At 71.2% G+C, this 53,048-nt stretch carries 45 protein-coding genes and 2 pseudogenes; 27 read left to right on the top strand and 20 right to left on the bottom strand.

What is annotated here, in order from left to right; all coding sequences use genetic code 11:
• Positions 1-162: 162 nt before the first annotated feature.
• The 3 genes from VET29_RS08990 to VET29_RS08980 form a co-directional block, all read right to left on the bottom strand.
• Positions 163-723, bottom strand: a complete 561-nt coding sequence (locus VET29_RS08990) for a phosphatase PAP2 family protein (RefSeq protein WP_324917405.1) — start codon at positions 721-723, stop codon at positions 163-165.
• Positions 724-763: 40 nt separating this feature from the next.
• Complete coding sequence (locus tag VET29_RS08985) at positions 764-4,318, bottom strand: choice-of-anchor D domain-containing protein (protein ID WP_324917402.1); 3,555 nt, start codon at positions 4,316-4,318, stop codon at positions 764-766.
• Between the two features lie 300 nt (positions 4,319-4,618).
• Positions 4,619-6,259, bottom strand: coding sequence for a xylosidase (locus tag VET29_RS08980; RefSeq protein WP_324917399.1), 1,641 nt, complete (start codon positions 6,257-6,259; stop codon positions 4,619-4,621).
• Positions 6,260-6,502: 243 nt separating this feature from the next.
• On the opposite strand from VET29_RS08980, the gene VET29_RS08975 reads away from it, so the two are divergent.
• Complete coding sequence (locus VET29_RS08975; protein WP_324917396.1) at positions 6,503-7,714, top strand: WS/DGAT domain-containing protein; 1,212 nt, start codon at positions 6,503-6,505, stop codon at positions 7,712-7,714.
• A gap of 309 nt (positions 7,715-8,023) precedes the next feature.
• Here the strand turns inward: VET29_RS08975 and VET29_RS08970 are convergent, their stop codons facing one another.
• Together VET29_RS08970 and VET29_RS08965 are read right to left on the bottom strand one after the other, a co-directional pair.
• Positions 8,024-8,830 carry a class I SAM-dependent methyltransferase gene (locus VET29_RS08970; RefSeq protein ID WP_324917393.1) on the bottom strand — a complete coding sequence of 269 codons (807 nt, stop codon included), beginning with the start codon at positions 8,828-8,830 and terminating at the stop codon, positions 8,024-8,026.
• Positions 8,817-9,317 carry a MarR family transcriptional regulator gene (locus tag VET29_RS08965; RefSeq protein ID WP_324917390.1) on the bottom strand — a complete coding sequence of 167 codons (501 nt, stop codon included), beginning with the start codon at positions 9,315-9,317 and terminating at the stop codon, positions 8,817-8,819. The genes VET29_RS08970 and VET29_RS08965 overlap by 14 nt, the downstream gene beginning before the upstream one ends.
• Positions 9,318-9,511: 194 nt before the next feature.
• Between VET29_RS08965 and VET29_RS08960 the strand changes: the two genes are divergently transcribed.
• Together VET29_RS08960 and VET29_RS44045 are read left to right on the top strand one after the other, a co-directional pair.
• Positions 9,512-10,036 (top strand): hypothetical protein, encoded by a 525-nt coding sequence (locus tag VET29_RS08960; RefSeq protein ID WP_324917387.1) that lies wholly within the window; start codon positions 9,512-9,514, stop codon positions 10,034-10,036.
• Between the two features lie 65 nt (positions 10,037-10,101).
• Positions 10,102-10,266, top strand: a pseudogene (locus VET29_RS44045) (serine hydrolase); the annotation flags it as partial.
• A gap of 307 nt (positions 10,267-10,573) precedes the next feature.
• On the opposite strand, the gene ilvD reads toward VET29_RS44045, so the two are convergent.
• Positions 10,574-12,274 (bottom strand): dihydroxy-acid dehydratase, encoded by a 1,701-nt coding sequence (gene ilvD / locus VET29_RS08955; RefSeq protein ID WP_324917384.1) that lies wholly within the window; start codon positions 12,272-12,274, stop codon positions 10,574-10,576.
• Positions 12,275-12,497: 223 nt separating this feature from the next.
• Here ilvD and VET29_RS08950 point away from each other — a divergent pair, with 223 nt between their 5' ends.
• Positions 12,498-13,535, top strand: a complete 1,038-nt coding sequence (locus tag VET29_RS08950; protein ID WP_324917381.1) for a 5-methyltetrahydropteroyltriglutamate--homocysteine methyltransferase — start codon at positions 12,498-12,500, stop codon at positions 13,533-13,535.
• Positions 13,536-13,619: 84 nt separating this feature from the next.
• A complete protein-coding gene (locus VET29_RS08945; protein WP_324917378.1) occupies positions 13,620-14,276 on the top strand; it encodes a PASTA domain-containing protein in 657 nt (218 codons plus the stop codon).
• On the opposite strand, the gene VET29_RS08940 is transcribed toward VET29_RS08945, so the two are convergent.
• Positions 14,257-15,498: an NAD(P)-binding domain-containing protein gene (locus tag VET29_RS08940; protein WP_324917375.1), complete on the bottom strand. Its 1,242-nt coding sequence runs from the start codon at positions 15,496-15,498 to the stop codon at positions 14,257-14,259. The genes VET29_RS08945 and VET29_RS08940 overlap by 20 nt on opposite strands.
• Before the next feature lie 6 nt (positions 15,499-15,504).
• Positions 15,505-16,062: an OsmC family protein gene (locus VET29_RS08935; RefSeq protein ID WP_324917372.1), complete on the bottom strand. Its 558-nt coding sequence runs from the start codon at positions 16,060-16,062 to the stop codon at positions 15,505-15,507.
• Between the two features lie 141 nt (positions 16,063-16,203).
• Between VET29_RS08935 and metX the strand changes: the two genes are divergently transcribed.
• From metX to VET29_RS08915, 4 genes are read left to right on the top strand one after another with little or no spacing between them, the layout of a single operon-like run.
• Positions 16,204-17,403 (top strand): homoserine O-acetyltransferase MetX, encoded by a 1,200-nt coding sequence (gene metX, locus VET29_RS08930; RefSeq protein WP_324917368.1) that lies wholly within the window; start codon positions 16,204-16,206, stop codon positions 17,401-17,403.
• 12 nt (positions 17,404-17,415) lie between these two features.
• The gene (locus VET29_RS08925; protein ID WP_324917365.1) at positions 17,416-18,753 is read left to right on the top strand and encodes an O-acetylhomoserine aminocarboxypropyltransferase/cysteine synthase family protein; all 1,338 of its coding nucleotides are present in this window, start codon (positions 17,416-17,418) and stop codon (positions 18,751-18,753) included.
• The gene (locus tag VET29_RS08920; protein ID WP_324917360.1) at positions 18,750-19,232 is read left to right on the top strand and encodes a CoA-binding protein; all 483 of its coding nucleotides are present in this window, start codon (positions 18,750-18,752) and stop codon (positions 19,230-19,232) included. The genes VET29_RS08925 and VET29_RS08920 overlap by 4 nt, the downstream gene beginning before the upstream one ends.
• A 41-nt stretch (positions 19,233-19,273) precedes the next feature.
• Positions 19,274-19,795, top strand: coding sequence for a cupin domain-containing protein (locus VET29_RS08915; RefSeq protein ID WP_324917357.1), 522 nt, complete (start codon positions 19,274-19,276; stop codon positions 19,793-19,795).
• Here the strand turns inward: VET29_RS08915 and VET29_RS08910 are convergent.
• Positions 19,749-20,345, bottom strand: coding sequence for a TetR/AcrR family transcriptional regulator (locus VET29_RS08910; RefSeq protein ID WP_414636466.1), 597 nt, complete (start codon positions 20,343-20,345; stop codon positions 19,749-19,751). The two genes, VET29_RS08915 and VET29_RS08910, sit on opposite strands and share 47 nt — an antisense overlap.
• Before the next feature lie 79 nt (positions 20,346-20,424).
• Here VET29_RS08910 and VET29_RS08905 point away from each other — a divergent pair, with 79 nt between their 5' ends.
• On the top strand, positions 20,425-21,339 hold the full coding sequence (locus VET29_RS08905) for an NmrA family NAD(P)-binding protein (RefSeq protein WP_324917354.1): 915 nt from the start codon (positions 20,425-20,427) through the stop codon (positions 21,337-21,339).
• On the opposite strand, the gene VET29_RS08900 is transcribed toward VET29_RS08905, so the two are convergent.
• A complete protein-coding gene (locus VET29_RS08900; RefSeq protein ID WP_324917351.1) occupies positions 21,323-22,150 on the bottom strand; it encodes a class I SAM-dependent methyltransferase in 828 nt (275 codons plus the stop codon). The genes VET29_RS08905 and VET29_RS08900 overlap by 17 nt on opposite strands.
• A gap of 180 nt (positions 22,151-22,330) precedes the next feature.
• Here VET29_RS08900 and VET29_RS08895 point away from each other — a divergent pair, with 180 nt between their 5' ends.
• The 8 genes and pseudogenes from VET29_RS08895 (at position 22,331) to VET29_RS08860 (ending at position 31,826) form a co-directional block, all read left to right on the top strand.
• The gene (locus VET29_RS08895) at positions 22,331-23,461 is read left to right on the top strand and encodes a sensor histidine kinase (RefSeq protein WP_324917348.1); all 1,131 of its coding nucleotides are present in this window, start codon (positions 22,331-22,333) and stop codon (positions 23,459-23,461) included.
• Positions 23,454-24,569, top strand: coding sequence for a hypothetical protein (locus tag VET29_RS08890; RefSeq protein ID WP_324917345.1), 1,116 nt, complete (start codon positions 23,454-23,456; stop codon positions 24,567-24,569). Before VET29_RS08895 ends, VET29_RS08890 begins: the two co-directional genes overlap by 8 nt.
• Entirely contained in the window at positions 24,566-25,207 is a 642-nt protein-coding gene (locus tag VET29_RS08885) for a response regulator transcription factor (RefSeq protein ID WP_324917341.1), read from the top strand. The genes VET29_RS08890 and VET29_RS08885 overlap by 4 nt, the downstream gene beginning before the upstream one ends.
• A 96-nt stretch (positions 25,208-25,303) precedes the next feature.
• Complete coding sequence (locus VET29_RS08880) at positions 25,304-25,942, top strand: sensor histidine kinase (protein WP_324917338.1); 639 nt, start codon at positions 25,304-25,306, stop codon at positions 25,940-25,942.
• A 95-nt stretch (positions 25,943-26,037) separates the two neighbouring features.
• Positions 26,038-27,333: pseudogene (locus tag VET29_RS08875) on the top strand (LytTR family transcriptional regulator DNA-binding domain-containing protein); the annotation flags it as partial.
• A complete protein-coding gene (katG, locus tag VET29_RS08870; RefSeq protein WP_414636465.1) occupies positions 27,230-29,506 on the top strand; it encodes a catalase/peroxidase HPI in 2,277 nt (758 codons plus the stop codon). The pseudogene VET29_RS08875 and the gene katG, both read left to right, overlap by 104 nt.
• 145 nt (positions 29,507-29,651) lie before the next feature.
• On the top strand, positions 29,652-30,113 hold the full coding sequence (locus tag VET29_RS08865) for an MSMEG_3727 family PQQ-associated protein (RefSeq protein ID WP_324917329.1): 462 nt from the start codon (positions 29,652-29,654) through the stop codon (positions 30,111-30,113).
• 18 nt (positions 30,114-30,131) lie between these two features.
• Entirely contained in the window at positions 30,132-31,826 is a 1,695-nt protein-coding gene (locus VET29_RS08860) for a PQQ-dependent dehydrogenase, methanol/ethanol family (RefSeq protein ID WP_324917326.1), read from the top strand.
• Positions 31,827-31,953: 127 nt separating this feature from the next.
• Here VET29_RS08860 and VET29_RS08855 read toward each other — a convergent pair whose 3' ends face one another.
• Entirely contained in the window at positions 31,954-32,880 is a 927-nt protein-coding gene (locus VET29_RS08855; RefSeq protein ID WP_324917323.1) for a carbohydrate-binding protein, read from the bottom strand.
• Positions 32,881-33,114: 234 nt separating this feature from the next.
• On the opposite strand from VET29_RS08855, the gene VET29_RS08850 reads away from it, so the two are divergent.
• Positions 33,115-33,969 (top strand): acyl-CoA thioesterase, encoded by an 855-nt coding sequence (locus VET29_RS08850; RefSeq protein ID WP_324917320.1) that lies wholly within the window; start codon positions 33,115-33,117, stop codon positions 33,967-33,969.
• Positions 33,970-34,057: 88 nt separating this feature from the next.
• On the opposite strand, the gene VET29_RS08845 is transcribed toward VET29_RS08850, so the two are convergent.
• Positions 34,058-35,683 carry a DHA2 family efflux MFS transporter permease subunit gene (locus VET29_RS08845; RefSeq protein ID WP_324917317.1) on the bottom strand — a complete coding sequence of 542 codons (1,626 nt, stop codon included), beginning with the start codon at positions 35,681-35,683 and terminating at the stop codon, positions 34,058-34,060.
• Positions 35,652-36,317: a PadR family transcriptional regulator gene (locus VET29_RS08840; protein ID WP_324917314.1), complete on the bottom strand. Its 666-nt coding sequence runs from the start codon at positions 36,315-36,317 to the stop codon at positions 35,652-35,654. Before VET29_RS08840 ends, VET29_RS08845 begins: the two co-directional genes overlap by 32 nt.
• Before the next feature lie 316 nt (positions 36,318-36,633).
• On the opposite strand from VET29_RS08840, the gene VET29_RS08835 reads away from it, so the two are divergent.
• From VET29_RS08835 to VET29_RS08825, 3 genes are all read left to right on the top strand, one after another.
• The gene (locus VET29_RS08835; protein WP_324917311.1) at positions 36,634-39,360 is read left to right on the top strand and encodes a lectin; all 2,727 of its coding nucleotides are present in this window, start codon (positions 36,634-36,636) and stop codon (positions 39,358-39,360) included.
• Positions 39,357-40,607: a ricin-type beta-trefoil lectin domain protein gene (locus VET29_RS08830; RefSeq protein WP_324917308.1), complete on the top strand. Its 1,251-nt coding sequence runs from the start codon at positions 39,357-39,359 to the stop codon at positions 40,605-40,607. The genes VET29_RS08835 and VET29_RS08830 overlap by 4 nt, the downstream gene beginning before the upstream one ends.
• Positions 40,608-40,692: 85 nt before the next feature.
• Positions 40,693-41,385 carry a hypothetical protein gene (locus tag VET29_RS08825; protein WP_324917305.1) on the top strand — a complete coding sequence of 231 codons (693 nt, stop codon included), beginning with the start codon at positions 40,693-40,695 and terminating at the stop codon, positions 41,383-41,385.
• A gap of 44 nt (positions 41,386-41,429) precedes the next feature.
• Here the strand turns inward: VET29_RS08825 and VET29_RS08820 are convergent, their stop codons facing one another.
• The 4 genes from VET29_RS08820 to VET29_RS08805 form a co-directional block, all read right to left on the bottom strand.
• Positions 41,430-41,978, bottom strand: a complete 549-nt coding sequence (locus VET29_RS08820; protein ID WP_324917302.1) for a universal stress protein — start codon at positions 41,976-41,978, stop codon at positions 41,430-41,432.
• A 1-nt stretch (position 41,979) separates the two neighbouring features.
• Positions 41,980-43,212 carry an SLC13 family permease gene (locus VET29_RS08815; RefSeq protein ID WP_324917408.1) on the bottom strand — a complete coding sequence of 411 codons (1,233 nt, stop codon included), beginning with the start codon at positions 43,210-43,212 and terminating at the stop codon, positions 41,980-41,982.
• A gap of 208 nt (positions 43,213-43,420) precedes the next feature.
• Entirely contained in the window at positions 43,421-44,446 is a 1,026-nt protein-coding gene (locus VET29_RS08810) for a glycosyltransferase family 4 protein (protein WP_324917299.1), read from the bottom strand.
• A gap of 159 nt (positions 44,447-44,605) precedes the next feature.
• The gene (locus VET29_RS08805) at positions 44,606-45,499 is read right to left on the bottom strand and encodes an exopolyphosphatase (RefSeq protein WP_324917296.1); all 894 of its coding nucleotides are present in this window, start codon (positions 45,497-45,499) and stop codon (positions 44,606-44,608) included.
• 169 nt (positions 45,500-45,668) lie between these two features.
• Between VET29_RS08805 and VET29_RS08800 the strand changes: the two genes are divergently transcribed.
• The gene (locus VET29_RS08800) at positions 45,669-46,214 is read left to right on the top strand and encodes a hypothetical protein (RefSeq protein WP_324917293.1); all 546 of its coding nucleotides are present in this window, start codon (positions 45,669-45,671) and stop codon (positions 46,212-46,214) included.
• Between the two features lie 62 nt (positions 46,215-46,276).
• Positions 46,277-47,761, top strand: a complete 1,485-nt coding sequence (locus tag VET29_RS08795; protein ID WP_324917291.1) for an FAD-dependent oxidoreductase — start codon at positions 46,277-46,279, stop codon at positions 47,759-47,761.
• Positions 47,762-47,769: 8 nt separating this feature from the next.
• Here the strand turns inward: VET29_RS08795 and VET29_RS08790 are convergent, their stop codons facing one another.
• Both VET29_RS08790 and VET29_RS08785 read right to left on the bottom strand, forming a co-directional pair.
• Positions 47,770-48,576, bottom strand: a complete 807-nt coding sequence (locus VET29_RS08790; protein ID WP_324917288.1) for an SGNH/GDSL hydrolase family protein — start codon at positions 48,574-48,576, stop codon at positions 47,770-47,772.
• Positions 48,573-49,913 (bottom strand): MFS transporter, encoded by a 1,341-nt coding sequence (locus tag VET29_RS08785; protein ID WP_324917285.1) that lies wholly within the window; start codon positions 49,911-49,913, stop codon positions 48,573-48,575. Before VET29_RS08785 ends, VET29_RS08790 begins: the two co-directional genes overlap by 4 nt.
• Before the next feature lie 146 nt (positions 49,914-50,059).
• Between VET29_RS08785 and VET29_RS08780 the strand changes: the two genes are divergently transcribed.
• The 3 genes from VET29_RS08780 (at position 50,060) to VET29_RS08770 (ending at position 52,415) form a co-directional block, all read left to right on the top strand.
• Positions 50,060-50,680, top strand: coding sequence for a TetR/AcrR family transcriptional regulator (locus tag VET29_RS08780; RefSeq protein ID WP_324917284.1), 621 nt, complete (start codon positions 50,060-50,062; stop codon positions 50,678-50,680).
• Between the two features lie 358 nt (positions 50,681-51,038).
• Entirely contained in the window at positions 51,039-51,734 is a 696-nt protein-coding gene (locus VET29_RS08775; RefSeq protein ID WP_324917282.1) for a glycoside hydrolase family 11 protein, read from the top strand.
• 3 nt (positions 51,735-51,737) lie between these two features.
• Complete coding sequence (locus tag VET29_RS08770; protein ID WP_324917279.1) at positions 51,738-52,415, top strand: polysaccharide deacetylase family protein; 678 nt, start codon at positions 51,738-51,740, stop codon at positions 52,413-52,415.
• Between the two features lie 129 nt (positions 52,416-52,544).
• On the opposite strand, the gene VET29_RS08765 is transcribed toward VET29_RS08770, so the two are convergent.
• Positions 52,545-53,048 (bottom strand): TetR/AcrR family transcriptional regulator (locus VET29_RS08765; RefSeq protein WP_324917276.1); only part of this gene is annotated, 504 nt, incomplete at its 5' end.

Raw genomic sequence — 53,048 nt, 5'->3', positions numbered from 1 at the left:
CCGACCACCCCGACACGGCGTCCGATCCGGCAACAACGGCTCCAGCCGCGCCCACTCCACATCCGTCAAATCATGACGATCAAACATACGCCAGGTTCTACCCGACCCATCCCACAAGATCCACAGGACACGCCCTAGTGCCCACTCCACCTGGACGGGGCACTAGACCGGTCCGGCGGTGACCGCGTGTACCGCCGGGACGGCGGCCATCGCGAAGAGCGTGCCGCCGGCCACGTCGGTCAGGTAGTGGTAGCCGAGGCCGACCATGCCGATGGTGACGGCGACCAGCAGGACGACGCCGGCGACGACCGTGATCCTGCGGGCCAGGCCGTGCGTCAGCATGAACACCACTACGACGGTCGAGACCATGCTCACCGTGTGGCCGCTGGGATAGACGAGCGAGTCGTCCCGCCAGCGGCCGAACAGCGGCTTCAGCAACCAGGTGTTCGCCGCGACCGCGATCGACGGTCCCAGCACGGCGAACAACGCGTCCCGGGGCCGCGAACTCTGCACGCACCACACGACCACCAGCACCAGGGCCGGCAGCAGCACGTACGGCTCCGTCGGCAGCATCAGCGCCCGCAGCACCCCGTGCGGCCACCCGGCGACCGCGGCCCCGGCGACGTCGTCGACGTCGCCGGGGCCACGGCCTCCAACGAGGAGTCCAAGCGCGACGGTCAGCACCAGGCAGGCGACGACGACCGTCGGCTGACGGGAGCGCATGACCGACTGTAACGCGGGACGCGCCGGCCGGCCGGCGCTCCTACGAGCTCCAGACCTGGAACTCGGCCACCTGACCCGCCGGCCAGCCGCTGTTCGCCGTGACGTTCAGCCGGAAGTAGCGCTGGGACGTCGCCGTGAAGGTGATCGTCACGGCGTTGTCGCCGCCCGGCGTGAACGCGTAGCTCGTCGCGCCCGTGACCGTGGTGAACGTGGATCCGTTGGTGCTGCCCAGGACGGACAGCGTCTCGTTCCGTGCGCCCCACGCCGCCGGCAGCGCCACGACCACGCGGCTCGCGCTCTGCGCGGACCCCAGGTCGACCTGAACCCATTGCGGGAACGCGTTGTTGGCGCTCTCCCAGTACGTGTTCTGGTTGCCGTCGGTCACGTTGCCCGACGCGTAGACGTCTGTGTGGCTCGACTCGCTCGTCGGCCTGCCGGCGGCGAGGTTCGTGCTCGTGCCACCCCCGCCCGTGCCGGACAGGGCCACGGTCGTCGGGCTGTTGCTCGCGTTGCTCGTGACCGTGAGCGTGCCCGTGCGGGTGCCCGTCGCCGTCGGCCGGAAGCTGACGTCGACCGTGCACGACCCGCCGACCGCGACGCTGCCGCAGTTGTTCGTCTGCGTGTAGTCACCCGAGACCGTCACGCCCGACACCGACGCGGCAGCCGTGCCGGTGTTCGACACCGTCACGGTCCGGGCGCCGCTCGTGGTGTTGAGCGCCTGCGCCGGGAACGTCAGCGACGACGGGTTGGTGCTCAACGCCGGTGAGTTCGGCGTCGTGCCGCCGCTCGGGTACACCTCGAGCTCCGACAGCTGGCCGGCCGGCCACCCGCTGTTGGCCGTGATGTTGACACGCACATAGCGGGCGCCGACCGACGGCACGGGGATGGTCACGACGTTGCCCGGCGAGGTGAACGTGTACGTCGCGGACGCCACGGCCGTGCCGAAGCTCGACCCGTTGGTGCTCGTCTGCACCGACAGCGTCTGCGTGCGCGTGGGCCACGACGAGCTCGGCGGCAGCTTGAGCGTCACCTTGCCTACCGTGTACGCCGACCCGAGATCCACCTGCAACCACTGCGGGAACGCGTTGTTGGCGCTCTCCCAGTACGTGTTCGCGTCGCCGTCCGTCGCGGTCGCGGCGGCCTGGGTGCCGTTGACCTCGCTGCTCGCCGACGCCGGCCTGCCGCGCGCGACGTTGGTGTCGGCGCCGATGCCGTTGCCCGTGAGGGACACCGTCGTCGGGCTGTTGTTGGCGTTGCTGGTGATCGTCGCCGATCCCGTGCGCGTGCCCGACGCGGTGGGCCGGAACGTGACGGTGACGGTGCAGGACGCGTTGACCGCGAGCGTGCCGCAGTTGTTCGTCTGGCTGTAGTCACCGGACGTGCTGACGCCGGAGACCGTCGCCGGCGTCGTGCCCGTGTTGGTGACGCTGACGTTCTGCGTCGCCGTGCCGCCGACGACCGTGGCGGGGAACGACACGCTGCCCGGGTTCGGGCTCAGGACCGGGCCGGGTGCCACCCCCGTGCCCGACAGCGGCACGGTCGTGGTGACGCCCGCGGCGGTGACGGTCAGGTTGCCGGCACGGGAACCCGACGCGGTCGGGCGGAACGTGACGCTGACCGTGCACGACGAGCCCGCGCCGATGCTGCTGCCGCAGTTGTTGGTCTGGCTGTAGTCACCGCTGGTGGCCACGGAGCTCACCGCCGCGGCCGCGGAACCGCTGTTGGTGACGGTGACCGCCTGCGAGCCGCTCGACGATCCCGTTGCCACGGAACCGAAACCGAGCGCCGTCGGGCTGACCGAGATCTGCGAGGAGTTGTCCGGCAGGTAGGGCGGGAACGCCGGATGGGCGATGTTCTGACACTGCGGGGTCGCGAAGATCCCCGAGTTGCCGCCGCCGTCGGTGAGCGTGAACCCGACACCGCAGCTGTAGATGGGGCCGGGCGCACCGGTACCCGTCGCGGTGCTGTTGGTGATCGTCGCCGAGCCGCCGACCTGCTCCTGGACCACCCAGGTGCCGGTGTTCTGGATCGTCGCGTTGTTGATCTTCACGTTGGTGATGCTGGAGCCCGACACGAACTGGATGGCCTCGTACGGGCTCTGCTGGATCAGGATGTTGTCGACGTTCGTCAGCCCGTTCATGGCCGCGTCCCGCGCGTCGAACCACAGCGCGCCGACGCCGAACTGCCAGTTGGGGTCGAGGCTGCCGGACCGGATGATCGTGTTGCGCAGCACGTCGGTGCGCCCGAGCGTCGTCGAGGCGAAGCGTTGCGCCACATGGATTCCGCCACCCTGTGCCAGGCCGGCGTCGATCACCCGGTTGTCGGTGACGAAGTTGTCGTGGCCGCCGTAGATCGCGATGCCGTTGGCGAGGATCGGATACTGCACGGTGTTGTGGTCGAACGAGTCGTTCACGTCCGCGTTCTGTTCGGCCCAGGTCGCGAGGCCGTCGTCACCGAGGTTGCGCAGGTCCGAGTTGGTGACCTTGGAGTTGGTGACGCCGTTGTGGAAGTTGACGCCGTCGGCCGTGACGTCGCGGATCCGCATGCCGCTGAACACGAGGTTGGTGAGCGGGCCGTCCATCCAGGCGCCGACCTTCATGTGCTCGATCCACACCCGGTCCACAGTGGAGTTGGAGAGCGCGCCGCCGATGCCGTTGACCTGCGCGCCGTCGTTGCGTTCCTGGACGTCACCGAAGATCGCGAAGTCGGCGAGGTGCACGCCGCTGCTGCCGTTCGGCGCGTAGTTGCCGTAGAAGCCGGGTGCCGCGCCGACGACCGTCGACCGCCACATGCCGGCGCCCTTGATCGTGACGTTGTTGAGGATCAGGTGACCCGGGATCTTGAACGTGCCCTCCGGGATCCACACCGTGCCGCCGGCGCCGGCCTGCGAGATCGCCGAGTTGAAGGCGCCGGTCGAGTCGGCGTTGCCGGTCGGGTCGGCGCCGGTGCTGGTCACCGAGACCGAGCCGGACGGCTGGGACAGCGCGCCCGGGACGTTCTCGAAGTCCGCGAAGTCGATCGTGTAGGACCCCGCGGTGCTCTCGGCGTCGACCTGCAGGCGGAACTTGGTGCCGGCCGGGTAGCTGGTGGAGAAGAGGCGGTGCACCTCGTCGTAGAAGTGGTGCGGGTTGCTGCCGGGGGAGTTGGTGAAGGGATAGCCGCCGTAGTACCAGCTGTAGGCGTTGGTGAGGGTGAAGTTGGTCTGCTTGGTGCCGTTGACGTAGAGGGAGAGCGGGGTGGTGTAGACGGACCCGCTGCCGGAGTCCGGGATGCTGTAGCGGAAGACGATCGAGTTGGTGGCGGCGGGCGCGGTGAACTCGACGTACTTCCCGGTGCCCTGCAACGTCACCGCTTTGCGGTAGGACGCCTCGGCGGGGAGGGTGTTGTAGTCCGCGCTGGGGCCGATGACGGTGCCGTTGGTGGCCGCGTTCTCGGCCTGTACCTCGACGTAGGGGAGGGTGGCGCCGACACCGCCGGTCGCGGCCGCCGCGGCGGGCTGAGCCGCGAGGACGACGGCGCCGGCGGCGGCGAGCACGGCGGCGGCGAACACGCTGACGCGGGCCCGCCTGTTCGTGGGCGTGTGTGGTGTGGACATTCGCAGCTCTTCTCTCGGCAGGGACGAGTAGGCGGCGCGGCTGGCCGGTCGTGACGAGTCGCTTGCTCGACGGCAGGGGCAATTAAGGGAGACCGGAACTCCCCGGACACCACTGCGCAATTACTAGACTCAAAGTTGCAAGAAAGCGACACCACGGATGGCCGGTATGGCGCGGTAGGCCCGCGGGCGCCACTGCCCGTGAACTCGGGAAAGGGCATGCCGTCCGTGACCAGAACGCCGCGCGACCGGAGCAGGCAGCCGGCCGCGCGGTCGATCTGGCCGACCGTCCACGGCTGAGGCTCAGTTGCTGATCAGGTCGAACTTCTCCCAGTCGCCGATGGCGGTGCGGTTGGCGATCAGGGCCGCCGCGCCCGCGTTCTCGGCGCAGACGTACTGGTTGTTGGCCTGTGCGCGGAGGCTGACCGTGCCGTCGGGGTTGCGGACCAGCGCGAATGTCTCCCACGGGCCGACGGACGTCCGGTTGGCGATCAGCGCCGCCGCGCCGGCGTTGTCCGCACAGACGTACTGGTTGTTCGACCTGGCCCGCAGCGCGACGTTGCCGCTGCCCCGGTCGACCAGGTCGAACCGTTCGTTCGTGCCTGTCGCCGTCGCGCTCGCGATCAGTGACGCGCCGCTCGCCGCGGTGACGTAGCGGCTGTTGGCCCGTGCGTGCAGGCTGACCGTCCCGGTCGGCTGGGTCGTCCCGCCGCCGGGCTGCGTCGGGCGGGTGGCGGTCAGGGCGAGCTGTCCCTTGAGCATCCGGCCGCCGTCCGAGGTGAGGCGCAGGTAGTAGTCCGCCGAGCAGGCGGTGCCGTCCTCGTCGAGCGCGAGGATGCCGGAGCCGGCCGGGACCGTGGCGCCGGACTCCGCGGTCTTCGCGATCTGGTTGCCCTCGTTGTACTCGTCGAACATCGAGATGTAGATGCCTTGCGCGCCAACGCGAACCATGTTGTAGAACTGGCGCCACATGAAGTCGCCGTGCGCGCGCTGGCGTTGCTGGAGGTCGCCGGGGAGCACGCACGGCTGGTAGTCGATGCCGTGGGCGTCGCAGTCGGCCTGGTCGCCCTGGTTCGCGTTCGTGTAGAACCAGTCGGAGCCGGCCGCGTCGCCGATACGTCCGACCATCCAGGGCGAGATCATGTTGAACGCGTGGTAGGTGTCGAGGAAGCCGGGCCGCGAGTCGCTGTTGCCGGCACGCCACCAGGTGGGGACGCCGCCCATCACGTAGCAGCCCTGGTTCCTGAACCAGTTGATCACGTCGAGGCAGGTGCCGGCGTCCCACGGGTGGTTGCCGTCGTTGAAGCCGAAGCCCCAGATGCCGACGACCGGCTTGCCGTTCTGCCTGGCGTAGGCCGAGGACGACGCGTGGGCGGACATCCTGTTCGCCCAGTCGGCCTTGATCTCCGGCTGCATGTTCGTCCAGCCGGACACGTCGTACATGATGTAGAACCTGCGGCCGGTGGCCTCGGCCGCGCTGCGTACCCGCGAGGCAACGGCGTCGCGGGTGGAACCCTCGGAACCGTTGGGGTTGAAGCGTTGTAGCGCGGCGGTGTCGCAGCCGTTCTGCTGCATCCAGCCGAAGTGGACGTTCACGGTCTGCTGGTCGTAGGAGGAGAACAGCGTGGCGGGCTGACCGTTGCCGAGGTTGTTGTACGCGCTCTGGTAGCCGCGGGCGTAGTCACGCATGTCCGGCCAGCTCTTGATGCCGGTGTTGCCGGGTGACGGCGGCTGCGACCAGTTCTGGCTCCAGTGCCACCAGCCGTTGATGGGGGCGCCGTCGCCGGAGCAGGCGAACCAGCCCTGGTAGCCGACGGTGATCTTGCCGACGACGTCACCTGGCGGGCTGGCGGCGGCGGCCGTGGCGGGGAAGTTCGCAGACAACGCGCCGGCGGCGGAAACCGCGAGCGCGGAGGTGAGCAGGGACCTGCGAGAAAACTCCATGGTCAACTTCCTTGTCGACAAATCATCGGAGGTTTAGACCATCGTAGCTTTGGCGATACAGTGCTGCAAGAAGTCGTCATAGTTGTGAAAATTAGAGACACTCGCGGCCCTGGGCACCCCGACGACGTGGCGAGGACCCTCCGCGCCGAGATCCAGCCCGCTGCGACCAGGAGACAAGACGTTGTCATGGCCGGGACGTCGATACTTGCAGCCGTCGAGGGTGTGAGCTACCGAAGGCGTGTGATGGACGACTTATCCACGGTCCCCGCGGACTTTCTTGGGACGACGTTCGCTCGGCTCGGGCAGATCTCGTCGGAGCCGAGTGATACCTGCTTCGGGCTCGTCTTCCGGATCGCCGGGGCGTGTCCGCCGGTCGAGCAGTTGCGTGCGCGGGTCGCCGCACAGGTCGGGCGGCTGCCGCTGCTGACCCACCGGCTCATGGCCCGGCAGTCCGTCACCTGGGAGCGTGACCCGGACTTCGACGTCGCCCACCACGTCCGGGTTCTCCCACGTGGCACGGAACTCCTGTCCGCGCGGCAACTCGGCGCCTTCGACCCCGCGCACCCGCCGTGGGGGCTCTGGGTGTCCGAGGACGACGACTCCTGGCGCCTCTTCTACCTCGTGCACCACGCCCGCCAGGACGCCGCCGCCGCCCTGCGCACCGTGACCGCCCTCCTCGGCGATGCCACGATCGACGCGCGGCCCAGCCGTGCCACCGGTCGTGGCTGGGCCGCCGCCGCGCGGATCTACCCCGACCTGCTGCGGACCTGCAGGTCCGCCCCGCCCGTCCCGCGTGGGAAATACGGCACCGGCCGGGCGATCGGCTGCCAAGCCGTGGACACCGCCCTGCTCAAGGACGTAGGGGACCGCACGGGGGCGGCCGTCAACCAGGTCCACCTCGCCGCGATGTCCGCCGCACTGGACCGCTGGGCGCCCTGGCCGGACGCCACCCGCCGGCAGGTCAACATCCCCGTCGACACCCGCGATCCCGGTGACACCAACGCTTTCGTCAACCGGCTCGGGTTCATGCGGGTGGCGCTGCCCTGCGGCACGGCCAACCTCACCGACCGCCTGCGGCAGGTGATGGTCACGGCCGGCCGGCGGCGCACCGCCCGGTACCGCCGCGCCTGGGCGGCCCTCACCCGCGCCGCCGACCCTCGCCCCGCGATGTGGGCCATGCAGCGGATCACCGACCACACCCAGATCTCGATGACGCTGTCGAGCCTGCGCGTACCGGCGCCACTGACCCTGGCGGACGCACCGGTCCTGGACATGACCACGATCCCGTGGCTGCCCCCCGCCCACACGTGCTTCGCGTTCCTCGTCAGCTACGGCGACCACACGCGACTGACCGTCCTCGCCCCGGAAGGCGCTCCCGACCCCACCGACCTGGCGACCCACTGGCACGACGCGGTCCACGAGCTGCACAGCGCGCGGAGCAGCCAACCCGCCTGAACCGCAACGCGATACTCGGCCGGGCCCGCGCAAGGGGCCTCGGTGCGGGGTGCTGGGTGCTGGCCGGTTCGGACCCGGCGCCGACGCGTTGCCAGGTTGTCCTGGCCCCGCAGCGTTCGCCGAGGGCTCGCGAGTGGAGAAATGGAAAAGGCCGCCGACAGCGAGGGCGAAGTCGGCGGCCGTGGCTTCGGTGTCGCGGCCCTGCATCCGCGTCACCGTTGCTCTGTGGGGTGGGTTCCCGCGTTTCGCGGGGTTCTAACCCCTACTTTCGTAGGTTTGGCGCGCCGCGGCATCGCGTGCGCTCCTGGTTCAGAACGTGAAGCGGTAGTCCACGGACGAGTTTCGCATCGCGGGGATGGTGTTCAGAAATCCGTAGCAGGCGCGGTAGCCGCGTGTGGGGATTCGGTCGCGGTGGGCGGTGATCGGGACTTGTTCGGCGAGCGTCAGGCGGGGGTTCATGCGTTCGATGTCCTGGCCGTCCCGGGTGGACCACACGAACGGCTTGGACACGCGGACCATCCACGGTGCCACACCGTCGAACAGCAGCTCTCCCGACGGGAAATGGTCCGTCAGGCGCCGGAGTAGTCGCCGGATCTCGGTTTCCGCCAGATACGGGAACAAGCCCTCGGCGACGATCAGGGCCGGGCGGTCAGCCGGCAGGTCGGCCAGCCAGCCCTCGTCGGTCACCGACGTGCCGATCATCGTGTAGTCGCCCTGCTCCGGGTAGATCTGCCGCCGCAGGTCGATGACGTGTGGCCGGTCGACATCGAACCAGCGCCGCGCGCCCCGCGGGTCCAGGCGGAGCATCCGGCTGTCCAGACCGCACCCCAGGTGCACCACGACAGCCTCCGGCTCACGCTCGAGAAAAGCACGGCTCCAGTCGTCGAGCTGGACCGCACGCAAAGCGACCAGGAACTGGTTCGCACTGGGCTTGACGCGCCGCTTCAGCTTGTCGAAGTCGTACTCGATGCGCTCGACCGCCCCGACCGCGTAGTGGTCGCCGAGGATCGGCCGCGGCAGGTGACTCTCGTACGCCCTCAGGTACAGGGTGCCGAGCAGCGTCCACGTCACCCCGTCATCCGGGATCGCGGTGAAGTCGACCTTACCGGGTTTCATCCCGTGCTCCTTCGCGATAGTCCTGCCAGCGTTGGAGAAACTCGTCCGCGTCGCGCACCGTGAAGGCGAAGAAGTCCCGGGTCTCCGCCAGCCTGGCCCGCTGGTCGGGCCGGTCCTCGCCGACCACGGACAGCCCGAAGTCCAGCGTGTCCAGGCTCAGCCGCACCGCGGACATCTGGACCCGCATGACCGACATCCAGCCGCCGCTCACGACGCGGTAGCGGTGCTCGCGGCTCGGCGCGGGCGCGCGCTCGATCATCCCGCCCGCCTCCAGCTGCCTGGCCACCGTGCTGACCGCGGTCTTGCTGACGTCGAGGTCCGCCGCCAGCTCGGTGAGCGACCGCTCCGGCGGGTCGCACACCATGAGCCACCCGTACAGCCGGCCCATCGTCCGCGTGCCGCCAAGACGCTCCATGACCAGTCCCATCCGGTCGACGAACTCGCCCTCCGGGGCCTCCATGGACATCAACCTCGTGTCGTTCGTCAAGTACGTACTTTACGAAGGATACGCCGTGGCCCGTTCGCGGCCACCGTGGGTGGCGCGGTACGGTCGTCCGCGGTGGTTCCCGGCCGCCTCTGGGTCCGCGGGCAGAGCTGCAAGCTCACCGGTTTTCAAGCAGACAGTCGGCATGTCTTTCCTGCCCGATGTCGCGGACTCGCGGGTGACGAGGAAGGACTGCCTTGTCCGATCAGCCACGTGCGCTCCCCGACCGGCCGAGCCTCCGGTTCCTGAAGCTCGAGGCGAAACGCCGCCTCACCGCGGGGGAGTTCGCCACACTCGACCAGGCCCAGCTGGTCATCGCCCGTGAGCACGGGCTGGCGAGCTGGACCGCGCTCAAGCGACACGTCGAGGCGCCCAGCCACGCCCTCGCCCAGATGCGCTGGGTCGTGTCCCGCTGCGCCGCCGCCGACGCGCCGGAATGGCCACCACCCACCGAGGCGGAGCTGCGCCAGCACTTCGACGACCGCTACCTCGACCTCGTGCCGCGGGACTGGCTGAACCGCCTGTTCGGCACGATCGCCAAGCAGCTGCGCCAGGACCTCGCCGAGGTACGGGCCGAGCCGCTGCGCCTGCGTGCGCGGCTCGGCGACCTGCGGGTCGAGGCGGAGACCGAGGACGCCCCGCCGTACCGCCTGCGCCAGCTGCGGTTCCACCCCGTGGAGCGGACGGCCGACGACGCGCGTGGCGGCCCCGCCGACGCCTGACCCGGGCACGGTGCCTGCCGACACGGCCGGCGTCGTTCGCCGAGCTGGGACTGGTCGGCCTCATCGTGGGCGGCGAGGGGTGGGTGCACGCGCGGGGCTGGGCGAACCTCGACCAGAAGCAGGAGTTGCCGCCTGCGCACCGGTTCCCGGCGTCCGCGAGCACCATGCTGGTCACCGCGACGGCCGTGCTGAGGCTGGTCGCGGACGGGCGTGTGGGGCTCGACGAGCCGGCGAACAGGTACCCGCGCACCATCCGGCTCGCCGGCGAAGTTCGCCGACCGCGTCCCCGACCTGGTCCGCTTCGGCCTTGGTGGTCGTCGCCGCTACCCGGCACGCTGGCCCGCGAGGCGCCGACACCGCAGGCCGAGCGCGACGGCCCGGGCGGCCAGGTGGGCCTGGGCTGGGGCCTCCAGTTGCCGAAGAACGTGGCCGGACACCCCGGCGCCGGCGGGGGCTTCCCGGCGTCGCTGATCATCAGGCCGAGCACCGGTCAGCCCTGGGTCGTCGTCACCAACCGTCAGGTCCTGGCGGAGGCGGTCAACGAGCGGCCGGGTCGCTGGCAGGGAGTGCCGGGTTGGTGGTCGCGCCCGTGCTCGCGCTGCCCACCTGCGCCTCGTACTTCGCGAGGACGCCGGTGCGGTGCGGGTTCGGCGCCGGCCGCCACTCGGCGGTCCGCGCGACGATCTCCGACGCGGTCAGCGCCACGTCGATGCGCCGCGACGCGACGTCGATGGTGATCGTGTCGCCGTCGCGGAGGGCGGCGATCGGACCGCCGCGGGCGGCCTCCGGTGCCACGTGGCCCACCATGAAGCCGCGGGTCGCGCCGCTGAACCGGCCGTCGGTGATCAGGGCGACCTCGCCGCCGAGGCCCGCGCCCTGCAGCGCGCCCGTCACGGCGAGCATCTCGCGCATGCCGGGACCGCCCGCGGGACCCTCGCCGCGGATCACCACCACGTCGCCCGGCCTGATGTCGCCCGCGAGCACCGCGGTCATCGCCGCCTCCTCGCCGTCGAACACGCGTGCCGGTCCCTGGTGCCACAGGCGTTCGTGGCCGGACAGCTTCACCACCGAACCGTCCGGCGCGAGGTCGCCCCGCAGGATCGCGAGGCCGCCCGTCGGCTTGAGCGGGCGGTCAAGCGGCAGCACGACCTCCTGGCCCGGCGTCTCCGCGGCGTCGCGCCCGGCCTCGCCGAGGGTCTGGCCGGTGACGGTCATCGCGTCCGGGTCCAGCAGGCCGCCCTCCAGCAGCCGCCGCACGAGCAGCGGGACGCCACCCGCCGCGTACAGGTCGGTCGCGACGAACCGGCCGCCCGGCTTGAGGTCGCAGATGAGCGGCGTCTTCGCGCTGATCTCGTCCATGTCGTCGATCGTGACGGCGACGCCCATCTCCGCCGCGACCGCGAGCAGGTGCAGCACCGCGTTGGTCGACCCGCCCGACGCGGCCACGGCGGTCATCGCGTTGCGGACGGACGTTCTGGTGATCACGTCGTGCGGCCGGATATCGCCTGCCAGCACGGACATCGTGAGCCGGCCCACGCTCTCGGCGACACCGCCCTTGTGCTCGTCCTCCGCCGGCACCATGGCCGAACCGAGCGGGCTCAGCCCCATGACCTCGAACACCATCGCCATCGTGTTCGCCGTGAACTGGCCGCCGCACGCGCCGATGCCGGGTGACGCGGCCTCCTCCAGCTCGCGAAGCTCGTCGTCGGTGATGCGGCCGGCGGAGTGCGCGCCGATCGCCTCGTACACGTCCTGGACCGTCACGGCCCGGTCCTGCCAGCAGCCCGGCCGGATGGATCCGCTGTACAGCAACACACTCGGCACGTCGAGCCGGGCCATGGCCATCGCCATGGCGGGGATCGTCTTGTCACAGCCCGCGATCCCGGCGAGCGCGTCGAAGCAGTGACCCCGCGCGACGAGCTCCACCGAGTCGGCGATCACCTCCCGGGAGACCAGCGACGTCCGCATTCCCGGCGTGCCCATGGTGATCCCGTCGGAGATCGCGATCGTGTTGACCTCCATGGGCGTGCCGCCCGCCGCACGGACCCCGCTCGCCACCCCGCCCGCCAGCGTCCGGTGGGAGAAGTTGCACGGCATCGTCCCGGTCCAGCAGTGCGCCACCCCGACGAACGGCTTCGACAGCGACTCCGCGTCGTGGCCCATGCCCTTGAGCTGCGCTCGCGCGCCCGCCCTGGCCGGTCCGTCGACGAGTGCGCGCGAGCGGTGCCGCGGATCCATGGTTGCTCCTCACCTCGCCGTGACCGACGTGCCAGGCCCCACTCTGCTCGCTCGGTGACCGGGCCGCAGCGCCGGGTCGACACCGCGGTGCGCCGGCGCCGATCGTGTCCCCGTGGGCGCCGGGATGGAACGTTCGCCGTGGGCGACCGTCCACTACGGACCGGGTCCGCCCGGCTTCGCTGGGCACCTCGCCGTTCGCCACGCCGTGGCCTAGTCTGCGGTGGTGACATCATTGCCGCTGTTGCCCACGTCGCTGGTGGGTTCGTACGCACAGCCGGACTGGCTGATCGACCGGGCGAAGCTGGCGGGCCGGTTCCCGCCCCGGGTGCGGGCCAAGGAGCTCTGGCGGGTCGCGCCGGAGCACCTGGAGCAGGCCCAGAACGACGCGACGCTGCTCGCGATCCGGGCGCAGGAGCGAGCCGGGCTGGACATCCTCACCGACGGTGAGATCCGGCGGGAGAGCTACTCCAACCACTTCGCGACCGCGTTGGAGGGCGTCGACCTGGACAACCCGGGCACGGCCCTGGACCGCAGCGGTCACCCGAACCCGGTGCCGCGCGTCGTCGGCGCCATCCGGCGGCGCGGGCCGGTGGAGGTCGATGACCTGGCGTTCCTCAAGGCCAACACGGACCACATCGTCAAGATGACCGTGCCGGGGCCGTTCACGATGAGCCAGCAGGCGCAGAACGACCACTACCCGGACGACGAGGCCGCCGCCATGGGCTACGCGGCGGCGGTCAACGCCGAGATCAAGGACCTGCACGCGGCCGGCGCCGACATCGTGCAGATCGACGAGCCGTACATGCAGGCCCGGCCGGAGGCCGCCCGCGCGTACGGGCTCGCGGCACTGAACGCCGCGCTCGACGGCGTGACCGGCACGACCGCCGTGCACATCTGCTTCGGCTACGCGGCGATCATCCACGAGCGGCCGGAGGGCTACTCGTTCCTGCCCGAGCTGGCCGGCTGCACGGCCGACCAGATCTCGATCGAGACCGCGCAGTCCGAGCTGGACCTGGGCGTGCTGGCCGACCTCGCGGACAAGACGATCCTGCTCGGCGTGATCAACCTGGCCGACCACGCGGTCGAGCCTGCCGAGGTCGTGGCCGACCGGGTGCGGCGGGCGTTCCCCTTCAAGTCGCCCGAGTCCCTGGTGATCGCGACCGACTGCGGCATGAAGTACCTCCCACACGAGTCCGCGGTGGGCAAGATGCACGCGATGGCGCGGGCGGCGGCGATCCTGCGGGCGGAGCTGACCGGGTAGCGACTGGCCGCCGGATCCTCGGGCGGGTCCGCTCAGCGCGAAATCGAGCGACTTCCGGCCATGTTGTCAGGCTATCCTGACAACATGGCCGAGGACCCGTGGGTCGAGGGCCGGCAGGCGTGGAGCCGGCTCTCGGAGTGGATTCAGTACGAGAGTGACGCGCGCGGGGCGCTCCCGCGTGACGGTGACGGCGCCCTGCGGGCGCTGGGCGATGTCGGCGAGGTGCGGCGACTGCTGGACCAGGCCGAGTTCGAGGCGGTGCGCAGCGCGCGCCGGCAGGGCCGGTCGTGGTCGGAGATCGCCGTGCGGCTCGGGGTGACGCGGCAGTCCGCGTGGGAACGGTGGCGTGACCTGGACGACGCCGCGCCGGCCGGCCGGCCCCGACGCGATCCGCTCGACGCCACCGCGGTGGAGTTGACGGCGCAGGCACGGGAACGGCGCAGGCGCGCCACGGTGATCGTGCCGAACGTGGTCGGCATGTCGTGGTCCGCCGCCCGGGAGTTGTTGCGTGCCAACCAGCTCGTCGGTGTCGACGCGGACGGGCCCGCGCTGACGAGCGACGGCGCGCCGGTGGCCGACCAGAGTCCCGAGTCCGGGGCCGTCGTCCCGCCGGGGTCCTCGATCACGCTGTGGCTGAGCCGCGGTGGCGGCGGCTCCGGCGTGCGCGAACCGCGCCGGCCCCGGCCGGACCCGTTGGCGGGCAACAAGATGCGGGAAGAGATCACCGACGAGGCGGTGTGACCGCCAGGTACCCCGTGAGGTGGTCGACCACGTCGCGTGCGTCGTCGGCGATGCCGTGGATGAACGTGGACTTGCGGCGGCGCAGGACGGGCAGCCCCAGCGCGTAGAGGCCGGGGCTGTCCACGACGCCGCCGTCGTGGTTCAGGTGGCCCTTGCCGCCGACCACCGGGACGTCGAGCCAGGTGTAGTCGGGCCGGAAACCCGTCGCCCACACGATGGTCCGGATCTCACCGGCGCGCAGGTCCACCCGCAGCCGGGTCGACGCCGGGACACGTGTGGCATCGAAGCGTTCCGGCGGCTTGACGTCGACGCCGGACGACCGGGCCCACGCGTCGAACGTGGTCAGCAGGCGGTCCATCTTGAGGTCCGCCAGCGAGACCACGTTGCGCAGCCCGCCGGAGAACAGCAGCTCCCCGTCCCGCACCATCGCCAACCGGCCGACCAGCTCGACGCCAAGGCCGGTGAGCGTGTTGAGGTCGAGCGACGTCCGGTCCGGCGTGCCGGCCAGCTGCGGCGAGCCGAGCCGCCGCGCCCGGGTGAGGTCGGGCACCTCGTCGTACCGCTGGTCCCACACGCCCGCGGCGTCCATCCACCACAACACGTCGCGGCCGCGGTACATCCGGGGCATCCGGACGTGCTCACCCGTGGACAGCGTGACCTGCCGGCCCGACCGCTGGATCTCGGCCGCCAGCTGCACACCGGTCGCCGACGCGCCGACGACGAGCACGCCGCCCTCGGGCAGCGCCTCGGCGCCCCGGTAGTCGAACGGGGTGACCTGCCCGACCCCGGCCGGCACCGCCGCGCTCAGGGCGGGCACGGCGGGCAGGTTGCACGCGCCGCTGGCGATCACGACCGTCCTGCTGGCGATGGAGCCGCGGTCGGTGGTCACGAGGTAGCCGTCGTCGGTGCGCCGCACCGACGTGACGGTCGTGCCGGTGCGGACGGGCGCACCCGACGACAGGGCGAACCGGTCGATGAGCTCGACCACCTCGCCCATCGACATGTAGCCGTCGGGGTCCGGGCCGCCGTAGGCCTGCCCCGGCAGGCGGCTCTGCCAGTTGGGCGTGAGCAGCCGCAGCGAGTCCCAGCGTTCGGTCCGCCAGGAGTTCGCCACCTCGCCGCGTTCGAGCACGACGTGGTCGACGCCCCGCGCGGACAGGTCGTGGCTCGCGGCAAGGCCCGCGTGGCCCGCGCCGATGACGACCGTGGTGGTGGACTCCAACGAGGCTCAGACGACCTCGACGGTGACGTCCGTCGGGTTGGTCAGCGCGTCGAACACCGCGGAACGCTTCTGGGACTGGGCGACCAGCGCCTCGATGTCCTCCGTGGACGCGTCGGCGTCGATGTCGAACGTCACCTTGATGCCGTTGTAGCCGTTGCGGACGTCGCTGTCGGCGCCGAGGATCCCGCGGATGTCGTGCGCGCCCTCCAGGGTCGCCTCGACCGAGCGGAGCTGGATGCCGCGGTTCTGGGCGACGGACGCGATGCCGGCGGTCAGGCAGCTGCCGAGGCCGACGAGCAGGTACTCGATCGGCGTGATGCCGTGGTCCTCGGCCGCGAAGACCTCCGGGTGGTCGGCGGTGAAGCTCGACTCGGCCTTGTGGTTCTGCTCGGCGCCGAGGCCGAAGAAGTTCTTGACCGTCGACGTGGTGTGCACGCCGTTCTCCCACCGGGTGGTGGAGCGCCAGGTGAACTGGGCGGCCTCGGGGGCGCCCTTGAGCGCTTCGCGTGCGTCCAGGAGTGCCTGGACGTTCACGCCGTTGTCGATGCTGTCGATCGTCGTCATGCGACGGTCCTCTCGAGGCTGCTGTGTTGCGTGGTTCACGTGCTGTCCAGCGACCCTACACGCGGTCTGACCTGCGTCTCAGACTCCGGGACGGCCCGGTTGCCCGGGCGCGGGACCTGCGGCGATAGCTATGATGCGGCCATGGTGTCCGCGGCTACGTTGACGGCCGGTTCCGCCGGCCTGGTGGAGACGCGACACCTCGACCTACCGGAGCCGGTACGGCTCGACAGCGGCCGGGAGCTGCATCCGGTCCGCGTCGCGTACGAGACCTACGGCACCCTCTCACCGCGGCGCGACAACGTCATCCTGGTGTGCCACGCGCTCAGCGGCGACGCCCACGCGGCCGGCGTCTCGGCGGTCCAGCCGGAGGCGAGCACGCGGGACGGGTTCGCGGCCGAGGACCGCGACGGCACGGCCGGCCAGGCGCTCGGCTGGTGGGACGGGATGATCGGCCCCGGCAAGGCGTTCGACACCGACGAGTTCTTCGTCGTGTCCACGAACCTGCTCGGCGGCTGCCGCGGCACGACCGGACCGTCGTCGACCGACCCGGCGACCGGCGAGCCGTACGGACCGGACTTCCCGGTGCTCACGGTCGCGGACATGGTCCGCACCGAGCGGGCGTTCCTCGACGCGCTGGGCGTCGAGCGGCTCGCGGCCGTGGCCGGCGGCTCGCTCGGCGGGATGCAGGCCCTCGAATGGGCGGTGTCCTACCCCGACCAGGTGGACTCGGTCGTGGTCATCGCCAGCACCCATGCCCTGCACCCGCAGGGCATGGCGTGGAACGCGATCGCCCGCGAGTCGATCATGCGTGACCCCGACTGGCAGGGCGGGCGCTACTACGGCACCGGCCGTGACCCCGACGCCGGCATGGGCGTGGCGCGGATGGTCGGTCACGTCACGTACCTCTCGGCGCCGGCACTGAACGACAAGTTCGGCCGCCGCCTGCAGTTCAGCGACGACATCCGGTACACGATCGCCGAGCCCGAGTTCGAGGTGGAGAGCTACCTGCGCCACCAGGCCGACTCGTTCGTCAAGCGCTTCGACGCCAACACCTACCTGACGATGTCGCGTGCCCTGACCTACTTCGACCTCGCGCGGCAGTACGGCGGCGGGTCGCTCGAACGAGCGCTCGAGAGCGTGCGGGCACGCACGCTGCTGATCGCTTTCAGCTCCGACTGGCTGTACCCGCCGGTGGCCTCGGAGGAGATCCACGCCGCGCTTGGCGCGCTCGGCAGGCCGACCGAGCTGCACGTGATCGACGCGCCGTACGGCCACGACTGCTTCCTGCTGGAAGAGGCGCGGCAGACGCCGATCGTCCGCCGCTTCCTGGCCGGCCCCTAGAAAGAGGTACTGGTGACCGACGACTCCTCCCGTGTCGAGCCGGCGCACGAGTTCGGGTTCGAGACCCGGCAGCTGCATGCCGGGCAGCGCCCGGACCCGAACACGGGCGCACGCGCGGTGCCGATCTTCCAGACGACCAGCTACGTGTTCGAGGACCCGGAGTCCGCGGCCGCCTACTTCAACCTGCAGGAGTACGGGAACACGTACTCACGGATCATGAACCCGACGGTCGCGGTGCTGGAGGAGCGGGTCGCGAACCTGGAGGGCGCGGCGGGCGCGGTGGCGTTCGCCAGCGGGATCGCGGCGCAGGCCGCCGCGTTGTTCACCATGCTGGAGCCGGGCGACCACGTGGTGTCGTCCTCGGCCCTCTACGGCGGCACGGTGAACCAGCTCAAGCACCTGCTGCGCAAGATGAACATCGAGCTGGCCTGGGTCGACCCGGACGACCTCGGCGCGTGGCGGCAGGCGGTGCGGCCGGAGACGAAGGCGTTCTTCGCGGAGACCATCGGCAACCCCGGCGGCAACGTGCTGGACATCGAGGCGGTGGCCGCCGTCGCACACGAGCACGGCATCCCACTGGTCGTCGACAACACGTTCGCGACGCCGTACCTGTGCCGCCCGATCGAGTGGGGCGCCGACGTCGTGGTCCACTCGGCGACCAAGTTCATCGGCGGGCACGGCACGAGCATCGGCGGCGTGGTCGCCGAGGCCGGGACGTTCGACTGGTCCAACGGACGGTTCCCGGTGGTCGCGGACCCGTCGCCGGCCTACCACGGGCTGCGGTTCCACGAGACGTTCGGGACCTACGGCTACCTGATGAAGCTGCGTGCCGAGACGCTGCGTGACCTCGGCGCCGCGCTCTCGCCGTTCAACGCGTTCCTGTTCCTGCAGGGGCTGGAGACGTTGTCGCTGCGGATGGAACGCCACGTCGAGAACGCGCGGAAGGTCGCCGCGTTCCTCTCGGCGCACGACCTGGTGTCGCGCGTGACCTACCCGGACCTGCCGGGGAGCCCGTACCAGCCGCTGGTGGGCAAGTACCTGCCGCGGGGCGCGGGCGCGGTGTTCTCGTTCGACGTGGCCGGCGGCCGGGCCGGGGGACAGGCGCTGATCCGCGGCGTGTCCCTGTGGTCCCACCTGGCGAACGTTGGCGACGCGAAGAGCCTGGTCATCCATCCCGCCAGCACCACCCATCGCCAGCTGTCCGACGAGGAACTGCGGGCGGCCGGCGTCGGCCCCGGCACGGTGCGGCTGTCGGTGGGCACCGAGTCGGTCGACGACCTGATCTGGGACCTCGCGCAGGGCTTCGAGGTCGTGGCCGCCACCGTCGAGAAGGAGGTCGCGACCGCATGAGCGTGCCAGCGCGCTACCAGGACGCACTGACGATCCAGCGGGTCCTCAACACCGCGAGGACGATCGCCGTCGTGGGCCTGTCGAACAACGAGCTGCGGGCGAGCTACTTCGTCGGCTACTACCTCAAGCGGCACGGCTACCGGGTGATCCCGGTGAACCCCCGCGCGAGCGAGATCCTGGGCGAGACCAGCTACCCGAGCCTGCTCGACGTGCCCGAGAAGGTGGACATCGTCAACGTCTTCCGCGCCCCGGACGCGCTGCCCGAGATCGCCGAGCAGGCGGTGCGGATCGGCGCAGGGTCGCTGTGGTGCCAGTTCGGCGTGGTCAACGAGACCGGCGGCAGGATCGCGGAGGACGGCGGCGTGACCGTGGTCATGGACCGCTGCATCAAGGTCGAGCACGCCCGGTACGTCGGCCGCATGCACTGGCTCGGCTTCAACACCCAGCGCATCACCTCCGTCCGGGCCGGCCTGCAGTAGCACCGCCGCCCGGGAGCCGCGCTCGCGCACAAGGAGCTGAGATGTCCGTGTCGCACGTCCCGTCCGGCAGCGCGGACGGCGAGTTCGTCCGTACGCCGAGCGGCGCGCTGGTGCCCGCCGAGATCGACCCGTTCCACCGCGCGCTGCGGCACGTCGCGCCGAGCGGCCTGATCGGTGCGACGACCCAGACGACCGGGATGCGGCGGCTGGAGGCGATCAGCGGAAAGACCGTGGGCGCCAGCGGTCTGTGGATGGGGCAGACACACGTGCCGGCGTCGACGGCGTCGGCGAACCACCACCACGGCGCGTCGGAGACCGCGATCTACGTGGTGTCGGGCAACCCGAGGTTCGTGTTCCTGGAAGTCGACGGCGAGGAGCCGGTGGAGAAGCACCTCCAGACCGGTCCGGGCGACTACGTCTTCGTGCCACCGTACGTCCCGCACCGCGAGGAGAACCCGGACCCGCGGACCGAGGCCGTCGTGGTGATCGCCCGCACCACCCAGGAGGCGATCGTGGTCAACCTGGACGGGCTGGACTGGTCCGAGGTGCGGGTGGGGGACTGAACCCCGCCACGGCCAGCCGGAACAGGCGGGCGGCCTCGGCACCGGGGTCGGGGTAGTGCTCGGTGGCCAGGGTGATGCCGACGATCAGGGTGATCAGGTCCGCGACGGTGACGCCCGCCGCCACCGCGCCGTCCTCGACGGCACGCAGCAGCAGGGGGTTCGCCGCGTCCTGCAGGGTGGTCGCGCAGCTGTTCTCGTGGACCGGGTCGGCGTCGTAGGCCAGTGCGGCCGCCAGGCCGCGGGCCGCGACGCAGTAGGCGACGACGTCACTCAGCCAGTCCAGTAGCGCGTCCCGCGCGTCGCCCCGGCCGGCCAGCTCGTGGGCGCGGACCCGCAGTGCCTCGATCCGTTCCCGGGAGACCGCCTCCAGCAACGCCCTGCGGCTGGGGAAGTGCCGGCGCACGGTCGCCGAGCCGACCCCGGCCGTGCGGGCGATCTGTTCCAGCGACGCGGCGGCGCCACGGGTCGCGACCTCCTCCTCGGCCACGGCGAGGATCAGCGCGTAGTTGCGCCGGGCGTCCGCACGCTGGCGCTCGGGCACGGCGGTCATCTCCCTGTTTGCTAAGTGGCGGGTCCCGCCGTATCGTACCCCGAAGTAAATGGCGGACCCCGCCACTTAAGGAGCATTCATGTCGACTGATTCCGTCCTGGTCACCGGCGCCACCGGCAGGCAGGGTGGTGCCACCGCCCGTGCCCTGCTCGAACGCGGCATTCCCGTCCGTGCCCTGGTACGCGACCCGGCCACCGACCGAGCCAGGGCCGTCGAGGCGCTCGGCGCCGAACTGGTCACCGGCGACCTGTCCGACCGCGACTCCGTGATCCGCGCCGCCAAGGGCACCCGCGCCGTCTTCTCCGTGCAGATGCCCGCGTTCACCGCGGACGGCTTCGACTTCGCGGGCGAGGTGACCCAGGGCGTCAACCTCATCGAGGGCGCGAAGGCCGCCGGGGTGCCGCAGTTCGTGCACACGTCCGTCACCGGCGCCGGTCAGCACACCGAGGTGCCGGGCTGGGCCGAGGGCCGCTGGGCGTCGATCGAGCCCGCGCTGAGTGCCAAGAGCACGATCCAACAGCGGCTCCGCGACGCCGGCTTTCCACGTTGGACACTGCTCAAGCCGGGCTTCTTCATGGAGAACTTCCTGCCGTCCATGGCTTTCCTGTTCCCACGCGGAATCGAGGGCGGACTGGTGACCCTCGTGCGGCCCGACACCCGGCTGGCGCTGACCGCGGTGAAAGACATCGGCGCCGCCGCCGCGGCGGCCATCGCCGAGCCCGAGCGGTTCGACAAGGTCGAGCTGGAGTTCGCGAGCGAGTACCTGTCGATGCGGGAGGTCGCCGCGGTCCTGTCCCGCGTGCTCGGCACCGACCTGGTCGCGCCGGACATGACCGAGGAGCAGGCCCGCGCCGCCGGCCTGCCCCTGGCGGGCGCCGGCCACGAGTGGCTCAACGTGGCCGGCCAGCGGGCACGGCCGGAGTTCGCGCGGGACTTCGGCCTGCCGCTCACCGGTTTCGAGGAATGGGCACGGGAGTTCATGCCTCGGCGGTGAGTAGGAACGCGGGGGAGGACCAGTAGTCGACCAGCGGCTCGAGGCCGATGTTCCGGTAGCCGCAGGCGCGGACCTGCTCCGCCCACGCGGTGGCGGGCTGCTCCCAGGTGCTGCGCCGCGCGCCGGGCGCGAGCTGCCCGGTCAGCACCGGCATCAGGAACCCCTGCGCGACGAGGTCCCGCGAGCCGTCGTACTCGGCGAGCCCCTGCTCGTAGGTGGCGGCGAGGAACTCGAGGTGCGCGTCGCCGCCCACCGGATGGTCCGGCACGTCGAACTCGGCCAGCACGAGGTGTGACACGTGCCCACGCAGGCCGGACAGCACGGCCGACCGTTCCTCGTGCGGCAGGGCATGCAACGCGAAGGTCGACTCGGCGAGGTCGAACCGCCGGTCGGCCCCGGCGACGAAGGCCGCCGCGTCCGCCTGGCACGGGATGATGCCGATGTCGGCGGGAGCCGCCGCGAGCGCGGAGTCCAGCAGGGGCCGCGACGGCTCGACCAGTGTGACGGCGGGGACGGGTGTCGCGGCGAGGGCCGGGAGCACGGCTCGCCCGTCCCCGCACCCGATGTCCACGAGCGAGCGGACGCCGAGCTTTCGGTACCGCTCCGCGAGCACGCGGCTGACCGCGTCGTAGAGGCGGACGTTGCCCCCGCCCCGGATGAACGCGGTGAAGGCGGCGGGCTGGTCGTACACCCGCCCGTCGCCGTCGCCGGTCAGATAGGTGCTGAGCGCGTCGTTGAGCAGGGGCAGGGTCGTCCCGTTCGCCAGCTCCGCACTGGCACGCTCGACGTCCCCCGCTGTCAACGCCCGCAACGCGCGAACCTCGTGTCCATTCACAGGTCTCAGTAATACCGGGCGCGCCGGTGATCGTCAGCACCGTGGTCGCCGCCGCGTTGGTACGCGTGGTTCACCGGCGCCGGCCCGTCTGACGTTAGGATTCCCGTTCGTCAGGTGTTGACGCCGAACTTCATTGGGGGTTTTCGGGTGACCCCGGTGAGACCCGGTTCCGCCGAGCGTGAGCTGACCCGGCTGGTGCTGCGGTTCTCGGTGCTCGTGCGTGGGCTCGTGATCGGCGTGACCAGCCTGACCTCGGCCGTGGCCGAGCAGGCGCGGGAACCGGTCGTCACCTGGGTCGTCGTGGTCGCCTTCTGCGCCTGGACCGCCTGGTACACCTACGCGATGTACCGCGGCGCGCCCCGCTGGCTGGTGCCGGTGGACGTCGCCCTGGTCTGCGGCGTGTGCGTCGCGCAGGTGTGGACCTCCGTGCCGGAGCCGACGTTCGACGGCACGACGTGGGTGCTCGCCCTGGTGTCGATCGTCGTCGTCGCCTACCAGTGGCATGTCGGGCCGGTCTTCGGCGCGGCCGCCTCGGGCGTCATCGTCGTCGCATACCTCGGTGGGGCCGCGCTCACCGCGCCCGGCACCTGGACCGACGCCCTGCCGCTCGGTTCGTGGATGGTCGTGGAGGCCGTGCTCTCCCGCGGCATGTTCGTCCTGCTCCGGCGCAGTGGCCGCCGGGCGGACCAGATCGTCGAGCGTGAGGAGCAGGCGCGGCGGGACGCGGCGGTGGCCGCCGCACGGCGTGCCGACGAGCAGGAGTACCTGGCCGCCTTGCACGACACCGCCTCCGCGACCCTGCTGATGGTCGGCACCGGGGTGGTCGACGGCCGTGATCCGTGGCTGGCGGCGCAGGCCGCACGCGACCTCGACGTCATCGGCAGGGACCCGGAACGGTCCGACCACCCGGTCGACCTCGTGCGCATGCTGCGGGAGACCGCGGCACACGTGCCGTTGCGGGTCACCTGGCTGACCGAGGGCGAGCCGCGGGTGCCCGCACGGGTCGCCGCCGCGCTGTGTCACGGCGCCCGGGAGGCGCTCACCAACGTCGTCCGGCACGCCGGCGTCGACGAGGCGACGGTGTCCGTCCGCCGCGACGGCGGTGGCGCGATCGTCGTGGAGGTGTGCGACGACGGCACCGGTTTCGACCCCGACCGCGTGTCCGGCCACCGCTACGGGGTCACCCGCTCGCTCGTCGCCCGGATGGCCAGGACCGGGGGCAGCACGCACATCACCAGCCGGCCCGGCCGGGGTACAGCGGTGCACATGGAGTGGTCCGGTGCCTGAGGACGACGCCGAGCTCATCGCCGCCAACGTCCTGCGCGGCCTGCGATGGGCGACCGTCGCCGTCACCCTGGTCGTGGTCTTCGGGTTGCAGGTGCCGGTCGTGCTCGCGAACCGGGCGGCCTACACCTCGTTCACCGTGCAGGTGCTGGCGATCGCGGTGTTCACCGCGGCAGCGCTGGTGGTCGCCGCCGCCACCGCGTGGCACCGCGAGCTCGGCCGGTCGCGCTGGCCGCTCGTCGCGGTGGTGTGCGCGGCGTCGTTCGCCTCGACGGCGGCCATGGTGCCGCGTGAGCGGTTCGGCATCGCGCACTGGGTGTACGGCACGGCCGGCTGGCCGCTGGTGTTGCTGACCCTGGGCAGCGGTGTCGCCGTCGTGGCAGGCCTGCTGGCCGTGCACTACTGCGTCACCATCGTGCAGGTGGCGATCGGCGGCGCCGCCGCCGTGACCTTCGCCGGCGCGGTGAGCGTGACCGCGGTGACCGCCGCCTTCCAGCTGACCGTCGGCGTGTTCGCGATACTGCTGCGCGGGATCGCCGCGACCGCGGCCGCGACGGCGCGGGAACGGGAGCGGATCCGTACCGCCGAGGCGGTCGCGGAACAGCTGCACGCCGACCGCCGGGACCGCTACGCGTCGCTGGCGGAGAGCGTCACCCCGCTGCTCGGCGGGTTGGCGTCCGGGGCACTCGACCCGGCGGACGAGGCGGTCCGCCGCGCGTGCGCGGTGGAGGCTGCCCGCATGCGGCGGCTGTTCGCGGAGGACCCGACGGCGCCGGACCCGCTCGTGCACGAGCTGCGGGCGTGCATCGAACTGGCCGAGCGCAACGGCGTCGCCGTGCGGTTCGCGGAACGCGGCGAGCGGCCGCCGATGCCGACGCGGGTGCGCCGCCTGCTCACCGAGCCGGCGGTGGCGGTGCTGGCGACCGCGAAGAGCACGGCACGGCTCACCGTCGTCGGGCTCGACGGGACCGTGACGGTCAGCGTCGTCGCCGACGCCCCGCCCGACACGGTTCCCGAGGTCGGCGGCGACGGGGTCACCACCTCGACGGTGGTGGCCGAGGACCGGATCTGGGTGGAGGCGACGTGGCGAGCACAGGAAGGACCGGAATGACGACGGTCGTCGTCGTGGACGATCATCCGGCGGTCACCGCCGGGGTGCGGGCATGGTGTGCTGGTGCGTCGCCGCCGATCACCGTCGTGGCCTCCGGCACGGACGCCGGCGCGGCGTGGCTCCCGCCGGGGGACACCGCCGACGTGGTGGTGCTCGACCTGCAGCTGGGCGTCGCGGGCCCGGCGTACGGCGAGCTCAAGCGGCTGGTCGACGCCGGCCGGCAGGTGGTCGTCTACACCATGCGCGACGACCGCGAGACGGCGTTGACCTGCCTGGACATCGGGGCGTTCACCTACCTCACGAAGGCGGAGGGCGAGCATCACCTCGTCGGCGCCATCCAGGCCGCGGCGAGCAACACGCCCTACACCCCGCCCGCGCTGTCCGGCGCGCTCGGCACCGACACCAGGTCGAACCGGCCACGGCTCGCGCCGCGCGAGGTCGACGTGCTGCTGCAGTGGTTCCATTGCGAGTCCAAGGAAATGGTCGCGCAGAAGCTGAACCTGTCGACGCGCACGGTGAACTCGTACCTGGACCGGGTGCGGGTCAAGTACGCGAGCGTCGGGCGGGAGGCACCGACGAAGGCGGCACTGGTGGCCCGCGCGATCCAGGACGGTCTGGTCAAGGTCGACGAACTTTGAGGGGTGTTCGACCGTCACCACCCTGCCGGCGTTGTTCGTAGTGTTCTGGCATGGCAACGACGTTCTCGCGTACGGACATGCCCCGCAGGGGTGGGCATGGCTGACTACACGCTCGCCGGTGCCGTGATCCTGTTGTTCGGCCTCGGGGTGTGGGCGGCGTTCACCGCCGGTGTGCGGCGCGGCCGCGCGATCGAGGAAGCCAGGGCTGACAAGCGGATCCACGACACCGCACTGCCCGCGCTGGACGCGATCGCCGTGCTCGCCGGCACTCCGGAGACCAAGCAGGTGGCGAGGGAGTACGCGGCGGTCCTGCGGCGCAACCTCGACCGGAAGCGCAAGGGCCGGCTCAGCGACGATCTCGCCGAGGTGGTCGCGGAGCTGTACTGGCACGGACTGCGCACCCGCCTGAAGCTGAACGGACTGGACGCACGGGTGGACACGGGTCTGCCGCCCGAGCGTCGCAGCGCCATCCGGGAGGCGGTCGGCGCCGCGCTGCAGAACACGGCCCGGCACAGCGGTGTCCGCGACGCCGAGGTGACGGTCGAGACCAGGGCCGGCGGGGTCGCGGTGACGGCCCGCGACACCGGGTCGGGCTTCGACCTGGACATGGTGGACCGGCCCGGGTTCGGCATCGGCGAGTCGATCGTCGGGCGGATGGCGGAGGTCGGCGGCACGGCGACGATCGAGTCACGGCCCGGTGGCGGCACCCGCGTGACCCTGTGGGTACCGGCCTGAGCCCGGCGGTACGGGCCCGTCGCGTTTTGGTGCGTGCATTGGTGGACACCACTACCTAGAGTGAAGGTGACACACCCGGCGACGAAGTAGTCACCATGAGAGACGCTCACTCAGGCACCGTGCTCGAGGCGTGGGAACGGTTCGTGCAGGGCGACGACCAGGTTCCGGGTGTCCGCCCCCTCGTGGCGATCTCCTGGCAGCGCTGCCGCGAGCAGTACGGGGTGGACCCCCAGCTCACCGGGGCGCCGGCCGCCGTCGCGACGGCCGACCACACGCCCGAGCACGACGGCGTGTTCGCCGAGCTGGGCTTCCGCGCCGCGGCCATGGCGCACGAGGTCAGCAACATCGGCGGTGTCGTCACGGTCGCCGACGCCACCGGCCGCGTTCTCGCCGAGTGGGGCGACCAGGCCACCCTCGCCAGAGCGGGCGACGTCCATCTCGCGCCCCGGTTCTGCTGGTCGGAGTGGGCTGCCGGCACCAACGCGATGGGCACCGCCCTCGAGGCGCACGGCCCGGTGCCGATCAGGGGCGCGGAGCACTGGTGCCAGGCCTTCCACGACTGGGTCTGCGCGGGCATCGCGGCCCGTGACGTCGTGACCGGCGAACCGATCGCCGTGCTGAACATCTCCTGCTGGCGCGGCCAGCTGCCGACGCTCGCGGTCAGCTGGCTCGCGAACGCGGTCACCATGACCCAGCACACCCTGAAGCGGCACGCCAGGAACACCGGCGCCGAGCTGGTCGCCGCGTACACCCGGGCCAGGGCACACGCCGGCCCCGCACTCGCCGCGGTGGACACCGCGGGCAAGGTCGTGATCGCCGACGAGTTGGCGAGCGTGCACCTGGGCGTCCCGGCGGCCACCCCCGCGGTCGACCCGACGCTGCGCTGGAACCCCGGGCTGCCGGAGCTGATCGCGGCCGCCCGGCACGCCGGCGGGCAGGCCGTCCACGACCCGCACTGGGTCGGCTCCACCCAGCTCGTCACCCACCTCGCCCACGAGCCGACCTCGGTCAGCATCCGGCCGGTCCTCTCCGCCGGTCACCTGATCGGGAACCTGGTCTCCTTCGGCACCACGGAGGGCACGCCGTTGCCCGACACCGAACGGGCCGCGCGCACCCGGGCGCGGCCGCGCCGGCTCGTCGCCACGCGCGACGACCGGATGGTGCTGCTGCGGCTGTCGGAAGTCTCCTTCGCCGAGTCGCGGGGGAACGAGGTGTGGCTCGCCACCGACCAGGGGTGGCTGCGGGCCGCCTCCCTGAGCCTGGACAAGCTCGACGGCGAGCTGACCGGTGCCGGCTTCCTCCGGGTCCACCGCCGGTACGTCGTCAACCTCGGCCGCATCCGGGAGGTCGAGCGCGGGGCCAGGGGCGAGCTGTCCCTGGTCATGGACGAGCGGGCGAACGAGCTGGTGCCGGTCTCCCGGCGGAACGCGCCGGCCGTGCGTCGCGCGCTGGACTTCTGAGCACACGGAGGGGATGCCCGTGTCCGACTGGTGGCCGAACCGGCTCGACCTCTCGGCGCTCCGCGAGCGCGACCCCGGCCCGATGGGCGCGGACTTCGACTACGCCGTCGAGTTCCGGACGCTCGACCTCGACGCCGTGGCCCGGGACATCGACGCGGTGCTGACGAGCTCCCAGGACTGGTGGCCGGCCGACTTCGGCCACTACGGCCCGCTCGTGGTCCGGATGGTGTGGCACGCCGCCGGCACCTACCGCGCGTTCGACGGCCGCGGCGGCGCGGCCGCCGGCCTGCAACGCTTCGCGCCCCTGAACAGCTGGCCGGACAACCGAAATCTCGACAAGGGCCGCCGGTTGCTGTGGCCGGTCAAGAAGAAGTACGGCCGCGGGATCTCCTGGGCCGACCTGATGGTGTTCGCGGGCAACCGGGCACTGGAGTCCATGGGCCTGCGGACCTTCGGGTTCGCGGGCGGTCGCGTGGACGCGTGGACGGTCGAGGACGTCGACTGGGGTCCCGAGCGTGCCTGGCTCGGCGACGAGCGCCACGGCGGCGTTCGTGACCTGGCGCACTCCCTGGCCGCCGACCAGATGGGCCTCATCTACGTGAACCCGGAGGGCCCGAACACCGTCCCGGACCCGCTCACCTCCGCGCGCGACATCCGCGACACGTTCCGCCGCATGGGGATGAACGACGAGGAGACCGTCGCGCTGATCGCGGGCGGGCACACGTTCGGCAAGACCCACGGCCCGGCCGACCCGGACCGCCACCTCGGCCCGGAACCCGAGGCCGCCCCGATCGAGGCGCAGGGCCTCGGCTGGCGGAGTGGCCACGGCAGCGGCATGGGCGCCGACACCATCTCCAGCGGGCTCGACGGCACGTGGACACCCACGCCGACGAGGTGGGACAACAGCTTCTTCGAGACTCTGTTCGACTACGAGTGGGATCTGGCGCTGAGCCCCGCCGGTTTGTGGCAGTGGGTTCCACGCGACGGCGCGGGCGCCGGCACCGTGCCGGACGCCCACGACCCGGACCGGACCCACGCCCCGACGATCCTGACGACCGATCTCGCGCTGCGGGTGGACCCGGTCTACGAACGGATCGCGCGCCGCTTCCACGAGCACCCGGACCGGCTGGCCGACGCGTTCGCGCGGGCCTGGTTCAAGCTGACGCACCTGGACATGGGCCCGATCCAGCGTTATCTCGGCCCGCTGGTCCCGCGCGAGCGGCTGCTCTGGCAGGACCCGGTCCCCGCCGTGGACCACGAGCTGGTCGACGCGGCCGACATCGCCGCGCTGAAGGCGAGGATCCTCGGCTCGGAGCTGTCGACCGCCCAGCTGGTGTCCACCGCGTGGGCGTCGGCCTCGACGTTCCGCGTCAGCGACCGGCGCGGCGGGGCCAACGGGGCCCGCATCCGCCTCGAACCGCAGCGCGGCTGGCAGGTCAACGACCCGGCCACCCTCGCGCACGTGCTCGGCGTCCTGGAGGAGATCCAGGAGTCCTTCCACCGTAAGAGGATCTCGCTCGCCGACCTGATCGTGCTCGGCGGTTGCGCCGCGGTCGAGCGGGCCGCGGGCGTCGAGGTCCCCTTCACCCCCGGACGCACGGACGCGACCCAGGAGTGGACCGACGTCGAGTCCTTCGCCGTGCTCGAACCGGTCGCGGACGGTTTCCGCAACTACCGCGGCAAGGCCGGCGGGCTGCCGTCGGACCGCCTGCTGGTCGACCGCGCGAGCCTGCTGAGCCTGAGCATTCCCGAGATGACCGTGCTCGTCGGCGGCCTCCGCGTGCTCGGCGCGAACCACCAGCAGTCCTCGCTGGGCGTCCTGACCGACCGGCCGGGCGTGCTGACCAACGACTTCTTCGTGAACCTGCTCGACATGGGCACGACGTGGACGGCGACGGCCGAGGACGCGTTCGAGGGCCGTGACCGCGGCACCGGCGAGGTCAGGTGGACGGCCAGCCGGGTCGACCTCGTGTTCGGCGCCAACGGCGAGCTGCGGGCGCTCGCCGAGGCCTACGCGAGCGACGACGCGCACGGGCGGTTCGTGCACGACTTCGTGGCCGCGTGGGACAAGGTCATGAACCTCGACCGGTATGACCTGTCCTGATCTCCCGACAGCGGCGGGGAAACGGGCACGAACGGTAGCCCGTGACGGACGAACGGCACGGCCCGCCCGAGCCATTTGCCATGTCGGACCCCGTGTTCTCTCCTGGTGTCGCGCACACGATTCTTGGCCGAGGAGGCGAGGCCCGATGACGACCACGCAGGAGCGCGCCGACCTGCTGAACGAGCTCGGTTTGAACGCCCAGAACAAGGCGTCGCTTGGCCGGGTGCTGGGGACCGGGACCATCGGACGGGCGACCGAGGGGGCCGACGGACGAATGTCGGCCACGATCCGGATCCGGCCGGACGAGATCAGCTGGGACCCGGCGATCCTGGTCATGCCCCACGGGGGTGACATCGACCTGGAGCTCATCAACGACGACCTGAACACGCACTGCGCGCTGCTGCCGAGCAACGGCGACCGGAAGTTCATCTGGCTGGTCAACCACTCGAAGGGACGGGCGACCCTCAACCTCGACGGGCCCGGCTACTACTGGTTCAGCTCACCCACGGGCAACGACGAGGGCCGGGGGCTGACCGGTGCCATCGTCGTGCTCGGCGAGGTGCCGCCGGAGGCCCGGCTCGACCGTCCCGACCAGCCGCGACCCTAGGAGTTGGAGGAGAATTCCATGACCGTCGAGTACGTCGACGCCGGCGAGGCCGTCGACCAGGGAAGGCTCTCCGGCAAGGTCGCCGGGGGAGAGATCGCGCCGCCGGTCGTGCGGGACGTCGACTACGACCGCATCCTGAACGCCCGGTCGGAGCCCCACAACTGGCTCACCTACTACGGCGCCTACAACGGCCAGCGCTACAGCCCGCTGGACCAGATCAACACCGAGAACGTCAAGCGGATCGGCCCCGCGTGGATCTTCCAGGCCGGCGCGAGCGGCATCATCGCGGGCGCGTCCACCTACTCGTTCGAGGCCGCCCCGATCGTCGTGGACGGGATCATGTTCCTGTCCGGTTGGGACGGCTGGGTCTGGGCGCTGGACGCGAAGACCGGCGTCGAGATCTGGCGGTACAAGCACGCGGTCCCCTTCGACGTGTCGCTGTGCTGCGGGAACGTGAACCGCGGCGTCGCCGTCGCCCAGGGGAAGGTCTTCTTCGTCACGGCCAACGCGCACGTCCTCGCGCTCGACGCCACGACCGGCAAGCGGGTCTGGGACAGGACCTACGGCGACGTGCGGGCCGGCGAGAGCGCCACGGTCGCACCGCTGGTGGTCAAGGACAAGGTGATCGTCGGCAGCTCCGGCGGGGAGTTCGGGGTGCGCGGCCACCTGGACGCGTTCGACCTGGAGACCGGCGAGCACCAGTGGCGTTGCTACACGATCCCGAAGCCCGGCGAGCCCGGCTCCGAGACCTGGCCGGCCGACGGCGAGGCATGGGCGCGTGGCGGTGCGAACTGCTGGCTCACCGGCACGTTCGACCCGGAGACCAACCTGCTGTACGTGGGCACCGGCAACCCGGCGCCCGACTTCGACGGCGGTGTCCGCGAGGGCGACAACCTCTACACCGACAGCATCATCGCCGTCGACGTCGACGAGGGCCGGATCCGCTGGCACTACCAGTGCACCCCGCACGACGTGTGGGACTACGACAGCATCGGCGAGTGCATCCTGTTCGAGTCGGAGGGGCGCAAGCTGCTCGGACACTTCGACAAGAACGGCTACTTCTTCGTGCTGGACCGCACGGACGGCTCGCTGGTCCGGATCACCCCGTTCGTGGACCGGATCACCTGGGGCGCGATCACCCGCGACGGCCAGGTGACGGCGAAGGTGTACCCGGACGAGGAGGGCGTGCCGGTCCACTTCTACCCGGGCCCGGCCGGCGCCAAGGAGTGGACGCACGCGGCCTACAGCCCCAGGACCGAGCTGTTCTACGTGCCGGTCCAGGACGTCGGGGCGACGGCCACCCGGCGGCGCCGCGAGTTCAAGGAGAGCATCCCGTACTGGGGCGCCGGCGTGCAGGTGGACATCGAGGAGGCCGTGGGCAGCGTCAGCGCGTTCGACGCCAACGGCGACGAGAAGTGGCGCTGGCGCAACGAGTTGCCGATGTGCGCGTCGGTACTGGCCACCGGGGGCGACCTCGTGTTCGCCGGTGAGCCGTCCGGGGAGTTCAACGCGCTCGACGCCCGGACCGGCGAGCTGCTGTGGCAGTTCCAGTGCGGCAGCGGCCACCACAGCAGCCCGACGACCTACATGGTCGACGGCCGCCAGTACGTCGCCGTGCCGGTCGGCTGGGGCGGCTGGGCCGAGGGGTTCCTCCCTGGCATGCTCGGCGCGGGCCACGGCAGTGCGCTGATCGTGTTCGCCCTGCCCGAGTAGTCAGGGTGGCGCGGGTGCCGTGCTCACCGTCCTAACGCGGCGGTCGGCGACCGCGTCTCCGGCACGAACACCGACGACTACGCGAGTGGCGCGTCGCCCGCGAACGGGCGGCGCGCCACCGGTCGTGTCAGTGCGTTACCCGCCAACTGCTGTTGGCGGACGGGACGGCGAACGTCAGGTTCGTACAACCGAGGTCGGCGGGATTGACCGTCGACGGGTTCTGGAGCTGTGAGTTGGACGTGGTCAGCGTCTGCCAGGTGGTGCCGAACCTGATCTGGATGTTGGACGCCGCCCAGGACGAGCCGACGGTCGCGCCGCAGTAGTAGCCCTCGCCGGTGGCCGGGTTGTACTCGGTGTAGACCTCGAACATGTCCCAGCCGCCGTGGGTCTCGGTGAGCTTGCTGGTGTTGGCGCTGGTGTACAACGCGTCCCAGGCGTTGGTGGTGTAGTTGAACAGGTAGGCGGTCCAGGAGTTGGTGGTCGCGTTGGTCTGGACGTCCTGGATGGTGTAGGCGCGTTTGCCGTTGACCGTGGTCGTGTACTTGTTGATGAAGTTGGTGTCGATCCCCGCGATGGCGGCGAAGCCGGGCGAGGCGGCACACCAGTCCCATGCGCCGACGGCGTTGCCGCCCTGCCAGTAGTACGTGGTCACCTCGATGCACGTCTTGCCGCTCGGGTCCAGCGTCGGGGCGTAGATGATGTCCGGGTTACCGGACGGGATGTGGATGTTGGGGTCGACGGTGTGGGTGGCCTGCGCACCGTTGGACGCGTTGTTGGGGAACACGCCCCATGCCGCGTGCAGACTCCCCGACCACGGCGGGATGGCCTGGGCGTGGGCGGTGGACTGCTGATGGAACCGTTGGGAGACATACGATCCGGCCTTGACCGCGGCCGCGCCGCGCAGGGCGGGCACGAGCTGGCCGCTGACCGGCGCGTCGTTCATGGCGATCGCGGCCGGTTCGGCGGACGCGGGCACCACGGCGAGTGTCGCGGTGACCAGCAGGGCGCCGCCGACGGCCGCGAGCACACGTCTGTTGCGTGACAGCAATGACACACTGATTCCTTTCCCCAGTCGAACCCGACGTACCGCGGACAAGGGGAAACGACACGGTCAGGATGTCGATGTCACTCCCCAGCTCACCGCGATGACACCCAGCCTACCGTGAAAATCTTGCCAACATAGTCGCGATATGGGTCTCGGGTCACCGTCCTGGCCATGACGCGTTGCGGACGCGGTCGTCCGCAACGTCACACCCGCGCCGGGAGCCGGTCCGCCTAGGATTCACCCATGCGCGACCTGACGGCCTGGCGGGAACACCGGTCCGGCGTGGCCGCCTCGGACGAGCTCGTGGGCGTGCTCGCGGTCGAGCAGGTGTCCGAGTCGACCTTCACCGGGCACAGCACGACCGTGCCGAGCCGGCGCGTGTTCGGCGGGCAGCTCCTCGCGCAGAGCGTCGTCGCCGCGACCATGACCGTCACACCGCCCGCGGTCCCGCACTCGCTGCACGCGTACTTCGTCCGCGCCGGGCGTCCCGACGTGAAGTTCCAGTTCGCCGTGACCACGTTGCGGGACGGCCGGTCCTTCGCCGTCCGCCGGGTGGACGCGTTGCAGGACAACGAGATCGTCACGTCGATGACCGTGTCCCTCCAGACCCCGGAGGAGGGGCTCACCCACCAGGACCCGATGCCCGCCCGGCCGGATCCGGACGACCTGCCCGCCCGCACCCCGTTCCTCGTCTCGCCCGACGGCCCCGCCACCGCGGGTGCGGTGGACCTGCGCGCGTGCCCGCCGGTTCCTGGCGGCGCGTCGTCGTCGGTCTGGCTGCGCGTCAACGGCTCCCTTCCGGACGATCCCGTGCTGCACCAGGCGTTGCTCGTCTACCTGTCGGACTTCGCCATCCTGCACGGCGCGTTCGTCCGCCACGACGTCGCCCGCACCGAGGTGCGCACCGCGAGCCTCGACCACAGCATCTGGCTGCAACGCCCGGCCCGCGCCGACGAGTGGCTGCTCTACGACAGCCACAGCCCGTCGGCCGCGGGCGCCCGCGCGGTGGGCAGAGCCGCGATGTTCACGCAGGCCGGCGACCTGGCCGCCACCGCCGCCCAGGAGATGCTCGTCCGCAGGCTGGGACCCGCCAGGTAGGCGGCTGCCCGGGATGTTGTCCACATTGGACTTGAGCATCGGTGGGCTCTGGTAGTGATATCGGCCGGCACACCGAGGACCTCGCCCGTCAGGCCTGCTGGCTCGCGGGCTCCCGTGTTCGCGGTGGCTCGGGTGCGGGGACCCGGCGCATCAGGGTGGCGGCGAGCGCGCCGATCAGCAGCACCGCGACGGGCAGGATCATCGACTCGCGGGTCGCGTCGGTCAGTCCGTTGTGGACCACCTGCTGGGCCAGCCGGTGGATCTGGTCGGCGACATCCGACGGCAGGCTCGACGGCACGTCCGTGCCCACCCGGCCGTTCAGCTCGTTCGCCGAGCTCGCCGCTTGGGCGAGGCCTTCGACGAAGGCTCCCCGGTACTCCGGCGGCAGCGATCTCGCCGCGTCGGCGGCCTCCGTGGCCATCGACGCGCTGATCCGCGCCTGCAGCAGCACGCCGATCGCCGCGCTGCCCAACACGCCGCCGACCTGCCGGGACGTGTTGAAGATGCCCGACGCGGTGCCGGCCAGCGCCGGCTCGACCGCGCGCATCGTGATGTTGCTCATCGGCGCGAAGACGCAGCCGGTGCCGACGCCGGCCAGCAGCAGCGCGGGAACCAGCGACCACGGGTTGGTGTCCGGCCGGGCCTGGAGGGCGATGAGCCCGAGCCCGCCGGCCAGCGCGAGGAAGCCGACCATCACCAGGTACTTCGCGTTGGCGCGGTCCGACAACCGTCCGATGAACGGCGCGATCAGCCCGGACAGCAACGACATCGGCGCGGTCAGCAGGCCGGCCCTGGTCGGGCTCAGGCCCAGCACGTTCTGGGTGTACAGGACCAGCGGCACGAACATGCCGGTCATCGCGAACCCGATGGCCGTCGCGGTGACCGTGCCGGTCGAGAAGTTCCTGTTGCCGAACACCCGCAACGGCACCAGCGGCTCGCCGCGGTTGTACCGCTGCCACACCACGAAGACGACCATCAGCACCACGCCCGCGCCGATGAACTCCGGAATGGTGAGCCAGCCCGCGACCGTCCCCCAGCCGTAGTGCTGGCCGTTCTGGATGCCGAACACCAGCAGGCCCAACGCCGCGACCGACAGGACGATCCCGGGGAAGTCGAACGAGCGCAGGCGCCCGGGTTGCCAGTCCGGCACCAGGAACACCGTCAGCACGAGCCCGACCACGCCGATCGGCACGTTGACGAAGAAGATCCACTCCCAGCCCAGCGAGTCGACCAGCACGCCGCCGAGCAGTGGGCCGGTGATCGTGGCCAGGCCGGCGATCCCACCCCACATGCCCATCGCCGGGCCGCGTTTGGCCGGCGGGAACAGGTGGGTGATGAACGCGAGCGTCTGCGGCGTCATCAGTGCCGCGCCAAGCCCCTGGACGGCGCGGGCGGCGATCAGCATCCCCGCGGTACCGGACAGACCGCACCACAGCGACGCCGCGGTGAACACGACCATGCCGGCCAGGAACACCCGTTTCGGGCCGAACCGGTCACCGAGCCGGCTGGTGAACAGCATGGGCACCGCGTAGACCAGCAGGTAGATGCTGATCACCCAGACCACCGAGTTCAGACTCGTGTTCAGCCCGCGGACCATCGTCGGGACCGCGATGGTCACGATCGTGGTGTCGAGCAGGATCATGAAGAACCCGATACATAACGCGGTAAGCGCCGCCCACGGGTTAACTGGCCTTGCCTTGACTGGCCTTGTCATCGTCTCTCCCCGTGCTGTCGTCCACGACGGACAGGTTTGGTGTGGTCGGCTCGTTCGGTTCGTGGTCCGGCCATGGGATCCGGCCGGACTCCAGGTCCTCGATCAGCCGTTCGGTCCAGGCCAGCTCGGACTGGCGCTGGTGGTGCACGAACGCGAACTCGATCCAGTACATGTCGGGCAGCTCCCTGGAGAGCCTGTGATCGATGACGACCTGGTCGCCGGCGATCCGCGCACGCAGGTAGAGCATGCGCAGCCGGAGCTGCTCCAGCACGTCGGCCTGGTCGAGCTTGTTCGCCGCCGACAGCGCCACGGGGTACTGCGGGTACTCCTGGGCGGGGATGGCGAGCATCGCTCGCGCGTGCTCGACGAACGCGTCCCGGCCCGACTCGGTCAGCGCGTAGACCGTCCGCTCCGGCCGGCGACCCTGCCGCTGCGTGCCGACGACCTCGATGGCTCCCTGGCTCTCCAACCGTTCTACGGTGTGGTAGAGCGACCCGGGCCGCAGCTTGACCCGTTGGTCGACCCGCCGGTTGCGCATGATCTGGGTCATCTCGTACGGATGCATGTCCCGCTGGTGGAGCAGCTCGAGAACAGCCATCGCCAGCGGGGTCAGTGGCGCCGCGGACTTGACCACGACTACTCCCTTCCGAGGAGTCCGTGTCGGTTATTCCGTGTGGACTATACGACGCGGATCGTTCCGTGTCGAGCCGAGGTGGGGGCGGCGCGCCCGGTCGATTCGACGCGACTTCGAACAAGCCTTGAACTAAGGCAACGTCGATTCGATTCGTTCGCAGATTGGTACAGCGAGACTTTGTCTTGTTTCGGACAGAAGTTGGCTGACTTTGCTCCGAAGTCATTCTCAAACAGTGAAAGGTCGGCTACCTTCGGATACACCCTGGGCGCCCCGGATTTCTCTGGTTCAACACTCCTACCCCTGCGGGAGTTCAACCATGTCCAGATCGCGCGTATACATCGCCGTGTTCGCGTGCGTCACCGCGCTGACGGTCGCTCCTGCCACGAGCGCCGCCGCGGTGACGATCGACGACCCGGCCCAGTACGTGAACACGTTGGTAGGCACCAAACCCGGCGGCCCGGACTTCGGCCACGGCGGCGGCGCCGGCAACACCTTCCCCGGCGCGGACGCGCCGTTTGGCATGCTCCAGTGGAGTCCCGACACGGTCACGCACCAGCACGGCGGCTACTACTACGACGACAACCGGATCTACGGCTTCAGCCTCACCCACCTGTCCGGCCCGGGCTGCAGCGACTTCGGGAACGTGCCGTTCATGCCGACGGTCGGCTCGTCCCCGGTCAGCTACTCGACGTACTCGCATGCCAACGAGTCGGCCGCACCCGGCTACTACTCCGTGGCCTTCGGCAACGGCGTGCGCACCGAGTTGACCGCGGCACCCCGCTCCGGCATCGCCCGCTTCACCTACCCGGCCGGCCAGCGCGCGTCGCTCTCGGTCGACGCGGCCAAGGCGTTCAACGCGGCGAGCGGGTCCATCACCGTCGGCACCAACACGCTGTCCGGCTACACCGACAGCGGCGGCTTCTGCGGCGCCGGCAACCGCTACCGGCTCTACTTCAACGTCGTGTTCGACCAGAACTTCGCCACCACCGGAGTCGTGGGCGCGGACGGCAAGGTCGACCCGGACCGGCGCAGCATCACGGGGGAGAGCAAGGGCACCGTGCCCGCCTCGCCGAAGACCGCGGCCCAACAGTCCGATGTGGACACGAAGAAGGCGTCGCCGCCGACGGCCACCACCGGTGACGTCCAGCCGTTCGCCGCGGCCGCGTTCGTGTCCTTCAACGCCACCACGGTGACCGCCCGCGTCGGCGTCTCGTTCGTCAGCCTCGACGGTGCCCGCAACAACGCCACGGCCGAGCTGGGCAGCAAGTCGTTCGACCAGGCCCGTGCCGACAACCGCGCGGCGTGGAACGGCATCCTCGGCCGCGTCGCGGTCAGCGGCGGCACCGACACCCAGCGGCGTGTCCTGTACACGAACCTGTACCACTCCCTGTTGCACCCCAACGTGTTCAGCGACACCGACGGCCGCTACGCCGGCTTCGACGGGCAGGTGCACACCGCGGCGGCCGGGCACGCCCAGTACGCCAACTTCTCCGGCTGGGACGTCTACCGCTCACAGACGCAGCTGGTCGCGCTGGTAGACCCGGCCAGAGCCGGCGACATCGCCCAGTCCGCGGTCAACCAGGCCGCACAGGGCGGCTACTTCGACCGCTGGACCGTCGCGAGCGGCGGTACCGGCGTGATGAACGGCGACCCGCTGTCGATCATCATCGCGAGCATGTACGCGTTCGGCGCCAAGGGCTTCGACGCGGCCGACGGCCTGCGCCGCGCGGTCGCCGGCAGCCACGACGGCCGCGAGCGGCCGGGGTACGCCCAGTACGACGCGTACGGCTACGTCCCGGTCGGCACCGGCAACGTGTGGGGCACGGCGTCCACCACGCTGGAGTACGTGAGCGCCGACTTCGCCGTGTCCCAGCTGGCGCAGCGGCTCGGCGACACCGCCAACGCCGAGCTGTACCTGCGGCGCGCGCAGAACTGGCGCAACCTGTTCGAGTCGGGCAACCGCTACCTCCAGCCCCGCAACACCGACGCCACCTTCCCGGGGTTCAGCCCCACACAGCAGAACGAGTACGTGGAGGGCAACGCCGAGCACTACACGTGGATGGTGCCGCACAACTACCGCGGCCTGTTCGACGCGATGGGCGGCAACGCGGCGGTGCTGCCACGGCTGGACGCGTTCTTCACCGAGCTGAACGCCGGCCCGGACAAGCCCTACGCGTACCTGGGCAACGAGCCGACGCTGAACACCCCGTGGGCCTACGCCTACGTCGGCGCGCCGTACAAGACGCAGGACGTGGTCCGGCGTGCGCTCACGTCGATCTTCAAGGCGACCCCGGACGGCTACGTCGGCAACGACGATCTCGGCGAGATGTCGTCGTGGGCGGTGTGGGCGGCACTCGGCATGTACCCGGAGATCCCGGGCCGTGCCGAGCTGGTGCTGGCCAGCCCGCAGTTCCCGGCCATCACCATCAACCGGGGCAACGGCGTCACCATAGACGTCACCGCGCCGAACGCCTCCGACAGCGTGAAGTACGTCCAGAGCCTGAGCGTCAACGGCACCGCGTCGAACCGCGCGTGGCTGCCCGAGTCGTTCGTCAACAGCGGCGGCACGCTGGCGTTCACGCTCGGCTCCGCGCCGAACACCGGCTGGGGGAGCGCGGCCGCGGACGCCCCGCCGTCGTTCGACGTCGGGCCGAACCCGCCACGCACCGGAGCGATCAGCGGGCTGGCGAGCAAGTGCGTCGACGTCGACCAGGGCGCCACCGCCAACGGCACGAAGGTCCAGCTGTACGACTGCAACGCAGGCGGCGCGCAGGCGTGGACGCTCGCGTCCGACGGCAGCGTCCGCGCCCTCGGCAAGTGCCTGGACGTGGCCAGCAGCGGCCGCGCCGACGGCACGAAGGTCCAGCTGTGGGACTGCAACGGCACCGGCGCCCAGCAGTGGTGGCCCCGATCCGGTGGCGCGCTGGTGAACCCGCCGTCCGGCAAGTGCCTCGACGTGCCGAACAGCAACACCGCCAACGGAACCCAGCTACAGATCTACACCTGCAACAACACCGGCGCGCAGACCTGGAGGCTGCCATGAGGAGGCTACTGGTCACGGTCCTGGCGCTCGCCGGGATGACGTTGGCCGGGCAGGCGAACGCGGCCCCCGCGCCGGGGGCGGTGCCCGACTCGCCGAACGCGTTCACCGACGCGCCGCCGGCGCCCAGCTTCAGCATCGCGGCGACGATCTGCGACGGTGACGGTGTCAGCGGCAGGCGCGTCCAGGCGATCTACGTGCGCGGTGACCAGCAGGCGGACCGGTACAGCCAGTTCGTCGGCCAGTTCCAGTCCTTCGCCGACCAGATCGACCAGGCGTTCGTGGAGGCCGGGACACGCACCGGCGGCGTCCGGCACGTGCGGTTCGTGACGAACTCGGCATGCCGTGCGGTGGTGGACAACGTGGTCATCCCGCAGTCCTCGATGTCCAATGTGGACGCGATCACCGCCGCGCTCAAGACCCGCGGCTACAACCGGACCGACCGGAAGTACCTGTACTGGTACGAGAGCTCCGGGTGCGGCCTCGCGTTCGGCAACGGCGGCGACGACCGGCCGGGGACGGACAACCCGTACAACGCGGGCCCGCACTACGCCACGCTCGGCACCGGCTGCTGGTCGTGGCAGGCGAGCGCGCACGAGCTGCTGCACACGCTCGGCGCCGTCCAACGCAGTGCGCCGCACTCGTCGGCGTACGGGCACTGCTGGGACGACGAGGACATCATGTGCTACGACGACGGCGGGCTGCCGAACCCGCCGGGCGGGCTGGTCAAGGTGTGCCCCGGCGCCCCGGAGAACCAGATCGACTGCAACAACGACGACTACTTCGACGTCACCCCGACCGCCGGCGGCTACCTGGCGACCCACTGGAACGTGGCGAACAGCCAGTACCTGACCGGCTCGTCGGGTGGCGCCGGACCAATCACCGGCGTCGGCGGCCGCTGCGTCGACGTGCAGAGCAGCAACACCGCGGACGGCACCCCGGTGCAGCTGTGGACGTGCAACAGCACCGGGGCGCAGCAGTGGACGGTGCGGGGCGGCGTGGTCTCCGCGCTGGGCAAGTGCCTCGACGTCTCGTTCAGCGGCACCGCGAACGGGACGCAGATCCAGCTGTGGACCTGCAACGGCACCGGCGCCCAGACGTGGGAGGCGCAGTCGAGCGGCGCACTGCGCAACCCGCAGGCCGGTCGCTGCCTGGACACCACGAGCGGTAGCTCCGCCGAGGGCACCCGCCTGGTGATCTGGGACTGCAACGGCGCGGCCAGCCAGGTTTGGCGCCTGCCGGCGGGCTGACCCGCGGCGAGCTGGGCCGCCCTCCGCGCACCGGGGGCGGCCCAGCCTCTGGTTTGCCCGTGCGGTGACCGGGAATCCCGTTGGGGTGACTGGACGTGTGGGGATCGTCGCCGTGGTGCTGCTGGCCGTCGTGACCGTGGTCGCCGGCTGCGACTCGGCGGACGCGGACGGACGGGTGGTGACCGGCGACCTGGCCGGCCGGCACCAGGCCGAGCTGGACGTGGTGAGCGGCGCGGACACGGTGACCGTCCGTGCCGCGGACCTGGGCGACGACCTGTTCCGGGCGTCGGCGCCGGAAGGCGCGCGGGTCGTGCCGGCCGTTGACGTGACCGGCCAGGCGGTCCACGTGTCGCTCACCGACACCGGCGGCAGGGGCGGGGCGGACCTGGTGATCGAGCTGAACACCAAGGTGGAGTGGCAGATCAGGCTGGACGGCGGTGCGAAGCAGGCGACCATCGCGATGGCGCACGGCCGGCTCACGGGGCTGGACTTCGGCGCCGGCAACTCGCGGATCGAGGCGACCCTGCCCGTGCCGGAGGGCACGGTGCCGGTCCGGATGGCCGGCGGCACCTCGGTGTTCGACCTGCGGCTGCCGCGCGACATCGCCGCCCAGGTACGCATGACCGGCGGCGCCGGCTCGGCGACCATCGACGGCACCGTCCACACCGGAATCGCGGGCGGCACCGTCTACACCCCGGACGGCTGGGACACCGCCACCGACCGCTACCTGATCGACAACACCGCGGGCGTCTCCAGCCTCACCCTCGCCCGGACCTGACCGGTCCGCCTTCCACTGCCGGCTCTGGTATCCGGGCCCGCAGGTCAGTGCTGGGGCGGGTGCGGTGGCGGCGGGTGGTGTGGTGGGTGATGCGGTGGTGGGTGCTGTGGTGGCGGCGGGATGGTCGTGAGGTCGGGTGCGGTCTCGGGCCAGACGAGGAGCACCGGGCAGGGCGCGTGGTCGACGACGAAGCGGCTCGGCGGCCCGAGGCTCTTCGGGCCGAGTCGGCGCCGGTCGCCATCGCGGGCCACGACGAGCAGGTCGGCGTCCTCGGCGACGGCCAGCACCTCCCGCTCGACCCTGCCGGCGCGCGCGGTCGTCGTGCACGGGCGACCCAGGCGTGCCGCGGCGTCCCGGAGGAGCTGGTCGGCGGCCGCGGTGGCCAGCTCCGCCAGCCGGACGCCGGGATCGCGCTCACGATGCCAGCGGCCGAGCAACCCGGCGAACGCGCCGTGCGCCGCGCCGGGCACGTCGACGCCGGTGACGTGCAGCAGCACGATCTCGCCCGCGTCCGGCGCGTGTACCCCGGCGGCGTCCACGCAGGCGGGCCAGGTGCCCTCGACGACCCACACGACGACCTTCCCGAGGGACATGTCAGCCTCCGACCACGTGTAGTGACGCCCACAGTGCTACCACGGCGAGCACCAGGCCCGCGGGCACGACGAGCAGCCCGAGCCGCGTGAACTCGCCGAGGTTCACCTCGCTGTCGTGGGCCCGCACCACCCGCCGCCACAGCAGCGTGGCCAGCGAGCCGGCATAGGTCAGGTTCGGCCCGAGGTTCACGCCCAGCAGCACCGCCAGCACCGCCCCCGCGCCCGCCTGCGCGGTCAGGGGCAGCAGCACCAGCACCGCCGGCAGGTTGTTGATCACGTTCGCCAGCACCGCCGCCACCACCGCGACACCCAGCAGGGACAGCAGGCCGGTGCCGTCGGGGATCACGTGCGACAGCGCGCCGGCGAGCCCGTTGTCGACCACCGCGCGCACGACGATGCCCAGCGCCAGCACGAACGCGAGGAACGGCACCGACGCCGCCCGCACGATCCCGGTCACCGTCGTGCGGCCCCGGACCAGCGCGCGCGTGCCCAGCACCAGCACCCCGGCCAGCGCCGCCCACGCCGGGCTCAACCCGACGGCGGCGGCCAGCACGAACCCGGCCAGCGTCGCCGCGACCGTGACCACCGCGAACAGCGGCAGCTCGCGGGGTTCCTCGACCGCGCGGGACGGCACGCCGCCCAGGTCCGACGCGAAGAACCACCGGAACACCACGTACTCGACCGCGATGGCAACCAGCCAGGGCAGTGCCATCAGGCCGGCGAACCGGGTGAAGGCCAGCCCGCTCGCCGCGAACGCCAGCAGGTTGGTCAGGTTCGACACCGGCAGCAGCAGCGACGCGGAGTTCGAGAGGTGGGTGCAGGCGTACACGTGCGGCTTCGGGCGAACCCCCACCCGCGCGGCGGTCGCGAACACCACCGGCGTCAGCAACACGACCGTCGCGTCCAGGCTCAGCACCGCCGTGATCACCGACGCGAGCACGAACACCCCACCCAGCATCCGCCGCGGCCGGCCCACCGTCGCACGGGCCAGCCAGGTGCCGCAGGCGTGGAACAGGCCCTCGTCGTCACACAGCTGCGCCAGCACCAGGATCGCGGCCAGGAACCCGATCACCGGTCCCAACCGCGCCGCCTCGTCCACCGCGTCCGGCAGTGAGATGGCGCCGGTGGCGACCACCACCACGGCGGCTGGGACGGCGACCACGGCCTCCGGCAGGCGCCACGGCCGCACCACCGCGGCCGCCAGCACCAACACCAGCAGGCCCGCGGACAACAGCTCCGCCACCAACGCGCTCAGCGCCCACTCCCTCCGGTCGAGGATCCCATGGGATCACGTGAGTCGCTGGGAGCGCAGCGCGACGCCGGCGGGCGGCCACGGGGGAACCGCCGCCATGACCGGAATGCGGGTGTTCACCCGATGGCGGCGCGTGCCTCGGCCGGTCGTGCGGCGGCCCCGGGGCCGGCCCGGCGAACCGGTCGGGCGGTCAGCGGGTGCCGCGCTTGCGGGCCGCCTCGGCGGCCTCGTGGGCCAGCACCGCCGGGTCGGTCGCGCCGGCGCGTTGGTAGGCGTACACGGTCTCCGCCGCGACGCGGTCCCAGGAGTAGCGGGCCGTGGCCCGGTCGCGGCCGGCCGCGCCGAGCTGCTCGCAGGTCGCCTTGTGGCTCAGTATCCGGCGGAGCGCGGCGGCCAGCTCGCGTGGTCGCCTCGGCGCGACGTGGATTCCGGTCACCTTGTCCACGACCGTGTCCACCAGGCCGCCGGTCCTGTTGGCGACCACGGCGAGGCCGCAGGCCATCGCCTCGACGGCGGCCATGCCGAAGGTCCCCTCCCAGGAGCTGCACACCATCAGGTCCGCGGACCGCAGCAGGGTGGGCACGTCCGCGCCGGGCACCGGACCGACGAGGCGAACCCGGTCCGCGACACCCAGGGAGTCCGCGTAGTCACGCAGCTCGGCGGCGTGTGTGCCCTTGCGGGACTCGCTCACGACCACCAGCTCGGCGTCCGGTATCCCGGGCAGCGCGGCGACGGCGGTGCCGAACCCGGAGGGCGGCGCCATGGCGCCGAGGGCGATGACGAGCTGGGGGCGGCGCCGGTCGGCGTGGCCGCCGTCGGGGGTGAACTGGTCGATGTCCACGCCGTAGGGGACGACCGAGGTGTGCTGCCGGGGCACGCCGGCCGCGATGAGCCGCTGCCGCTGGCGGGTGAACGTCACGAGGACGTGGTCGGCACGCGACGGCACGGCGGGATCCCGCAGGTCGGCGTGCGGGCTGAACACGAACGGGACGTCCACTGCGCGGGCCACGGCCGCGGCGTGGTCGGACCGGCAGTGCGCGTGCACGACGTCGGGCCGGCACGCCCGCACGGCGGCGGCGAGGTCGCGGGCGCCGCGGGGGAGCACCGTGACCTCGTGGCCCGCGCGGGTCAGCGCCTCGGACAGGGCCACGACGTGCGGTGTCCGGGCCGTCCCACGCAGCTGGGCACGCTCGGCGACCATGGCGATCTTCAGCAAGGTGAGCCTCTCTCCGGTCGGATGCGACAACCGGGGGGACACTCACACCGGCGCCGGCACGTTCGACGCCCAAAGGGCGAACCACGGCCACGCCAGCTGCTTGACGCTCTGGCAGGGTGATACCCGACCGCGCCCGACCCAAACCCCGCGGGCCTCCGGCTAGCCTCGTTCGAGGAGGCCCAGCAGGACGCCCTCGCGCGTGGACCACGGGCAGATGTCGGCGACCTCGTGGCCGGTGGCGGTCATGAGGGCCCGCGCGACGACGGCGCCGGCGAACACCTGGTGGGCGCGGTGGGCGGAGATCCCGGGCAGTTCGGCGCGGCGGCGGGGTGGCAGCGCGGCCAGTCGTGGGATCCAGTCCGCGAGGTCGTCGGACTGCAGGCGGCCGGCACCGGTGACCTTGGCCAGGGACTGGAACACCTTGGAGCAGGCGGTGGCCGGCGCCTTGGCCAGCGGCCGGCGCAGGTCGGGCGGGATGGCGGCGCGGATCTCGTCACGTAGCCACGCGTTCGTGCTCGCGAGGCGGGTGGTGTCGGTGAGTCCCGCTCTGGTCAGGGTTCTGGCACCGAGGGGGAGCGAGCACGTGAACGCCGGCTTGTCGTCGTGCCCGTACGCGATCTCGATGGTGCCGCCACCGACGTCCAGCACGGTCAGCGGCCCGGCCGGGCCGTGCCAGTGGCGGGCCGCCTGGTAGGCGAGGCGGGCCTCCTGGTCACCGGTCAGGAACCGCAGGGTGACACCGGTGCGCCCGGCGACGATGTCGACCACCTTGGCGGCGTTCGTGGCGTCCCGCACCGACGAGGTGGCGAACGGCAGGAACCGCCCGGTGCGCACGCCCCGCAGCCGTCGCTCGGTGGCACGGACGGCGGCCACGATGTGCTCGATGCCGCGCGAGGTGATGCGACCGTGCCCGTCGATCGCCCGGTCGAGCCGCAGCCGGACCTTGTGGGAGACCACCTGCCGGGCGGGTGTGCGGTCCACCACGAGCAGATGAGCGCTGAAACAACCCACGTCCAGCACGGCGACTCTGCGAGCCTTCGAACTCGTACCCACGTCACACCCCAGACAGCCCAGAAACCCGCCGCTCATTGACGTGGTCGGTTCGATCGATGGTACAACCTCACCGTCAATGCCACCTTGTGAACGGCGAGAGCCGACCTGGGCAGGCATCAGGGAGCCCGGGAAGTTCATTACCCGGCCCCGAACGGGGTATGCCCGGGGCATGACGAGAACTCCCCATGACGACAAGATGCTCGGCGTCTACCTCAACGACCATCTCGCCGGCGCCACGGCGGGGGTCGAGCTCATCAAGCGGCTGGCCGGCGAGAACCGCGACCGGGCAGGTGGGCAGGCGCTGGCCCGGTTGGCCCAGGAGATCGCCGACGACCGTGACGAGCTGCTGGACGTGCTCGCCGCGCTGGACGTCCCGGTGAGTCACTACAAGACCTGGATGGGCTGGGCGGGGGAGAAGGTCGGGCGGCTCAAACCGAACGGACGCCTGTTCTCCCGGTCTCCGCTGAGCCAGGTGATCGAGCTGGAGATGATGGGGCTCGGCATCGAGGGCAAGGCGTCGGCGTGGCGGAGCCTGCGCACCCGCGCGGCGGAGGACGCCCGGCTCGACGAGGACCGGTTCGACGTGCTGCTCGACCGCGCGCACCGGCAGGCCGAGACGGTGGAGCGGCTCCGCGTGCTCGCCGCGGTGGCGGCGTTCGGCGGCACCGCCGACCCGTCGGTGACCACGCACGGCGCCGAGGAGGACCGCGGCTGACGAGCGGGTGACGACCGGTGACGACCGGTGTAGGTCCGGTCCGCCTGGGTAAGCGCAGTCGCATGAGGACGACGACCGAACGGCAGTCGCTGTGGCTGGCCGAACCGGGAAGGACCTATCCGACGCTGGCCGGGACGGCCACCGCGGACGTGGCGGTGGTCGGTGCCGGCATCACCGGCCTCACCACGGCACTGCAGCTGAAGCGGGCGGGGCTGCGGGTGGCGGTCGTCGAGGCCGACCGGGTCGGGCACGGCGCGAGCGGCAACAACACCGCGAAGGTCAGCGCGTTGCAGTCGACCGTCTACTCGGAGCTCACCAACCGGCACGGGGTCGCCACCGCGACGAGCTACGCGGGGGCGAGCCTCGCCGGCGTCGAGACGGTGGCCGAGATCGTCGAGCGCGAGGGCATCGACTGCGACCTGCGGCACCGGCCCGCGGTCACCTACGCGATCGACGAGTCCGAGCGGGCGAGCATCGCCGCCGAGTTCGCGGCGGCACGAGGCGCCGGCCTCAACGTGGAGCGGGAGAGCCCCGACCTGCCCTTCCCGGTGTACGGCGGGGTACGGCTCGACGACCAGCTGTCCCTGCATCCCGTGCGCTACCTGCGCGGGCTCGCGGCCGCCGTGGCGGGCGAGGGCAGCACGGTCTTCCAACAGAGCCGGGTGCACAAGGTCCGCGCCGGGCGGGTGCACACCGAGGGCGGCGCGGTGCGTGCCGAACACGTGGTCATCGCGACGCACGCGCCGCTGCTGGACCGCGGCGGGTACTTCGCCAGGATGGAGGCGGTCCGGTCCTACTGCGTGGCGGCGCGGCTGCGTTCGGGCAACCCGCCGGAGGCGCTGGCGATCAACGCGGGCGACCCCGTGTGGTCGGTCGCGTCGGCGGGCGACCTGCTGATCGTCAGCGGGCAGGGGCACCCCGCCGGGGAACGTGGCGTGGACATGGGGCGCTACGGCGCGCTGGAGGCGTTCGTCCGCCGGCACTGGGACGTCGCCGAGATCGTGCACCGCTGGTCGGCGCAGGACCTGTACGCCTACGACGGGCTGCCGATGATCGGCCCGTACCTGCCCGGCTCACGGAACCTGTACGTCGCCACCGGCTACCGGAAGTGGGGACTGGCCACCGCCACCGCGGCGGCCGAGATGCTGACCGACGCCATCAACGGCAAGGACCACCCGTGGGCCTCGGTGTTCTCCCCGTACCGGGTGAGCCTGCGTGCCCTCCCGCACCTCGCCCGGCTCAACACCAAGGTGGCGGTGGACCTCGTCGGCGACCGGCTGCGCCCGGGGGAGGTGGCGGACCCCTCGGCCGTCCCGCCCGGCGAGGCACGCGTGTTGCGCGACGGACTCGAGCGTGCCGGCGTGTACCGCGACGAGGACGGCACGGTACACGCCGTGTCACTGAGGTGCACCCATCTGGGTTGCCTGCTCCGCTTCAACGGCGCCGAGACCAGCTGGGACTGCCCATGCCACGGCTCCCGCTTCGACGTCGACGGCGCGGTGCTGGAGGGACCGGCGGTCAAACCCCTGCCCCGCAAGGACTTCTAGGCGAACACCTATACCGCCCCGGCGATGATGCCGGCCGCCGCGGCCATGCCGGCGGCGTTCGGGTGGTAGGGGTACGCGGGCGAGGCCGGGTTCGCCCCCTCCAGCCAGCGCCCCGCCGGTGACGCGCACAGACCGTGCGTGGCACTGGGCGTCCGGATGTCCACATAGGACGCTTCGTTCCTGGCGGCCTGCCGGGACAGCATCGCCATCAGGTTGTCGAACGTGGACTGGATGTAGTCGGCGTCCGCGGGGGTGTACGGGTCGGTCGGGTAGCAGCCGCCCGGGCGCCAGTACGTCAGGTACCCGACCACGACCACGTGCGCGCGCGGGGACCGGCGGTGTATCTCCGCCAGCGCCGCGGCCACCTTCGGCGCCGTCGCGTCGATGCGGGTGGCGAACTGGTCGACACCGCCGACGGTGAACCGTTCCCGGCACGTCTGCCCGTTCGGGGTCGCGCACGTCGTGAACGCCGAGCTCAGGACGATGTCGTTGGCCGCGATGGCCAGCGTGACCAGGTCGGTGTCGCGCCGCAGGGCGTCGAACTGGGGCGCGACCGTGCCGAACTGGCGGCCGGCGAGGTGGGCCGTCGTCGCGCCGGAGCAGGTCACGTCGGTCAGCGTGGCGCCGAGGCGCGTGGCCAGCACGTGCGGCCAGTTCCGGTTCGACCGCAGGCACGTGTGGTCGATCTCGGTCGGGATGAGCGGGCCGGCGGCGGAGGAGTCGCCGAGTGCCACGTACCGCTGGGTGTCCGCGACGGCCGGCGGTGCCGCGAGCACGACCGCCAGCACCGCCGCCAGCACTGTCGCCAGCCTCATGACAGCACCTCCGTCGGCTGGTCCACCGGCGTGCTGTCGTGCCGGCCGACCGCGTCCCGGCGGATGGACCGCGCGAGCACGGGCACCAGTGCGACGGCGACGACCGCGGCGACGGCGAACGCGTAGTACGGCGCGAGGAGGCTCCCGGTCGCGTCCTCGACGAGCCCGTAGCCGTAGGGGCCGGCGAACCCGCCGGTGATCCCGACCATGTTGATGAACGCGAGCCCGGCCGCGGCCATCAGGCCGGACATGCGCGACATCGCGACCGACCAGAACAGCGGCAGGGTGCCGAAGGCGAAGAAGTTGTAGAGGAACACCAGCCCGACACTCCACACCGGACTGTCGGAGAGGAGGAAGCCCACCAGGATGAACGGGACGGCGCCGGCACACAGCGCGATGAGCGGCACCTCGTTGCCGATGCGGCCCTTGAGCCACGGGAAGAACAGCACGCCCGCGAGTGCGGTGATGCCGCCGCCGCCCGCCACGAGTCCGATGAGGAACGGGCTGTCGAGGCCAAGTGACTGGATGAACGCGGGGAAGTTGAAACCGATGCCGCCGCCGATCGCCTGGTTGATGAAGTAGATCCCGGCGAGCAGGAGCACGGTCGAGCGGCCGAACGCCAGGCGCAGGTTCCCCCGCACCTTCGTCGGCGACGGGGCGTTCTGGCCGACGGCGTGCTCGGTGAGCGCGGCGGCCTCGTCCTTCGTGAGCCACCGCGCGTCGGCCGGCCGGCCGGGCAGGAAGAACCAGACGACGGCGCCGACGAGGATCGTGACGAGCCCCTCGACGAGGAACATCCACTGCCAGCCGTGCAGGCCGCCGACGCCCTGCAGCTCCATGAGCGCGCCGCCCAGGGGGGAGCCGATGATCGTCGCGATGCACGGCGCGGTGTAGATCAGCCCGACGACCGCGACCCGGTGCTTCTGGGAGAACCACAGCGTGACCATGTACATCATGGCCGGGAAGAGGCCGGCCTCCGCGGCGCCCAGCAGCAGCCGCAGCAGGTAGAACGACCACTCGTTCGCCACGAACATCATGGCCGCCGACACCGCGCCCCACGTCACCGCGATGCGGGTGATCCACAGGCGGGCGCCGACGCGGTAGAGGACCAGGTTGCTCGGCACCTCCAGCAGCGCGTAGCTCACGAAGAACAGGCCGGCGCCGAGCCCGTACGCGGCGGCGGAGAGCCCGATGTCGGCCGCCAGCGCGGTCTTCGCGAGCGCGACGTTGGTCCGGTCGACATAGGACATGAAATAGGCGATGCCGAGCACGGGCAGCAACCGGGTGACGGCCTTCCGGGTCGCGAGTTCGTGCACCAGATCTTTCGCGTTCGTCATTGGACGCCTTTCGGGAGTCGCTTTCTGCCCGTTGACCTGCGATACTACTGAGTATCACGTTAAATTGACGATGTGTGGGATGTCAACGGCCGGAATCGGACACGTGCGACGATGGGGGTCGGCCGGAGCGGGAGGAGGACGAACTGGTGAGCGCGAGCCCGGAAATCGAGCCCGACGCGCGGGCGAGGATCCTCGACGCCGCCGCGGAGGCGTTCATGCGGGCCGGGTACGCCAGCGCGACCATCGACGACATCGCGCGCGAGGTGGGCGCCACCAAGGGGTTGATCTACTACCACTTCCGCTCGAAGTTCGACCTCGCCCTCGCCGTGTACGAGGAGGCCATGCACCGGGTCCGCAGGCGGGTCGAACCCCTCGCCGACGGACCGGGCACCGGCCGCGACCGGCTCGTGGCCATGGCGGTCGCGCACGAGGTCAACCTGATGGCGGACCTCGCCTACCACAACGTCGTCCACCAGGCCGTCCGCGGCGAGATGCACACCGCGCTCAAGACCCGCCAGCGCGACGCCCTGCTGGCGCTGAACCAACTGCGGAGCGACTACGAGCGGATGTTCCGCCGCGTCGTCGGTGAGGGCGTCGCCGACGGCTCGCTGCGTGCCGTCGAGCCGGCGCTCGCCACGAGGACGCTGCTCAGCAACCTCAACGCCGTCGACACGTGGTACCGCAGGATCGAGGGCCAGTCCACCGAGGAGATAAACGACCTCGCGCACCGGATCGTCGACCTGCTGATCGGCGGTCTCGCCACCTGACCGGAATCGTCCCGGGTATTCCCGGAAGTTTCGATATTCCGGACACGGATCGCGATTGTCGGCCGAAACTTTCGTTGACTCGGGCCTTCTCTGAATCGACTCGCCATCGTATTTGACCAGCGGAAACATATTGTTCGATAGCTTTGTGCGCGCGATCAAATTCCTGAAACATTCGCGAAACTCGTTGACAACTCCACGCAGTCGCAACAACACTGGGTGTATCGACGGAGCTCGATCACCGCCGAGAAGGGTCACTGCCGCCAACCTGATCCTCCGGCCGGTCAGCTCTCATCGCGTTACCCGGAGCCGACGCTCGCCCGTCGGGTCATACGACGCTGCTCTCAACGAGGAGGTAGCCATGCTCAGGACGAATTCCCCGGTAGGCACGAAACGCGGCGGTCTCAGGCTGCTCGTGGGCACGGCCTGTGCCGCACTGGTCATGGCGGTGCTGCCCAATGCGGCCACCGCCGACGACGTCAGTGTCGCCGCGACCTGTTCGAGCCAGACCGGCACGAACAACGGCTACTACTACTCGTTCTGGACCGACGGCGGCGGTTCGGCCTGCATGAACTTCGGCTCCGGCGGCAACTACAGCATGCAGTGGAGCAACGTCGGCAACTTCGTCGGCGGCAAGGGCTGGAGCAACGGCTCCCGGCGGACGGTGAGCTACTCGGGCAGCTTCAACCCGTCCGGCAACGGTTACCTGGCGCTGTACGGCTGGACGTCGAACCCGCTCGTCGAGTACTACATCGTCGACAACTGGGGCAACTACCGGCCCACCGGGACCTACAAGGGCACCGTGAACAGTGACGGCGGCACCTACGACATCTACATGACGACGCGGTACAACGCGCCTTCGGTCGAGGGCACCAAGACGTTCAACCAGTACTGGAGTGTCCGGCAGTCGAAGAAGACCGGCGGCACCATCACCACCGGCAACCACTTCGACGCCTGGTCCCGTGTCGGCATGCCGATGGGCTCCTTCCGGTACTACATGATCCTCGCGACCGAGGGCTACCAGAGCAGCGGCAACTCGAACCTGACGGTGGGGTGAACCATGCGGACCACACGCGCACTGCTGACGGCGCTGACCGCCGTCGCGCTGGTCGTGACCGGCATCGCCGCCGGCCCCGCCGCCTCGGCCCAGCCCGCGGCCTGCAACGGGTACGTCGGGCTGACGTTCGACGACGGACCGTCCAACGGCAACACCCCGGCCCTGCTCAACGCGTTGCGGCAGAACGGCCTGCGGGCCACGATGTTCAACGAGGGCCAGTTCGCGGCCTCCGCGCCGGCACAGGTCCGCGCACAGGTCACGGCCGGGATGTGGGTCGGCAACCACAGCTACACCCACCCGCACATGACCCAGATGAGCCAGGCGCAGATGGACTCGGAGATCTCCCGCACCCAGCAGGCGATCGCGAACGCGGGCGGCGGCACGCCCAGACTGTTCCGCCCGCCCTACGGCGAGACCAACGGGACGCTGCAGGCGGTCGAGGCCAGATACGGCCTGCGGCAGATCATCTGGGACGTCGACTCCCAGGACTGGAACGGCGCGAGCGTGGACGCGATCGTGGCCGCCAACGGCCGGCTGACCAACGGCCAGATCATCCTCATGCACGAATGGCCGGCCAACACCCGCGCCGCGATCCCGCGGATCGCGCAGACGCTGGCCAGTAAGAACCTCTGCGCCGGCATGATCTCCCCGCAGACCGGCCGCGCGGTGGCGCCGGCCTGACCTGGGAGCGACGGCCGGCAGGATCTCGTGTGGACGGCAGAAGTGCCGTCCACACGAGACCGTCGGCGTTTCACCCGGCGCCGCGGCCGGCTTGGCCGCGGCGCCTTCGCGCATGGGCCGGGCGCACTGTCAGGTGACCATCCGCAGTGTGAGGTCGGCGTAGAACTCGCCGAGCTGCTCGGGTGAGTCCGAGCCTTCGAGCCGGTACCAGCGGACCAGGTCGATGGACAGCGACAGGATCGCGCGGGTGACCCGCTTGACGTCGACGCGCGTGAACGACCCGTCGGCGATCCCGCGGGCGACGGCGTCGCGGAAGAACCTGCTGGTCTGGTGCCGCAGTTCGAGCACCTCGTCGTAGTGCTCCGCCGTGAGGCCGGCGAGCTCGTACTGGGCGACCCGCGCCGCCACGTGGTGGCGTGCGTGCCACTCGGTGTACCGCGACACGACCGTGTGCAGGCGTGTCGCCGAGTCCGGCGCGGTCAACGGGTTCCTGGTGTACGCCAGCGCGCGCTCGTGGGCGGTCCGGATGATCTCGTACAGCACCAGCTCCTTCGACGGGAAGTGCACGTAGAGCGCGCCCGGGGTGAGGTTGACGCCCTCGCAGATGTCGCGGGTGGTCGTGGCGTGGTAGCC

The sequence above is a fragment of the Actinophytocola sp. genome (assembly GCF_035634895.1).
In the GTDB taxonomy this organism is placed as follows: Bacteria; Actinomycetota; Actinomycetes; order Mycobacteriales; family Pseudonocardiaceae; genus Actinophytocola.
The sequence above is the reverse complement of the archived record's forward strand: the minus strand, read 5'-3'. Positions and strand labels throughout refer to the sequence as shown.

Excerpts from the sequence above, each read along its gene's own strand:
- VET29_RS08990 (WP_324917405.1), bottom strand. The coding sequence starts at position 723 with ATGCGCTCCCGTCAGCCGACGGTCGTCGTCGCCTGCCTGGTGCTGACC.
- VET29_RS08985 (WP_324917402.1), bottom strand. The coding sequence starts at position 4,318 with ATGTCCACACCACACACGCCCACGAACAGGCGGGCCCGCGTCAGCGTG.
- VET29_RS08980 (WP_324917399.1), bottom strand. The coding sequence starts at position 6,259 with ATGGAGTTTTCTCGCAGGTCCCTGCTCACCTCCGCGCTCGCGGTTTCC.
- VET29_RS08975 (WP_324917396.1), top strand. The coding sequence starts at position 6,503 with ATGGACGACTTATCCACGGTCCCCGCGGACTTTCTTGGGACGACGTTC.
- VET29_RS08970 (WP_324917393.1), bottom strand. The coding sequence starts at position 8,830 with ATGAAACCCGGTAAGGTCGACTTCACCGCGATCCCGGATGACGGGGTG.
- ilvD (WP_324917384.1), bottom strand. The coding sequence starts at position 12,274 with ATGGATCCGCGGCACCGCTCGCGCGCACTCGTCGACGGACCGGCCAGG.
- VET29_RS08945 (WP_324917378.1), top strand. The coding sequence starts at position 13,620 with ATGGCCGAGGACCCGTGGGTCGAGGGCCGGCAGGCGTGGAGCCGGCTC.
- VET29_RS08935 (WP_324917372.1), bottom strand. The coding sequence starts at position 16,062 with ATGACGACGATCGACAGCATCGACAACGGCGTGAACGTCCAGGCACTC.
- metX (WP_324917368.1), top strand. The coding sequence starts at position 16,204 with ATGGTGTCCGCGGCTACGTTGACGGCCGGTTCCGCCGGCCTGGTGGAG.
- VET29_RS08920 (WP_324917360.1), top strand. The coding sequence starts at position 18,750 with ATGAGCGTGCCAGCGCGCTACCAGGACGCACTGACGATCCAGCGGGTC.
- VET29_RS08915 (WP_324917357.1), top strand. The coding sequence starts at position 19,274 with ATGTCCGTGTCGCACGTCCCGTCCGGCAGCGCGGACGGCGAGTTCGTC.
- VET29_RS08910 (WP_414636466.1), bottom strand. The coding sequence starts at position 20,345 with ATGACCGCCGTGCCCGAGCGCCAGCGTGCGGACGCCCGGCGCAACTAC.
- VET29_RS08905 (WP_324917354.1), top strand. The coding sequence starts at position 20,425 with ATGTCGACTGATTCCGTCCTGGTCACCGGCGCCACCGGCAGGCAGGGT.
- VET29_RS08885 (WP_324917341.1), top strand. The coding sequence starts at position 24,566 with ATGACGACGGTCGTCGTCGTGGACGATCATCCGGCGGTCACCGCCGGG.
- VET29_RS08880 (WP_324917338.1), top strand. The coding sequence starts at position 25,304 with ATGGCTGACTACACGCTCGCCGGTGCCGTGATCCTGTTGTTCGGCCTC.
- VET29_RS08865 (WP_324917329.1), top strand. The coding sequence starts at position 29,652 with ATGACGACCACGCAGGAGCGCGCCGACCTGCTGAACGAGCTCGGTTTG.
- VET29_RS08860 (WP_324917326.1), top strand. The coding sequence starts at position 30,132 with ATGACCGTCGAGTACGTCGACGCCGGCGAGGCCGTCGACCAGGGAAGG.
- VET29_RS08850 (WP_324917320.1), top strand. The coding sequence starts at position 33,115 with ATGCGCGACCTGACGGCCTGGCGGGAACACCGGTCCGGCGTGGCCGCC.
- VET29_RS08845 (WP_324917317.1), bottom strand. The coding sequence starts at position 35,683 with ATGACAAGGCCAGTCAAGGCAAGGCCAGTTAACCCGTGGGCGGCGCTT.
- VET29_RS08835 (WP_324917311.1), top strand. The coding sequence starts at position 36,634 with ATGTCCAGATCGCGCGTATACATCGCCGTGTTCGCGTGCGTCACCGCG.
- VET29_RS08830 (WP_324917308.1), top strand. The coding sequence starts at position 39,357 with ATGAGGAGGCTACTGGTCACGGTCCTGGCGCTCGCCGGGATGACGTTG.
- VET29_RS08820 (WP_324917302.1), bottom strand. The coding sequence starts at position 41,978 with ATGTCCCTCGGGAAGGTCGTCGTGTGGGTCGTCGAGGGCACCTGGCCC.
- VET29_RS08800 (WP_324917293.1), top strand. The coding sequence starts at position 45,669 with ATGACGAGAACTCCCCATGACGACAAGATGCTCGGCGTCTACCTCAAC.
- VET29_RS08795 (WP_324917291.1), top strand. The coding sequence starts at position 46,277 with ATGAGGACGACGACCGAACGGCAGTCGCTGTGGCTGGCCGAACCGGGA.
- VET29_RS08790 (WP_324917288.1), bottom strand. The coding sequence starts at position 48,576 with ATGAGGCTGGCGACAGTGCTGGCGGCGGTGCTGGCGGTCGTGCTCGCG.
- VET29_RS08785 (WP_324917285.1), bottom strand. The coding sequence starts at position 49,913 with ATGACGAACGCGAAAGATCTGGTGCACGAACTCGCGACCCGGAAGGCC.
- VET29_RS08775 (WP_324917282.1), top strand. The coding sequence starts at position 51,039 with ATGCTCAGGACGAATTCCCCGGTAGGCACGAAACGCGGCGGTCTCAGG.
- VET29_RS08770 (WP_324917279.1), top strand. The coding sequence starts at position 51,738 with ATGCGGACCACACGCGCACTGCTGACGGCGCTGACCGCCGTCGCGCTG.